The following is a 57,671-nucleotide window of genomic DNA, read 5'->3' as shown; positions in this document are numbered from 1 at the left end:
CGACGCGAAAAGCGATCAAATATTGGAATAGCAAAGGGATTAACATTCGTGCCTGGATATACCGGGTTTACGAGATTAACGGGCAGCCTTTCTTGGATATCAATGCATTTGGGCAAGAAGACGATCCCCACGAGGATCGCCCAATGCGTTATCACCTGGTCAATACCAATTACAGCAATGATCCCATTTCGCATCATTACATGCTGAATGAGGGGCGCGCAGCTGCCTTTTACACACCCTGGAAAAACAAGGTAGATAATATCGAGAAAGGGGATTGGGTATTTCTCTACTATAGTGGGCACTGGGTGGTGGCTTACGGTAAATGCCAGTCAGAAACGCCTTCTTTAAAGGCACCACCACACGCACCTGAAGATCATCATCAAGAGCATTTCGTGACGTTATCGCCATTCTATCGGCTTGAGCACAGTGTTAGTCCTTCAGAGTTGCGGGATGCGGCGGGTTATCATGTGCCATTAGTCAGCACTTACACCCAGTTACGCACGACGGGCGGCGATTCATTGAAAAGCCATTGTGACCGTTACAGGCAAGCAGACTCTCTAAGCATGTAAGGATTTTATATGGCCGATAGCAGGGAAGCGCAGTTCCAACAAGACATCATCGACGCCATGGCTACCGGTGGTTGGAAAGTGGGCACTACCAGCGGTTATGACAGCACATCAGCGCTATACACCGAAGACTTGCTGAGTTACGTGAAAGAGGCCTGGCCCGAGCGGTGGGAAAAGTTCTGTAAGGCCAATCCGCAATCCTCTGAGCAGGTGTTTGTGCAGAAGGTGGTGCGTGAGCTGGAGCGGGCGGGCACTCTGGAAGTGCTGCGCCATGGCTTTAAAGTGCCGGGGGTAGCGTTCGACCTGTGCAGTTTCCAGCCTGACCACACTATGAACCCCGAGGCGCTCGCCCGTTACCGCGCCAACCGTCTGCGCGTGGTACCGGAAGTCTCCTATTCACCACATGCGCGTGAAAAAGGGAGCGGTGAACAGAGCTACAACCCCCGCTTAGATCTGGTGCTATTCGTCAATGGTATTCCTACGGCTACATTAGAACTAAAGAGCGAGTTCAAGCAGTCAATAGAAAATGCCAAGCGTCAGTACCGCCATGATCGCCCACTAAAAGACCCCATTACTCGCAAGGTAGAACCGCTGCTGGCTTTTAAGCGCGGCGCGCTGGTGCATTTTGCCGTTAGCCAAGCGGAAGTGGCGATGACCACCAAGCTGGCGGGTAAAGAGACGTTCTTTCTGCCGTTTAACTTGGGCACCGAAGGCGGCGGCGCTGGTAACCCGCCACCAGAAGATGACAACAGCTACGCCACAAGCTACTTGTGGGAGCGTGTGCTGTTGCCGGATGCTTGGCTGAAGATTCTCGGACGCTTTTTGCACTTGGAGCAAAAAACGACCGAAGACTTTCACGGGCGGCGCAAAACGAAAGAAACGCTGATTTTTCCGCGCTACCACCAATGGGAAGTGGTTAATCAACTGATTGAGACCACGAAGGCCGAAGACGCCGGTCAACGCTATTTAGTTCAGCACAGCGCTGGCTCGGGTAAGTCTAATTCCATTGCCTGGTTGGCTCACCAACTCGCCAATCTCTACGATGAGAGCGGCCAGCAGAAGCGCTTTAACTCTGTGATTGTGGTGACTGACCGCACCGTGCTAGATAGCCAGCTGCAAAATACTATTTACCAGTTTGAACACGCGCATGGCGTGGTGTGTCCCATAACCCGCGATGTAGGCAACCAGAGCAAATCTGAACAGCTGGCTGAGGGGCTGGCGAGCAATACCCGCATCATCATCGTCACCATCCAGACCTTTCCTGCGCTGTTCGATGCGCTGGATAAGCGACCAACACTTGCCGAAGGCCGCTATGCAGTAATTGCCGACGAAGCACACTCTTCACAGGCGGGCGATTCTGCGCGCAAGCTCAAGGCGCTGTTAGCCGCCACTGGCGAGAGCGTGGAAGATGAAGAGGAAATCAGTGCAGAAGCAATGCTGGATGCGGCCGTGTCCACTCGTCGCCCTAATGAGCGCATCAGCTACTATGCGTTTACCGCCACACCCAAAGCTAAAACACTAGAACTGTTTGGCCGTGTGCCAGACCCAAGCTTGCCGCCAAGTGCAGACAATAAGCCCGAGCCATTTCATCTCTACTCGATGCGTCAGGCTATCGAAGAAGGTTTCATTCTTGATGTGCTGCGCAACTACGTGACCTACAGCACCGCCTGGAAACTGGCCCACTTGGAGGATGAAGAGCAGGAGGTGGATGCCAAGAAGGCCTCCCGTGCATTAGCCAAGTGGGTGCGCTTGCATCCTTACAACATTGCGCAGCGCGTAGAGGTCATTGTTGAGCACTTCCGCGCCAATGTGCGCCACCTGCTGGACGGCCAAGCCAAGGCCATGGTGGTCACCGCTAGCCGCCAAGAGGCGGTGCGCTACCAACTGGCTATGCGGGAGTACGTGGAAACCCAAGGCTATAGAGACGTTCATCCCTTGGTGGCCTTTTCGGGCAGCGTACCGGCAGATGAGGTGATTCCTGAAGAGGTAAGCGAAACCAGCAAGCTGCTCAACCCCGGCGTGCGTGGGCGTGATTTAGCGGCGGCGTTAGATACTGACGATTTCAACGTGATGATCGCTGCCAACAAGTACCAGACCGGCTTTGACCAGCCCAAGCTATGCGCCATGTACGTGGATAAGAAGCTGCAAGGCGTGGACTGCGTACAAACGCTCTCGCGGCTGAACCGCCTGTTTCCCGGCAAGCAGACGTTTATTCTCGATTTCTTCAATGAACCCCAAGAAATCTTAGAGGCGTTTGCGCCGTATTACCGCAAGGCAACCTTGGCTGACGTTTCCGACCCGCAGGTAGTGTATGACCTAAAACGCACGCTGGATGCTAACGGCATTTATCACTGGCCCGAGGTGGAAGCGTTCGCTACTGCTTTCTTTGACCCCAAAGCACCGGCCTCGCGCCTGAGTTACCACTGCCACCCCGCTCAAGAGCGCTTTAAGAAGCGCTATGAAGTCACCGTCGAGCAACAGCAGACCTGGAAAGAAGCCCGCTACCAAGCGGAGCAGCAGGGCGACGATAAAGGCATAAAGCGTGCCGAGCAGGAGCTGAAAGACGCTGGTAAAACCCGCGATGAGCTTGATCTGTTTCGTAAAAACCTACAGAGCTTTGTGCGCACCTATGAATTTCTAAGCCAGATTATTCACTTCGATGATACTGAATTAGAGCAACTGTGCGTTTACGCCAAGCACCTGTACCCCCTGTTGCGTATTGACCGGCTATTGATTGGCGACCCTATCGATGTCAGCGAGCTGGAGCTGGACAGCTACCGGCTGACCAAACGCGCCGAACAGCGACTTTCGCTTGAAGAGGAGAGTGGCGATTATGGTTTGAAACCGATTTCAGAGGTGGGTTCTGGCAAACCCCATGACCCAGAGACTCAGCTCCTCAATGAGATCATCGAGCGTTTAAATGACCTCTATGGTGCAGATATTAGCGATGGCGATAAGCTGCATTTTGCCAACGGCATTGCCGACCGCATTGAACGTGATGATGCTGTCATGGCCCAGATCAACCACCATGACGAAATCCAGGTGATGCACGGGCTATTTCCCAAACGCGTGACCGATGCCGTATTAGACGCGATGAACGACCATGAAAAACTGAGTATGCCGCTGCTGGAAAACGAAGAAACTGGCAGGCAGTTTGCGCTGCTTATCCTGAAGCTACTAGCGGGTCGGCAGCCAGATAGCCGGTTCTAGCGTATGCTAATGGCTCGCCGCTCATTACCGACGGCGCGGGCAGCGGGGAATGCGAAATTTGCTGCTAGCTGCTGCAACATGACTGAGAAAAGAATCGATTATGCCTGTGGATGTAACCGTCTGGATGGTATTTGCTGCTGCGATGATTACTGCAATCGCTACTGGCCTCGGTGCAGTACCATTTCTGTTCGTAAAGCAGTTTAGCCCGCGCTGGCTGAGTATATTCAATGCGTTGGCCGCAGGTTTGATGCTAGCCGCCAGCCACAGCCTGGTGAGCGAAGGAAGCCGAGAAGCACCATGGCTTACATTACTTGGAATGGCACTTGGATTAATATTGGTTGTAGCGTCAAATAAAGTTATTGCCCGTCGAGGCGCGCCACATGTAGGTGAACTAAGCAACGCAAATGCACGAAAAGCTCTGCTAATCTTGGGAATTATGACCATTCATTCTTTCGCTGAAGGGGTCGGGGTTGGCGTCTCCTATGGCGGTGGTGAGTCACTTGGTCTTTACATTAGTGCAGCTATTGCCATTCACAATATTCCTGAGGGGCTCGCGATCAGCCTGATACTCATTCCACGTGGCATGTCAGTTTTAAAAGCAGGTGGGTGGAGTATTTTCACTAGCTTGCCACAGCCTCTGATGGCAGTACCGGCATTTCTATTTGTAACCTGGTTCACACCATTTCTGCCCATCGGCCTTGGGATTGCTGCCGGCGCCATGATTTGGATGGTATTTGCCGAACTTATACCTGATGCACTCAAAGATGCTTCACCCGATAACGTAGCAACAGCGGTCGTATTGGCTTTTTTTGCTATGTACGCTTTCCAATACAGTATCCATTAATACGGGCCAGATTATTCAGCGCAAACAGCAGCGAATACAGTTCGTTGTGCTTTGAAAGTGCAAAGGTATTCATGCGCTCTCTCCTGAAGATTGAAACGTATCGGCCTGATGAGCATTAGATGCCATTGCATCGGTGACGAACTGCTCGTGTTAAAGGACTTTCTTGCAGAAGTACCAGTCGGTGTATTCGTAACACTGGGTGTAAAGATTCGTTAGACATCTCGCATTCCTTGGACTGAAAATGTTTTCAGGAATAACGATTGATTAAATTGTTATAACAAGCGAGTAGCGTAATTGGGCCAATAGGCTGGGTATTGATAGGCTGGATCCAACCTCAAAAGCCGCTTCGCTATGCCATTGTGAAAAACTCGCATGGCCCGTCTCAAGCAAATGGTTACCCCCTTTGCTGGCCTGGACAGAAAAGCAGTGAAAGAGGAAATTGATGCGGGGCGAGGCTGCGACTAAACGACATTGGCTCCCGCGTGTAGACTTCTCTAAGATCAAGACATCCCTAACAATTGCGAGCCGCTCTTATGAAACCTGAAACCATCGCTCTCCACCATGGCTACGCACCGGACTCTCAGAACGCTGTAGCGGTGCCGATTCATCAGACCACCTCGTTTTCATTCGATAACGCGCAACACGCGGCGGATCTGTTTGACCTGAAAGTGGAAGGCAATATCTATTCACGCATCATGAACCCGACCTGCGCCGTGCTGGAGCAGCGGGTGGCCGCGCTGGAAGGCGGCATAGCGGGTTTGGCAGTGGCGTCGGGGATGGCAGCAATCACCTATGCCATTCAAACCATCGCCGAAGCAGGCGACAACATTGTCTCCATTAGTGAGCTGTATGGCGGCACTTACAACCTGTTTGCGCATACGCTGCCCCGTCAGGGAATTCAGGTGCGCTTTGCCGATAAAGACGATATTGCAGGCATCGACGCGCTGATTGATGAGCACACTAAAGCGGTGTTCTGCGAAAGCATCGGCAACCCCTCCGGCGGGGTTGTCGACCTGCGTGCACTCGCCGATGTTGCCCACCGACACGGCGTCCCCTTGATGGTGGATAACACCACCGCCACGCCGTTCTTATGTCGGCCCATTGAACACGGGGCGGATATCGTCATCCATTCGGCGACCAAGTATATCGGCGGCCATGGCACCACGGTGGGCGGTGTGATTGTGGATTCCGGCACGTTCCCCTGGGTTGAGCATGCCAACCGGTTCCCGCTGCTGAACGAACCGGATGTCTCGTATCACGGCGTTAGCTATACCCGTGATGTAGGCGATGCGGCGTTTGTTGCCCGTGCCCGGGTGGTACCGTTGCGTAATATGGGAGCAGCGCTTTCTGCCCAGGCGGCTTGGAATCTTCTCCAGGGGCTCGAAACGCTCTCACTGCGGATTGAACGTATCTGCGCTAATGCGCTGGCGGTGGCTAAGCATCTGGAAAGCCACCCCCAAGTAGCGTGGGTACACTATGCAGGTCTGAATGACCACCCTGACCATGCATTAGCCCAGCGCTATATGAACGGTCATGCCTCGGGCATTCTCAGCTTTGGTATTCAGGGCGGCCAAGCGGCGGGCGAGCGCTTTTATGATGCGCTGTCGCTCATTCTGCGGTTGGTGAATATCGGCGATGCCAAAAGCTGCTCCTCCATTCCAGCATCCACCACTCACCGACAGTTGAATGAACAAGAGTTAAAAACGGCAGGTGTTACGCCTGATATGGTGCGCCTGTCGATCGGCATAGAGCATATCGACGATCTTTTGGCGGACATCGATCAGGCGCTAGCGGTTGCTCAGGGATAGCGGCGCGAACGGCAGCTTCATCACGAAGCTGCCGTTGCACTGCCGATGGCTTCGCCAACGGCAGGCTAAACGTAATTCTTAATCTTGCATTACTAACGACAGCGTTTAACGGCAAACCAGCAACTTTCTCATGAAGAGGAGAGCGCCATTGCCACTCATTTGGCTATCAGCCGCATGGCAAAAAGACACTTTTCACTAGACTCGCCAAGTACGGTTCTCACCGAAAACATGTCCAGCCACTGACCTTAATGATCCTTACCACGGTTTCTGGGATGACGCTTGGCGCTCATTTGAGCTTGGACTATTGGCAGCAAATAATGAAAATGCTCTCAATTAATTTCTACTATTGCCGATAATGACTTGCAAGGTGCAGAGAGTGGCGTGAGGGATAGCGGTGTTGCTCAGGATAGGTGAGACCCTGTTGCTCGTGGAAGGTTGAGTCTTTGTGATACGACAACTCATGTGGCGGAAGAATGGATATTGAATAAGCGAAGAAGCGCACTGATGGTTGTATTGTTCCTCTATGTGACGCATACGCAGGCGCAGGTAGTTGATACCCCTAGTGTTTCATTTAACGGCTTTGGGACGCTCGGCATCGTCCATTCCGATGAAGATCAGGCAACATTCGTTTCCAGTGTTTTTGTGCCCGAGGGAGCGGGGTACAAGAGCGAATGGAGTGCCGAGGTTGATAGTCGTCTTGGATTGCAACTCACCGCTAATTTAACACCCCAGTGGTCAAGCGTTCTGCAGGTGATAGTAGAGCAGAATTATAACGGCAACTATACGCCAGAAATTGAGTGGGCTAATGTCAAGTTTGAGGTGAACTCTGAGCTGAGCCTGCGAGCCGGCCGCATAGTATTGCCGACCTTCATGAACTCAGAGCACCGTAAGGTGGGATATGTGATCCCCTGGATTCGTCCACCCCAAGAAGTTTATCGCACCGTGCCCATTTCCAATATTGATGGTATCGATGCTGCCTATCGATTCCGTTTCGATGATTTCACTAATACGCTTCGGGCCACCTACGGCCAAGCTGATAAGACATTCCCTTATGCTGACGAAACCGGTGGCTGGTCAACCGGTGATGCCCAGGCCAGGAAGGGGCTAACAATCAGCAATACGCTGGAACGGGGAGGCGCCAGTTTTTTCGCAGCTTATAACCAATTCCACATGACCATTGACGAGTTTAACCCACTCTTCGATATTTACCGGATGTTCGGGCCAGAGGGCAACACCCTCGCCAACCGCTATGATCTCGACGACAAACGTTTCGAGGTGATCACGCTTGGGGCGAGTTATGACGCGGGCGACTGGTTCCTAATGGGAGAATGGACCCAAATGGAAAGCCAGAGCTTGTTTGCAGATAACCGCAGCTGGTACGTCACCAGCGGCTACCGCTTTGGAACCATCACGCCGTACCTGACATACGCTCAACAACGCACTCATAATGTTTCCTCCAATCCCGGTCTGTCGCAGCCTTACACCGAGGAACTTGATGCGTTCCTACAGTCCATCTTGATTTTTCAGCCACGGCAGGAAAGCCTATCGTTAGGCGTTCGCTGGGATTTCACTCGAAGCATGGCGCTAAAAGCACAATACGACCATATGAATCTAGACGCAGGGTCTCCCGGTTTTCTGGTCATTACTCAACCGGGGTTCAAGCCCGGTGGCACAGTCAACCTCTTCAGCTTCGCGCTGGACTTTGTATTTTGAGGAGGCTGGCAGTGTCGACGCGATTGATGGTGAATATGTGGGGCCTACTCTTTAGCTTGTTGGCTGGCTCTGCTGGGGCTGAGGTGGTTGTCGTCGTCTCGGCACAAAACCCGACCAAGACTCTGTCGCACGCTGAGCTAGGCGATATCTACTTAGGTAGGTTAAGCCGCTTTCCCGATGGTACTGCCGTAGTGCCTGTGGATCAGCGGGAGACTTCCCCTGCCTACACCGAGTTCTACCGCTATCACCTGGAAAAAACGCCGACTCAGATCAAGGCGCATTGGTCGAAGCTGATATTCACCGGTCGTGGGCAACCACCGGCACGGGTTGCCAACGACACCGCTATGGCGAATGCCATAGCGGTGTCATCGCGTGCGATTGGTTACCTCGACTCGACCATCATTGATGAGCGGCTACGCGTGGTGGCGATTGAATAATCTCAATGAAATGAAGCGTTATAGTCTCTCTACTGAAACTAATATTGCTCAGTATTGGCTCCACCGCTTGCTTGAACCCGCCGTCTTATTTAGCGGTATTGCCGTCATGGCACTGGGGGTAATCTGGGCCACAACCCTTAACCTTGCCAACAGGGAGCAAGTGTCAGCCGAACGTACGGCTGCTGCGCTTGCTATGGACATCGCAGATACCTATGAGGCACAAATAGTACGGGCGCTGCGTGAGATTGATACGACTCTTAAGCTGGTTCTCTACAGTCTTGATGGTAAATCTGCACCGTCGGTGCTCGACGATTTACGCGCTCGGGGCATGCTACCTCCTGAAGTGTTATTCACGGTTAACGTTACCGATTCTTTGGGCAACGTGCTCGCGAGTACAGAGGATCTCGATACTGCCCAGCAGGGTGTGGCGACCCACGATTACTATCGTTTCGCCCAACAAACCGAGGGAATGGTGGTGGGGATGCCTCGGTTCGATCAAGAGTCTAATGATTGGGAGCTATTCTTCAGTCGGCGTGCACAAGGGCGCAATGAAGGCGCAGCCATTATCGTGACGGTGTCGGTACATGCCGGCTATTTCGTCAGTAGCTACGAGCCAGATGTGCTGGGTGAACAGGGGGTATTGGCACTGGTGGGAAACGATGGCATTTTCCGGGTCAGACGTACTGGCACTGCCATCAGTGCGAATAGAAAAGTCGACTACGAAACCATGGTAGCCGTGAGCAGAGATGTTGAAACGCCTGCCAAGTTAACTGTTAATGCATGGGATGAGATTCTACGTTACACCGTGGCTAGGGAACTGTTCGAGTTTCCTCTCGCTATCGTCGTTGGGCTCTCTGAAGCTGAACGTTTAGCCGCCGTCAAGGAGCTCGAACAGACCTATCTATGGCGTGCCATGCTGGCAAGTCTGCTGCTACTCATTATTGTGATCTTGCTTGGCAGATTGAGCTGGAAGCTTCAGCGCGCACAATTTCACAATATGGAACAGCGCGTTGCCCATGCTCAACGCGTGGAATACCTGGCCTTCCATGACAGCCTCACCGGGCTGCCTAACCGTGCCTTTTTCAGCCAGCTTCTGACCCAAGGCATGAATCATTCGCGGCGCTATACTCAACAATTTGCGTTACTCTTTCTTGACCTTGACCGTTTCAAAATGATCAATGACTCACTGGGCCATGACGCTGGCGATGAGTTGCTTCAGGAAATGGGCCGACGCCTTAATGGTGCGGTGCGAGAGAGCGATGTGGTTGCCCGCCTGGGAGGAGACGAATTTGTGGTCTTGCTTCCTAAAATTGAGGCAATAAGACAAGCGGAAATTGTCGCTGAAAAAGTCCTTTCGACCGTCAGCGCGCCATTCACATTAGCAGGGCAAGAACTTCACATCACAGTGAGTATTGGCGTTGCCTTGTTTCCTAAAGATGGGGAGGACGAGCAATCCCTACTGAAAAGTGCTGATATTGCGATGTATTACGCCAAGGAAAAAGGGAAAAATAATGTCCAGTTCTCTTCCAAAGCATTGAATGCCGATTCTCTAGAGCGCTTTGCCTTGGAGTCGAACCTGCGCAGTGCACTGCAGAATCAAGAATTTAAAGTTTACTACCAATCAAAACAGGACATGAATGGTCGCGTCACCGGCATGGAAGCACTGCTACGCTGGCAACACCCCGATTTAGGCTTGGTGGCGCCCATGGAATTCATACCCATGGCAGAAGAAAATGGGCTTATCATTCCTATTGGTCGCTGGGTGCTCAAGACAGCATGTTGGCAAAATGTTGCTTGGCAGAATGAAGGGTTTCCCGAGCTGAGCATGGGGGTGAATCTTTCTGCACGCCAATTTCTCGACAAGGGACTTTTAGACGATATCAAGACCGCACTGCATGAAACCGGTATGGCGCCCGAGCTGCTTGAGTTAGAAATCACGGAAAGCATGGTGATGTATGACGTAGAGCAAACAGTGCAGATTCTGAAAAAAATTAAAAAAATGGGCGTCAGGGTCGCCATTGATGATTTCGGTACCGGTTATTCATCATTATCCAGATTGAAAGACTTTCCGCTGGATTCCATTAAAATCGACGGTTCGTTTATCTACGACACGATTGATTGCACAGGTAACCAAAAATTAACTGAGGCAATTATCGAAATAGGCAGGACATTGAGTCTGACAGTCATTGCTGAAGGAGTTGAAACGCTGGAGCAACTTGAGTATCTCCGCACAATTTCATGCGATCAGTTTCAAGGGTTTTATGCCAACAAACCGCTGCCACCGGAAGAATTTGCGGTAGCGATGCGCGAGATTTATCTGGCTCCACAAGCTAGACTTTGAGCAATGAGAAAGGGTATGCAGCTATCCAGAGAGGGGTATGCTTAAATCGTCAAATATCTGCGGCACTCTAGACTGGTATAACCGGGATTTTCCTGGTTACCGTTGTCGCATTTGAGAGATTTTATGTTATTAACGCTCTTTCTCTGGGTTATCCGGTTGTTGGTGGTTTTGATGGTAGTGGTGGCTTTGCTGCCATTAATTCCCAGCGGCCAGTGGTGGATTAGGTTGTGGGATTTTCCACGACTGCAACTGACGGGCGCACTGGTCTTACCAGTACTGCTTTTGGGTGTGCACGCGTGTTTAGAGCGGCCAAGAAAAGAGCACGCCGTGTTGGGGGTTATAATCCTTACGATCGCAGGGTGGCACTTAACGCATATCCTACCATTTACCTCCGTTTGGTCGACTGAGGTACCCACCGCTGAGGCTCAAACCGGCGAAAGCCAGATATCATTAAAAGTGCTGACGGCGAATGTTAAGTACAAAAATGATCACTACGCTGAGGTAGTGGCAATGGTTCAGCGCGAGGATCCCGATCTATTACTGCTAATTGAAGTTGATAGCGACTGGGCCGATGGACTGGCTCCACTTGATAAAGAGTACGCCCATCGAGTAGGTGAGGTTCGCGATGAAGGGCTTGGGATAGTGCTATGGTCACGGATTGCGCTGTTGGAGCAGAAGGTTGAATATTTAGTCTCAGACCGTCGGCCTTCCATCTTCGCAACGATTGACGTGCCAGGTATCGGGCCAGTGCGCTTCGTTGGCGCTCATCCGGTACCGCCAGGGCTGCAGGAACGAACCGTGAGCAACGAGGACGAACGGCGGGATAGCCGTGAACGTGATGCAGAGCTTATGCTCATTGCACGCCATGTTGAAGAAGACCCGGACAACCGCTGGATTGTTGCCAGGGATTTTAATGACGTCGCTTGGTCCGACACTACCCTGCTTTTTGCCGACTTAAGCGATCTCAAAGATCCTCGCCGTGGCCGACGGTTACTCAGCACCTACCATGCTGAATACCCATTGTGGCGCTATCCGATTGACCACCTGTTTGTTTCTGACGGCTTCCACCTTATTGATATCGATAGAGTGAAGGTAGAAGGCTCTGATCACTTTGGCCTCTCCACAACGCTCACCGTCGGCCGTAAAGATCACGGAAAACCTGAGGCTTCAGCGGAGGAAGAGCAGGAAGCACAGGAGATGATCGATGAGGGGAACGACGCCGCCGCTGAGCATGATGGTGGTTAATCGAATGCAGGGGCGGTAAGTAAAGGCTGTATCTCCTGCTAGCCTTCGGCCGTAATCTGTTCTTTCTGTTTACGCCTGATAAAGGGGTGATAAGGCATTGGCTTTGCGTGTCTGATACCAATGAAAATTGACCTTTTGGCTTCTCTTATTCGTCTCGGTCGCCCGAATGTCCACCAAGATGACGGTGCATTAGGAAGTGTATGCCGAGGCATAGCGCTAGAGGCAGCACCAGCCAGGTGCCGCTGGCTAGCGATTGACCCCGCCACATGACAAGCAATACAGCACCTCCCATTACCACCATGCAGGCGGTCATCATCCACTTATGGAGAACTCCGGTATGTGGTGACGGCTTATTTTGTGATTCGACCTCTCTTGAGGTGCTTTTGGTTGAATGTGGCCGTGTCATGAGCGGTCGCCTTTAACTTAGGGATGAGATGATTGTGCAGGAGCTGATTGCTCTCATTCGGGTTGCTCGCGGGTATAGCGCCGCTTAAGCAGCAACGAGTTGCCGATCACCGACAGCGAACTGGTGGTCATGGCGATGACACCGATCATCGGGTGCAACAGGCCAATGGCGGCGATGGGGATGGCTGAAGTGGCTTAATGGATGTGACCAACCCAGTTAAGGAATAATACCCTCAACTGGAGACTGTGCTACATGACTGCAAAAAAGAAGTATTCAAAGGAATTCAAGCTAGACGCCATTAGCCTCGTGTTAGAGCAAGGCTACAGCCGAGCGGAAGCCGCACGTAGCTTGGGCATCAATGCCAACATGATAGGCCGGTGGATCAAAGAGCAAGAGCAGTCGACCGACGACGGGCAAGCATTTCGCGGTAACGGAAAGTTGACGCCGGAGCAGGCTGAGATTCGCAAGCTGCGTGAAGAGGTGCGGCGCCTGAAGATGGAGAAAGACATTCTAAAAAAAGCGACGGTCTTCTTTGCCAAGGAAACGCGGTGAAATACGCGTTCATCACCCCGCATAAGAAGACCTGGCCGATCGCTTTAATGTGTCGATTACTGGGTGTAAGCCGCAATGCCTACTATAGGTACAGACGGCGCCATCAGAGCCAACCGCCAGCCCCTGAACACCAAGCGATGTTGGCGGCGGTCAAAGACATTGCTGAAGCGAGTGGGTACAGCTACGGGGCGAGGCGAATGAAACGGGCGCTCAATGCCTTGGGTTACCCAGTGGGCCGCAGGAAAGCCCGATCACTGATGCGCGAGGCGGGCGTCAGAGCGCGCTACCGTAAGAAATACAAGGTAACGACGAACAGTCAGCATAAACAGCCGGTATTTGAAAACGTGCTGAAGCGAGCGTTTACGGTGGCGGAGCCGGACCAAGCGTATGTCTCAGATATTACGTATATTTGGACGCAAGAGGGCTGGCTATATCTGGCTGTTTATATTGACCTGTTTAGTCGGCGGGTCGTGGGCTGGAGTATGGGGGCGAGGATGAATGCCCGTCTGGTCACTGATGCGCTGCAAATGGCCTTATGGCAACGACGGCCAGCAGCAGGCTTGATAGTGCATTCAGACAGGGGATCTCAATACGCAAGCAACGCGTATCGCGGCTTGCTAACCGCCCATGGCTTTGTCGGCAGCATGAGTCGCAAAGGCGATTGCTGGGACAATGCAGTGGCAGAAAGCTTTTTTGCCAGCCTTAAGAAGGAGCGAGTCCAGTGGGTTCATTATCAAACCCGCGCTGAGGCGCAGCAAGATATTCTGGACTACATCGCGATGTTTTATAACAGTCGGCGGCTACACTCATATCTGGATTACGTTAGCCCGAATGATTACGAATCAGCAATGGCAGAACTAAAGAAAGTCGCTTAACTGGGGTGTCACAAATTGGTTGACCACTCCAGGCCGCTACGTTATAGGCGCTAGCCCAGATCAGGTTCTGGACGATCTTGCTGTAGGTGGCGCGAGAAAGGTGCATGGCGTCTACCACGGCGGTGAGTTCGCCACGAACCAGTGTCACGTCCGCCGCCTCGATGGCCACGTCGGCCCCGGCACCTATGGCGATACCCACGTTGGCCTGGGTGAGGGCGGCGGCGTCGTTGATGCCATCGCCTACCATGGCTACGTGGTTGCCATGTTTTTTCTGCAGAGCGCGGATGGCTTCGACCTTGCCTTCTGGCAGTACGCCAGCTTGAACCTCATCAATGCCCACTTCGTCGGCCACGGCGCGGGCTGCGCGTTCGTTGTCGCCGGTTATCATTACCACATGGAGGCCGAGGTCATGCATGCCGCGAATGGCCTCGATCGACTCCTGTTTGAGCGTGTCGGCCACGGCCACTAAGCCAAGGGCTCGGCCCTCTGAGGCGACAATTACTACGGTGCGCCCCTTGCCTTCAAGTTCCCCCATGGCGCTGTCTAGGGTTTCAAGGCCGGTTACGCCTTCCTCTTCCAGTAATTGGCGATTACCGATTAGCACGGTTTCTTCGCCCACCTTACCCGAGACGCCGCGCGCCCCGGTCGAACGGAACTCGCTTACCTCGCTCGGTTTTACATCGCGCTCGCGGGCACCGTCGACGATGGCTCGAGCGATGGGGTGCTCAGAAGCGTTCTCCACGCTCGCCGCCAGGGTAAGAAGGCGTGACTCTTCGACGCCTTCGGCGGCGAGGGCCTCGGTGAGTTTCGGCTCGCCGCGGGTGATGGTCCCGGTCTTGTCGAGCACCATTACCTTAACGTCCTTAAAGGTCTGGATCGCCTCGCCAGAACGGATCAGAATGCCACGCTCGGCACCGATGCCCGAGCCGACCATTAGCGCCGTGGGGGTGGCCAGACCTAGGGCGCAGGGGCATGCGATGACTAGTACGGCGATGGCGGCGAGAATCGCCAGCACCGGCGTAGCGGCTTCGGGGTTCACCCAGGGTAGGAATGCCGCGCCCCAGTCGAGAATCGGCCGCAAAGTATCCGGGAATAACGCCCACGCCACTAGGCTGGCCAACGAGATTAGCAGCACAACTGGCACGAAGCGGCCGGTCATGCGGTCGGCGAATTCCTGGATTGGCACCCGCGAGCCTTGAGCCTGATCGATCAGCTTGACCACCTGAGACAAGAAAGTATCGCCGCCGACGCGGGTTGCTTTGACGCGCAAGCGTCCTTCCTTGTTGATGGTGGCACCGATCACGCTGTCGCCCGTGCTCTTGTAGACCGGTATCGACTCGCCGGTCGCGATAGACTCGTCGAGATGACTCTCGCCCTCGACCACCTCGCCGTCAGTGGGGATCTTGTCGCCGGGACGCACGATCATGATGTCGCCGGAAGCCAGTTCTTTCACCGGCACCTCGACTTCTTCACCATGGCGTTCTACGTGAGCCGTCTTGGCGCCTAGTGCCATTAGGCGGCGAATGGCCTGGGAGGCACGACCCTTGGCCAGCGCCTCGAGATAACGTCCCAGCAGATGGAAGGTCATGATGGTGGCGGCCATCTCTATGAACGACGTCATCGGGTAGACGAAGCCGACCAAGCCGATTAGGTAAGGTGGCAGGCTGCCCATGGAGATCAGCACATCCATGTTGAAAGTGCCGTTCTTTAGTGAGCGCCACGTTGACTTGTGGGTGGCGATGCCGCCATACAGGAACACCACCGGGAAGGCCAGCACGGCGATGATGGCGAGATATCCAGGGATCGGCTGCCAGAACATGTGCGGCATCATGAGAATCATGATGAGCGTGGTGGGTGCCGCCGCGATGATTAGCCGTTTACGTGCCTGGGTAAGATAGGCCTCTTCAATCTCGGCGTCGCTGTCGCCGTCCTCCGCCTCACCAGCTCGCACCGAGGCCACATCATAGCCAGCGCCCTCGACGGCTTGCTTCAGGGTGTTGTTATCGGGCCCGCCTGCGCCGACTTTCACACTGACACGATGGCTGGCGATATTGGTTTGAATCTCCTCCACGCCATCAAGGCGTTCAAGCGTTTTGCGCACGATACCAGCACAGTGGTCACTGCCCATGCCCGGGACTGTCAGGGTAATCGTGTTCGGAGCCGAATCGTTCATCGTGAGCCTCTTGCTGGCCTCGCCGAGTGGACGACCATGGCTGGTCGCCCGTTCCGTTGTCTACTCAGTGAGATTCCAGTCAGTGGTGTACATCGTGATCCTTAGGAATCGTCGTTATTCTCAGGTGTAGCCTGCTGAAGCTGTTGGCGTTGTTCATCCGTCATGAGGTCATGCATGGTATTCCGCATGCGTACCATTTCGGTCATCATCTCGCCTTGAAGCTCGGCTAGCTCGCCATGCAAAGTCTTGACCTGCTCTGGGTCTGGGCGCTCGCCATGCATCTCCGCCATCAGATCATCGCGCAGGTTCATAAGACGTCCCATACGCTCGAATTGTGCAGGGCGGTGCTCCTGCATCAGCTCGCGCATCTTGTCACGCTGCTCCGGCTCTAGCATGCTCTGCATCATGCCCATACCGGTGCCACCCATCATTGGGCAGGGCATCTCGCTGCTGCCCATCATGCCGGGCCCCATGCCACCACTCATCATGCCGGGCCCCATATCACTACCCATCATGCCGGGTCCCATGCCATCTTGCCCGCTGTTACCACGCATCATATCGCTCCCTTGACCGGGCTGGCTTTCCGGCATGCCTTGGGCGAGGGCTACGCCAGCACCACTGGCTCCAAGTGCCAAAACGAGCCCGAGGGCGATAGTATGTTTGCGAATTTCCATGATCATTCTCCTTTAGCGATAGACCGCATTTTGGATCTAAATATCGAAGACCTATGTATCATTGTTTTTCGGCTAAAATATTGAAGCTATGCGTGGCACTTAGATCAACTCACGGAATGGTCTTCAGACATCGTTCATTCTCCCTGTTTGGCGAACAAGGCGCATGGCTTCGTGTTCTTCTAAATCCAAAAGAGCATCTACCAATTCTTTAGTCTCAGGGATTTCCGCTTTGCCAGCCAAGCAGCGATAAAGACTTATTGTTTGCTCATGGAAATCGAAAATCTCGTGACAAATATCGTCAAAACTCAACTCGGCGTAAGGAGCATCGCAGGTCCGATGCGTGCGGATAGGTTTATGCTCTAGATAGTCATATACATATGTTTTTAATGCTTTTGCGTCGGCTTGTTGCTCGAAGCGTGCAACAACACGCTGCATTTCTGCTTCGTGAGCAGCTAAATAATTGAGCAGCATTTGAGCACGCTCTTCTTCATGCTCGTTAGCGCAGTGGGCTAGGCAACTAGCGAGATGTTCATGTAGCTGACGCGTCCAATCAATCAAATCACCAAACGTTCTGACTTCCATGGGGTAGCTCCTGTAGCGCTATTAATGTTAGTGAGTGTGGTGAGGATGCTCGCTATCTTTTGATGTGCCGCGTTTGGCGAGGAACATCCACTCACCTAGCAAAATGATCGCCATTACTACGCCTGCAACCAGAAGAACCAAAGGGTCTGAGGTGGCTTTTACCCAAATAAAGCCCAGCAACACAATGGCATCCAGCAGTATGGCAATGACCAAGATAATAGGGTTGGCGCTCACGCTTTCTTTTAGATGGCGCAGAACACCCCAGTGAATAGCGATATCCATGATCAAATAAAGAATAATACCGAGTGCTGCGATACGGCTCAGGTCAAAGAAGGCCGTGAGCACCAAACCGAATACAATGGTGTACACCAACGTGTGCTTTTGCAGGCTGCCGGGCATGTGAAAATGACGGTGCGGTACCAGTTTCATTTCCGTCAGCATCGCAAGCATGCGCGATACGGCAAAGACGCTGGCGATAATCCCACCGGCGGTAGCCAGCATGGCGAGAATGACAGTAAAGGCAACAGCCGCTTCACCAAGCGCGGGCCGAGCCGCAGCGGCCAGCGAATAATCTTGTGTTTCAATAATTTCTGGTAAGGAAAGGTTGCTGGAAACGGCAAAGCCGACAAGCGCATAGATCACCACGCACAAGGCAATTGAGATCATGATCGCTCTACCGACATTCCGTTTGGGGTTCGTGAGCTCCGAACCGCTGTTAGTGATAGTCGTGAAGCCTTTAAAGGCTAAAATGCCCAGGGCCGTTGCGCCTAAAAAACCCGCGATTGTAGGCGAAGGAGCTTCGCTGTTTGCCCCCATTTCGAGAGAATCGGCAACAAATACACCGACAACACCAAACACAACAATACCGCCTATTTTGACAAACCCGAGTACCGAGGCAACCGTCTCAATCAGCTTGTTTGCGGATAAATTGACCAAGAAGGCCGCTAGTAGTAAACCAACACCCAAAAGGGGGACATAAAGTGAGCGATCTCCTAAATCAAATAATTCCAAGGTGTACGAGCCAAAGGTTCTCGCCAGAAAGCTCTGCGCGATCACCATAGAAAAATACATCAGGAGTGCATGAAAAGCGGTGGGGAGTGTTGGGCCGTATGCTTTCTGAAGGTACATGCCGATGCCGCCCGCTGATGGGTAGGCATTGGACATCTTTACGTAAGAATAAGCGCTGAAAGAAACGATCACCGCAGCGGCCAAAAAGGCGAGAGGAAAAAGATAACCGGTCATTTCGGCCATCTGGCCGGTTAACGCAAAGATACCAGCCCCAATCATCACGCCTGTGCCTAATGCAACGGCACCGACCAGCGAAAGACTGCCTTCTTTATACTGTGGCGTTCTGTCCTGTTTCGCCATAAAAAAGCTACCTCTTCAATATCGACAGCGACTACCTTCGCTGTTTCGGATAGAAATGAATGAAGTTACCTTACCTACAGCATGGGTGACGATTCTGAACGCAACCTGAACAACGCAGAATGAAGTAATGATCCTGATCAAGCGTTTGGCGAAAATAGGCTTACTCATCCGAGCAGCATACGCAGCGGCATCCACAGTCCCATGCCGATCATCACGAGGTTTTCGGTAAGTGACACAAACCCTAACGGCACATTGCTGTTGCCGCCCACGCAGGCGCATTTGAGCTCACGTTTATCGATGTATACCGCTTTAAAGACAGAAACCGCCCCCACGGTACCGACGAACAGCGCCAGTGGCGCGGCCAGCCAGATAAGCGTGCCCGCTAACATCAGTAGCCCTGCCAGCGTTTCAGCGTAAGGGTAAACGTAGCTATAGGGGACATGGCGCTGGGCAAGCAGGTCGTAGTTGAGAAACATGGTGCTGAAGCTTTCTATGTCTTGCAGCTTCTGTAAGCCCAGTAGCACCATCGCTGTGGCGACGAAATACTCCGGCATACGCGCGGTGAACAGGGTGCCTTGAGCAGCCCAGCTAACGGCAAAGCCTATCAATAATGCGGTAGCGAAAATCGCCAGTACGGGGCGATAGGTAGTAGCCTTAGCGTTAGGAACGCTCATCCCTAGGTGCTCGCGGAGTTCTTCATAGCCGCCGATACGTTCATCGCCAAGATATACCTGAGGCGTTGTATCGACGTTTTCCTGTTCTTTAAACGCGTCAATTTCTTCCCGTGAGGTCAGGAGGTTATCGTCTACTTTGAACCCTTTGCGCTTGAGCAGGTCGACGGTTTTTAAGCCGAATGGACACATGTGCTCCGGTGTTTTCATCCGATAAACGCTGGCGCTTGAGTGCGTAGTTGATGGCATAATTAGCCTCCATGTTGTTTATGCTTACCTAACAGCCTAGAACCTCTGTGCCACCTTTAGGTCAAATATGGGGTATGGAAAACTTTTTCATCAGCCTCCCAAGCGGTGTTTGTGCCTCACGATTACACGGTGATTTAACAAAAAAACGCCACCTTCCGGTGGCGCGAGTTATAAAGTACTTAACGATTTAGAACATTAATCTCACACCCGCAACGACGCCGGTGTCTTCGCTGCTATCTCCACTAGCACGAGAAAGGTCGGCAGTATCGCCATACTCTTTTACCCAGTATGTGCCCACATAAGGAGCGAAACGGCGAGTCACCTCGTAGCCCAGCCGCAGGCCGACACGCACGGAGTTCAGTCCTTCGCCCACGCCAAATTCCTCGACTTCGCTGGCAGCTATAGCAATTTCAGTACGCGGCTGCAGATAGAGACGTTGCGTTAGGCGCAGGTCGTATTCGCCCTCGAAGCTGGCCGCCAGGTCGCCGTCGTCGCTCAGCTGCAGGGCGACGTCCGTTTCGATACCGTAAGGCATCACGCCTTGCAGGCCGACCACCGCGTAGGTGCGCTCGGCGTGGTCATCGGAAAACACACCGCCCTGGTAGCCTATACCGCCCTGTAGCTCCCAAAAGTCGGCGACCAGGCGGCTATAGAGCAGCTCAAGCGATTCAAACTCGGCGTCTTCGCCGTCGCCCTGAACGTTTTCGCCCTCCGACTTCAGGTATACGCGGTTGATGTCGCCGCCGTACCAGCCCTGAAAGTCCCAGACCACGGCCTCCTGTCCGTTATCAGGCACGCTGTACTCAAGGCGGTCGAACAGGCCCATGCCCATATTGTGTTCCTGCATGGGCGCGGGCCAGCTGTCTGGGGCATCGTAGCCGTCGTCGGCGTTGGCCGTTGCCGTGGTGGCCACCATGAACGCCGCGCTGGCAGCGGTTAGGAAATGCTTGATCTGCATAAATGCCTCCTTAAGAAACCTGAACAACGCGGAACATGCCGGCATCCATGTGATAAAGCAGGTGACAGTGGAAGGCCCAACTGCCTTCGGCGTCCGCCGTGATCAGCGCTGAGACGCGCTCGCCGGGCTTGACGTTGAGGGTATGCTTGCGCGGAATCAGCTCGCCCTGGCCGTTTTCCAGCTCCATCCACATGCCGTGCAGGTGAATGGGGTGTTCCATCATGGTGTCGTTGACCAGGATCAGGCGCAGGCGCTCGTCCTTTTCAAAGTGGATGGGGCCGTTGACCTCGCTGAATTTCTGGCCGTCGAACGACCACATGTAGCGCTCCATGTTGCCGGTGAGGTGCAGTTCAAGCTCGCGGCCGGGCTCGCGGCGGTCGGGCCACGGCGTAAAGGCTTTGAGGTCGCGGTAAACCAGCACGCGACGTTCATCGGGATCAATGCCAATGCCCGGCTGGCCAAAGCGGGAGCCAGGCTGTGCTTCACCGGCGGCGAGCATACCGTTTTCGCGGGTTTTGGCCTGTTCACTCGCCATGCCCTGCATGTCACTATCAGACATGCCTGCGTGATCCATGCCGTCCATATCACCGTGGTTCATGGCCTCCACTTCACTAGCAGACATGTTGGCGTGATCCATCCCCTGCATATCCGGCATGCCAGCATGATCCATGCCTTCCATGCTCGAATGATCCATACCGTCCATGTGGACGCTCATCGCCTCCATGCCGCGGTCGGCAATCTGACGGCGCTCCGGAATCTGTGCCTGCATGCCTTCGTGAGGGGCCAGGGTGGCGCGGGCGTAGCCGCTGCGATCCATGGATTCGGCGAAAATCGTATACGCCTGATCGTCTTCTGGGGACACCAGGACGTCGTAGGTCTCGGCAACGCCGATGCGAAACTCATCCACTGGAACGGGCTGTACCGGCTGCCCGTCGGCGGCCACCACGGTCATTTTCAGCCCGGGAATACGCACGTCGAAGTAGGACATGGCCGAGCCGTTAATGACCCGCAGCCGAATACGCTCGCCGGCCTTGAACAGCGCGGTCCAGTTTTCCTCGGGGGAATGGCCGTTGAGCAGATAGGTATAAGTGCTGCCGGTAACGTCGGCAATATCCCGGGAGCTCATGCGCATCTTGGCCCACATGCCGCGCATGTCGGCGGTGTGGGAAAAGCCGTTTTGGCGTACGTCGGCGAAGAAATCGGCAATCGTGCGTTCCTGGAAGTTGTAATAGCCTTCCATGGTTTTGAGGTTGCGAAACACCGACATGGGATCTTCAAAGGTCCAGTCCGTCAGCAACAGCACGTGTTCGCGGTCGTAGCGGAAGGGTTCGCGTTCGGCGGCATCGATAATCAGCGGGCCCACATGGCCCAATTGTTCCTGCATGCCTGAGTGACTGTGGTACCAGTAGGTGCCGTTCTGCTGCACCGGAAAGCGATAGGTAAAGGTGTCACCCGGCGCAATGCCGGCAAAGCTGACCCCCGGCACTCCGTCCATGCCTGGCGGCAAAATCAGGCCATGCCAGTGAATCGAGGTGGGTTCATCGAGCAGGTTAGTGACGCGCAGCACCGCGTCCTGGCCTTCTTTCAGGCGCAGCAGCGGCCCGGGGCTGGTGCCGTTGATGCTGAAGGCGCTAGCCGTCTTGCCGTCAATCGGGACGGTTTCACGGCGGATGACCAGCGCTATCTCAGGCCCTTCTTCAACGCCCTTTGAATAGACGCTGGAGCGGCCCCAGGGGGTGGCCCAGGCGGGGCTCAACCCCATGGCGGCAGCCGAACCCAGCCCCAATGCCGCGCTGCCTTTCAGCACCTGACGGCGTGAAAGCGGGTGGCGGATAATGGTCGATCGCGACATGTGCAACTCCCCTCAATGATCAATATCGCCATCATGCGGGAGTAAGCTGAATCAAGGCTGAAAAAGCCATCAGGAGGACTTAACGTCCGGCAACGGCAGGCGGGTAACGACCCGCAGGCCGCCCAGCGGGCTGCGCTCGAACCGGTAGTGCCCGGCGTAACGCGCCACCAATTGGGCCAGGATGGCGAGCCCCAGGCCGTAACCAGGGTGGCGCTCATCCAGCCGCGTGCCGCGCTCGCCGAGGCGCGCCATGTCCTTGTCGGCAACGCCGGGGCCGTCATCGTCGATCGTCAGGGTCAGGGCCTCGGAAGTGGCGCTGACGTGGCAATGCACCTCGCTGGTGGCCCATTTGCCGGCGTTATCCAGCACAATGCCCAGCATCTCGGCGTAATCGTGACCGTCGATGGGCACCTGCTCGCGGTCGTTGAGCGACTGTGTCAGGGAGAACGAGGGGTGCGGGTAGAGGCTGCGAAACATATCCATCAGCCGCTGACTGTCACGCGTCAGGTGCGTCATGTGCCCCGTATGGGGGCCGGCAATGCGCGCGCGGCGCAGTTCGGCATCTAACTGGGCGTTGATGTCCTCGATGCGCAGCAACAGCTTACGGCGGCGTTCGTCGTCTATCGGTCGGCCACCCCTGAGCACCTGGGTGATTGCTGCTAGCGGGGTCTTGAGGGCATGGGAAAGGTTGGCGACCGACTCCCGCGAGCGCTGCAGGCGCAGGTCGATATCGTCCATGAAGCGATTGAGCTGGGCGACGAGGGCGTCAAGTTCGGCGGGCGCGGTGAGCGACAGACGCTGGCGCTCTCCTGCCTGCAGGGCTTCCAACTGGTGGCGTAACTGCCAGAGTGGCCGCAAGCCGCGGTTGACGGCCAGTATGTTGAGCGTGACCAGCACCGCGAGCAGACCCGCTGCAATGCCGCCGACCCACCAGTGCAACGTGGCAAGCCCCGCTTCCACCTGGGAAAAATCCTCACCAATCAGCAGCACACCGGTGGTGTCTTGCCACGCGAAGTGGTGGCGATAGACCAGCAGATGCTGGTCGTCGCGTGTCACCTCGATCAGCGCGTCACCCTGCTCATCGAGCAGCGGGGCAAGCTGGCGCTGCCAGGCCGGGTCCGAGGTGCTAGTGACGCCATCCATGCGCAGTACGTAAAGGTGGTGAAAGACCTGGTAACTCTGGCTCGCGGATGTGAGTAAAGAGGGTATCGCTAACTGGTCATTTTCCAACTGCGATACTGCGTGTTCGGCTTCACGCTTGAGGCGTTCACCGAGAAACTCCTTAGCAAGATTTTGCAGAAACACGCCGTGCAGCAACCATGTCAAACCAACGACTAAGAGCGCAACGCCTCCCAGCCAAGCTAGCAGGCGAAACCTTAAGCTACGTTTATTAACGTGAAACAAAAACGTACCCCTGGCCGCGGCGCGTCTGGATAATCGATTTGCCAAGATAACGGCGCAGGCGAGCCACGTATACCTCTACCAAATTAGATGCGGCAGCGTCTTGCTCCAACGCATAAAGCTGTTCCAATAGTCGTTCCTTTGAGTGAATGCGGTCAGGATGGAGCATCAGGTAGCGTAGTAGTCGAAACTCGGTGGCGGTAAGCGAACGCCATGTTGTCCCTTCGCTGCAAACACGCTGGCCCGCTTCATCTAAGGACACACCATTAAGGGTGAAAATTTTGGATAGCTGGCCAGACTGCCTGCGTAGCAAGGCCTTTAAACGCGCCATCAGTTCGGCTTCGTGAAAGGGCTTAGTGAGGTAGTCGTCAGCCCCTGTTTCCAAGCCAATGACCTTGTCTTCCCAGGTGTCGCGCGCGGTGAGTATCAGAACCGGAGTCGGGCATTTTTGCTTGCGCCAACGCGTGATTAACTCAAGACCCGAACCATCGGGTAATCCAATATCCAGGATGGCAAGCTCGTACTCCTCGGTTGCCATGAACGACGTAGCCGACTTAATGGTGTCGGCTACGTCGACGAGGTAACCGTTGTCTTTCAGACTCTCAGCCAAACTTTCAGCTAATAGGTCATCGTCTTCTAGAAGCAACAGTTTCATAGGTTATATCGCGTTAGAAATTAATGTCACCATACATCCCTGATTCATAATGGCCGGGGATATTGCAGGCGTACTCCAGGCTCTCAACATTCGAGGGGGCAGTCCACACCAGTGTTTTGGTCTCACCTGCCCCGATGGTGATAGACGGCATCTGCCCGCCGTGCTCACCTTCTGCCATGTTGTGGCCACCGTGTCCACCATGCGCGTCACCATGGCCGCCGCTCATTTCCTGCATCATTATCCGATGCTCTTCCTGGGCGGCTTTATCACCTATTACAAATTCGTGTTCAAGGTTGCCATTATTGATAATTTCAAACTGAATGGTTTCACCAGCGGTAACTTGGATATCTTCAGGATCGAACCACATATCGCCCGCTTCAAAGCTAATAGTGCGATCAACATCGGCATTGCTCGCGTCACTGTGAGAACCATCATGTTCGCCAGCTGCCCAAGAGGCGGATGCCAGTACACTGAGTGATATTGTCATTAGACAGGATGTCAGGTAGGTCTTGCACATCGTGTTTACCTCTTAATGGTGTGTACCAAGCTTTATATCGCGCGAACCTGAAATGAGCCTGAACCGAGAACTTTCTAATGACCTGCGTCAAAAAAGCACTGTGAAACAAGATGGCGAACTTGACCTCCGTGTCACACACAGGTTGTAAGCTTTAGCTGTGTAATAAGCATGTTTATATTTTGCTAAAATTCTCTTAGGAGTTTCGCCATGATGAACGCAGACTGTTTTGCCTTTATGAGCTCTTTGGGTTGGGTAGGCTGGTTAATGCCTCTGACATTTTTATTGCTGGCGGGGCTTGGGATCGCGTCGCTTACGAAATACCTTTTTAGTCGTTCTCATCAAGGAGGCCATGCATGAGCCGTTTAACTACATCACTATTTTTATCTGGCGCTCTGGTTCTGGGGGCGACCTCAGCCCATGCGGCGATGCCTGATGAGGCCACACTGTATAAAAATCCTCAGTGCGGCTGCTGTGACGCCTATGCGCGCCATCTTGAAGAACTCGGCGTAGAAGTAACGATTATTGATGACGTAGAGCTGGGTGACATCAAGCAGCAGGCGGGCGTGCCCTATGGTCTGGGGTCGTGCCATACCATTGAGATGGGTGAGTATTGGATCGAAGGCCACGTACCGATGGAGGCCGTGCAGGCGCTGTTTGAACAACAGCCTGACGTTGACGGTATTGGCTTAGCGGGTATGCCCATTGGCACGCCAGGTATGCCAGGGCCACAAGAGGGTTCTTACAATGTGTATACGTTTACAGACCAGGAAGATAAACCATTTATGACCCTTTAATAGGGAGATGACAGCTGGGTTTTGATTTGGAATAGGGTGATCAACGTCGAATATAACTTAAGCGCTTAGCTCAATAATGGATTGTTTCAATTCCATCAATGTTATCGAATTGGGGTTTCATGGCGGTTAGCAAAGTTGAGCCGCTGCTGGTATCTACTGCGTGCCCGTCTAACTATGGGGACCAGTTCATTGAGGTGAGGCTTTTTTGGGTTGATTCAAAAGCTTACTCCCGCGTGCCTGAGGGCTAGCAGGCGTGAGCTTTTCTTAAAATAGGTAGTGTGAATCACAGTATGTTGACGACAACAATTGTGAAAGTAGCCCCAAATATCGCAAGCGCAAAGAGTACTAACAACCCATCATACACCACTAGCGAAAGCCCTAGCGTCAGCAACACCAGTCCAGCAGCCGATGATGAAAACGGCACCAATTCCATGAACGGCATGCACAGACCTATAATCACACATAATGCGGCAATTCCGTAGCTGCCGCCGTTTTGCACCAGAAAGGTTAGACGTGGCTTGAGAAGACGATCTATACCCCGGGCGGGCTTAATGAGCCAATCCAGCGCTTTCTGCAACTTGTTGTGCTCAATCGAACGCTTGAGGATGTAATGTGGTAACCAGATTTTTTTGCGACCGAGCAGCATCTGTACAGCCACCAGCAATACAAACGTTGCCATGAAGAACGACATGCCAGGCACGCCACTCAGCGGCGAAAACAGCGTAATACCGATGAACATCAACAGTGGCCCAAAAGACCTGCTACCAATCGATTCAACGACCATTCCGATGGATACCTGCGGGTGAACGCGTGTTAATTCGCCAATTCTATTGAGCAGTTGTTCAGTGCTTTGTAACGGCTGGTTCATTAAAAATCTCAAAGGGATAAATTAAGCACCGGCAAGGGGCTTTGGTAGTTTCGTCGTGAGACGTCACCACTGTTTGGGAGAACCATTATATTGAGTAATCAGTCGCTCTACCAAGAGTCTCAGACGCGGCCTGAGCCGGTGCATCATGGCCTACAGCCATCGGGAGCGCCAGCAGTGCTTGGATGACCGGGTTCAAGAGGAAGGGAGAGAGCATTCAACTGTTGTAAGTAAGATCAGGTGAGACGCCTGCCGGTTTGTGGTGTTGAATCGCGACCAGGAGCTAGAGATATGAGCTTGATTCAAAAACACGAGCAGAACACGACTGGAAGAGACTTCATCGTCGGCGACATTCACGGGCAGTACGACTTGCTGCTCAAGGCCATGGCGCGCGTGGATTTTGATACGGCAAAAGATCGTTTGTTTTGCGTGGGTGACTTGATTGATCGGGGGGCTGATTCCTTCAAGTGCCTATCATTGCCCTTTGAGTCTTGGTTTTTTGGCGTGCGCGGTAATCACGAGATGTTGGCAATCGATGCGCTCGAAAGAGGTGGAAACGCTGAAGATCTATGGATGATCAACGGCGGCACATGGGCGATCACTGAGAACAAGACCGAAGTACGTCAAATATTACTCGATGCACTGGCATATCTGCCCTACGCACGGCAGGTTGAGGTAATGGGCCAGCAAGTCGGCATTGTTCACGCTGAGCCGCCTGCTGATTGGTCGCTGATTGAAGGGGCAAGCCCTGCCAGCAAAGAGGAAATGGTTTGGGGGCGCAAACGTATTAACAATAGTGATACAACGCCGGTGATCGGCATTGATGCCATTGTAGTGGGCCATACGATCATTGAGCAACCGACTTGGCTGGGTAATGTTTTCTACATTGATACCGGCGCCTTTCATACGGGGCGATTGACGTTGATTAATGCCCAAGAAGTGTTGGGATGAGCTAGAGACAGCAAGCCGCCGAAGAAAAGCGGCGGCGCTCGCGCGCTAAGCTCTTTGATGGGAAGGGTAATGAGCAGGTAATTCTAATCCGCTAGCTTTATATGAGAAAATGTGCGGCAGTTCGTTAGTTAGGGTGTATACAATGCCACATTTTATGTGTCTAGCAGTGGAGATTAGCTTAGATATTCCCAACTCGCTTACGGCCTCATCTCGATTTAAGACAAGGGTAATTGATGGATAAAGTAAACTTAAAATAACGAATGACCAAAGCTGGCTTTGGGGGGATTGCCAGGGCATTAGCCAACACAGAAACTGGCCACTTTGGCCTAGGATTTAAAGTTCTAAAACTGGTAGGGGCGAATGAACAACTTCTATTGAGCAGGGTGCATTATGTCTAGAACGTGCTCGGCAAGCTTTCGCTCTTGGTCTTTAAGCAATTTCCTCATTTATAAAATATTCCTCTGTTCTATTAAGTCACATTAAGTAGCATCGAAAAATTATAATGCACCAGTTTATAGCAAGCTATGTGTCATCTTAATGATGTAAAGTAGATGGTCAACTTTTATAACTACATTGAAAATATTGGGTAATTTGTTTTTTTGGCACAAAGTCTGCTTTGATCTCCACGTCTTGATATGGAGGTCTTATGAAGAAACTACCGCAATTTGCTTCTCATTCAGAGAATGCTAACTCTACTAATTTCAGCCAACATTTGACTCGTCGTCATTTCCTACAAGCACTGGGGGCAGTTGGGGGCGCTGGTATGATGATGTCAGGCCTTTCTGCCTTTGGCATTAGCATTGCTTCGGCCCAGGAAACGCCTCCCTCCCTTTCAGGCAATGGAAACGGAAAGCGAGTGGTTATTTTGGGCGCTGGTTTAGCAGGTATGGTGTCGGCCTACGAGCTAAGTAAGCAAGGCTATGAGTGTGAGATTCTTGAGGTAAGATCTTTTGCGGGGGGACGCTGCCAGACAGCTCGTAAAGGGTTTATCTTGCCACAGTTAGGTCAGGATAATGAGGTCTGCCAATTTGACGAGGGGCAGTATTATAATCATGGGGCTTGGCGTATCCCCTATCACCACCGATCAACACTTCACTATACCCGTGAATTCAGTATTCCTCTGGAAATATTCGTAAACCATAACGAAGCTGCTTATGTTACTGGTGCTAACGCCAACGCACTTAATGATCGCCCTGTTAGGCAGATGGAAGTTATTGCGGACATGCGTGGTCACGTTTCTGAAATTCTTGCTAAACATGTCGATCAGAACGCTTTGGATGTACCGCTGACTCAGGAAGAAAAAGATAAATTTTTAGAATTTTTAGTTAGTGAAGGGAACCTGGACAAAAAGGGACTGGATTATCTCGGTAATAGCGGCCGGGGCTACAGCACTAATCCAGGCGCTGGCATCGAGCCTGGTGAGGCTTCGAAACCCTATGCCCTTAACCAACTGCTGCAATCGGGCCTATACGATATTGTTAAATCCGTGAGTGGTTTCTCTCAGCAGAAAACCATGTTCCAACCGATAGGTGGGATGGATAAAATAGCTAAAGGTTTTGAAAGCCATGTTGGTAATTCCATTCGTTATAACGCGAAAGTTACTCAGATTCAGCAAGGCGAAGATGGCGTACTTATTGACTATACTGATCTCACTGGAGGGGGAGACCGTCAGATAAAAGGTGATTATTGTATCTGTACTATCCCTTTATCCGTACTGCAAAATATTGAATCGGATTTTAGCAGTGACTTCATAACGGCTATGAGGTCAGTAAGTTATGAGCCCACGTGCAAGCTCGGCTTACAAATGAAATCACGTTTTTGGGAATTAGAAGATCATATTTATGGTGGTCACTCACTCACTCATAACTCGGAAACGGGCAATATTAGCTACCCTTCAACTGGATGGCAGGAACAGAAAGGCGTTGTTCAGGGCGTTTATAACTTTGGTTCAAATGCAGCGCAATTCAGCGCGCAGCCACGTGACGCGCGTATCGACAAAGCTCTCGCTGTAGGCGAAAAACTCCATGCTGGGTATCGAAGAGATTTCGATACCGCTTTCAATACCGCTTGGCATCTCGAACCTAATAACCTGGGCGGCTGGGCTGATTGGTCAGATGAGGCACGTCAAAATAGCTACCCGCTTCTCAACGAACCGCAAGGTCGCATACTGCTAGCAGGGGAACATCTCAGTTACCTGACGGGTTGGCAAGCTGGTGCTATCGAATCGGCTTGGATTCAGATCGAAAAGCTTCATGAAATGGCGATGAAATCATGATGAAGAGAACATTGCTCGGGCTCTACGCCATCATGGCAGGGGTGGGGATGACAACTGCCGCTAAAGCTGAGTTAAAGGGTGACGACATTTACTTGAGGAATTGCTCTGCCTGCCATCAGGCTGATGGGAATGGTATTTCCGGCGCTTTCCCTGCCCTCAAAAACAATAGTTTTGTCACTGGCGATACAGACCAAGTCATCCATGTATTACTTAATGGCAGAGGGGGAATGCCGTCTTTCAATGGAGATATTACCGATGATGAAATCGCTAGTGTCATCAATTTTATTCGTTCAGATCTCAATGGCATTTCCAGTGACATGATTGATGGAGAGCAGGTTCGAGATTTGAAGACCACAGAACGTCAAAAAATGGAGCGTGAAGGATGATGAATAACCTAAAGAAACTTGTAGTAGCCTCAGCACTTACCTTTTCAGCGACAACTATCGCCTTGGCAGATGGAATTGAGCGTCATCCCATACCAAATTCAGATTTCCCAATTCTTCAGGCTGTGACAGTAGAGGGGGCAGAGATTACCTACCTGAGTGGCACTGTTCCTCAAAAAGGTGAAGATGAAAATTTTGGCGATACTGAAGCGCAGACAGTGTCGGTATTTAATAGCATTAGTGACAAGCTAGCAGGAATGGGTCTTGAGATGAGTGATGTCATCAAAATGACTGTATTCCTGGTTCCTACTGAAGAGACAGGGCGCATTGACTTCTCCGGCTTCATGGAAGGTTACACCCAATTCTTTGGAACGGATGACCAACCCAATCTTCCAACCCGTTCAGTCATAGGGGTTTCCGATTTGGCCAACGAAGAGTGGCTTGTCGAGATTGAAGTGGTAGCAGCGACTAGCGATTAGTAAAACGATAACATACGCCGGCCCTAGCGGCCGGCTTTGGACAGTGGCAAACGGTTATTCTATGAATCCATGGTTCACTCTCTTTTTTGCGGAGTTGGAAGAAACTGTCTGCAGTTGCGTTGTATGGCAGTTATCACGCCAGTCCATGCTGCTCACCACATCATGACGGGATTTTAGCAAAGCAGTCTCCACTGCTGAACTGAACCCTTGATACGATGCACCATTACGTACGGGTCGATTTCCCCTCCCAAGCAATCAGGCAATTTTAATTACGATCTTTCCGAGGGCTCCTCTTGCCAACTGCTCATAGGCTTGGCGTGATCGGCGAATAACTCCTATGTTGACGGAAAGACCTTAGGAGGAATGGCTATGGACGCACTGGCACGAAAGCTCGGCCTGAAGACCAATCCCACTATTTTTTTTACATCGGCAGGGATCATGGTCATTTTTTTAGTGGCGCTTTTGATTGCGCCCGGACCAATAGGCGAAACTTTCGGCGCGGGGCGCGAGTGGATCGTCACCAATCTTGGTTGGTTATTTATTTTAGGTGTCACAAGTTGGGTGGGATTCCTGCTGTGGGTGGCGATCAGCCGTTTTGGGGCGATTCGCCTGGGCGGTAATGATGCAAAGCCGGCCTATACCAATCTCTCCTGGTTCGCCATGCTGTTTGCGGGTGGTATCGGCACGGTGTTGATGTTCTGGGGCGTCGCCGAGCCGATTTCCCACTTTACAAACCCACCCAGGCCGGATGTTGAGCCTTTCTCTGTGGAAGCCGCCGACGATGCTATGAGCTTCTCGATTTATCACCTGGGCCTGCATACCTGGGCAATTTTTGCCATGCCGGGACTGGCTTTCGCTTACTTTATCTATCGTTACAACTTGCCAATGCGTTTCAGTTCAGTGTTCTATCCGTTGATAGGTGAGCGCATTTACGGTCCTCTCGGCAAAACGCTCGATATCTTCGCCATCCTCGGCACCCTGTTTGGTGTGGCGGTATCTGTGGGTCTGGGCACCCAGCAGATTAATGCCGGACTAACAGCATTGTTTGGTGTTCCGGATGCGGTGCTTACCAAAGTGCTAATCATTGTCGTTCTGACGACTGTCGCGGTGGGGTCGATCGTGGCAGGGTTGGATTCAGGCGTGAAACGGCTTTCCAATATTAATATTAGTATGGCTGTTGGCCTGCTGATATTTGTTCTGTTTACCGGGTCGACGGTTTTCCTTTTTCGTGCGGTTGTTGAGACCTTCGGCCTCTATATAACAAACCTGCTACCAATGGCTTTCTGGAACGACACCCTCGCTAGCTATTCCAGCGAAGGTGGCGCTTGGGGATGGCAGGGTAGTTGGACGGTTTTCTATTGGGCCTGGACGGTGACATGGTCGCCTTTTCTCGGCATTTTCGTGGCGCGAATTTCCCGCGGACGGACCATCCGCGAGTTTGTGCTGGGTGTGCTGTTTGCGCCGTCTATCTTTACACTGATCTGGTTTGCCATCTTTGGATGGTCAGCTATGGAGATTGACGGGATTGGGCCTGATGCTCGGGAGGCAATGGGCGATCAGGCGGGGATCTTGTCCGATGCCGTTGGCGAAAGTATACCATTGGCCATTTTCGCATTTTTTGAGAATTTCCCCGCGGCAACATTGATACAAGGCTTAGCTGTCGTCATCGTCGCTATCTTCTTTGCAACCTCATCAGACTCGGCTTCCCTGGTTGTGGATATGCTTTGCACGGGCAGCCCGGACCCAGGCCCCTGGCACCAACGGGTTTTTTGGGGCGTGTCCGAAGGCATGCTGGCGGCGATGCTCATCGTGCTTGCCGGCGACGCTGGGCTTACCGCTTTGCAGGAGGTGATCACCGTTGTCGGCCTGCCGATGTTTATTCTGGTGTTTGCGATGATGTTTGCGCTGTTCCGAGGCCTTTCTCACGAGGATCTCAGCGAAGTGAAGGTAGGTAGCCCACCTAAGCTGGAAGAGCTGTGAACGGATAATCAAGCGAGTAGTAAATAGTTGCCAAATAGCGCCTAAGTTAAGATTTCTTAAACAACGATAACCCAAGGCCTGACAAGACGATAATGGGAGAAAAAAATGATTAACCTGACTATCAACGGGCAGCAGCACGAGCTGGATATTCCTGGCAATATGCCTTTGCTGTGGGCCATTCGGGATGTGGTGGGAATGAAAGGTACCAAGTTTGGATGCGGTATCGCCCAGTGCGGTGCCTGTACCGTTCATGTGGACGGTGTTGCAATGCGATCCTGCGTCACACCTGTTTCAGCCGCGACAGGGGATATCAAAACCATTGAAGCCATGGCTGATGACCCTATTGGCAAGAAAGTCCAGCAAGCTTGGCTAGACTTGGGCGTTGCACAATGTGGCTATTGTCAGGGTGGCCAGATTATGAACGCCACGGCGTTGCTAAAACAGAACCCAGAACCAAAAACTCAAGAAATCGTCGATGAGATGGCGGGCAATCTGTGCCGTTGCGGCACTTACAATCGTATTTTGGCGGCTATTGAGCGTGTCTCAATGGAGGAGGCCAACTCATGAGTCGATTCAACGATACCTTGTTACTCGCCAACGTCAGCCGCCGCGGTCTATTGAAAGGAGTGGCGGCGGGCTCGGCTTTACTGCTGGCCGCACGCTGGGATTTGAGCTGGGCCAATGAGCAGGCGCAGTTTGGGGCTGGCGCCATGCCGGGTGGTTGGGTCGATGATCCCAATGTGTTTATTCATATTAATACGGATGGCATCGTCACCTTTATTAATAACCGTGCCGAGATGGGCCAAGGGATTCGTACCAGCCTGGCGATGGTAGCTGCCGACGAACTGGGCGCCGACTGGGAGCAGGTTCGAGCGCGGCAGGCAAACGCGGATCAGGACAAGTACGGCAACCAGAACACCGATGGCTCGCGTAGCATGCGTCACTGGTATGATCCCATTCGCCGCGCAGCGGCCGCCGCACGTATGATGCTTGAGCAGGCCGCCGCCAACCAATGGGATGTGCCGGTGCATGAAGTGCAGGCTGAGGTTCATAAGGTGGTCCACCCAGCGTCGGGTCGTGAACTCAGCTTTGGCGAGCTGGCCAACGCAGCAAGCGAGTTGGAGATCCCCAATCGCGAGGCACTGGTGCTTAAGCCCGATAGCGCACTACGTTTTATCGGCAAGGAATCTGGCTTGATCAACGGGGATGTCAAGTCCGCCCACCCCAAAGCCATTGATGGCGAAGATATCGTTACCGGCAAGGCGGTGTTTGGCGCCGATGTTGACCTGGAAGGTACTCTCTACGCCGTCATTGCCCGCCCGCCAGTCTACGGCGCCAAAGTCAAAAGCGTCGACGACAGCGATGCGCTGAATGTCACCGGTGTTAACAGGGTATTGCGCATTGAAGGTACCGATCAGCCTGGGGCCTTTAACCCGCTCGGGGGCGTGGCGGTGGTGGCGTCGAATACCTGGGCGGCCATGGAGGGGCGACGAGCGCTGAAGATAGAATGGGACTTGGAGACGGCAGGCGACAACGCCGATTACACCTCGGATGCTTATCGAAAAGCGCTGGAGGAAGCGGCGCAATCCCCGGGCAAGGTCATCCGCCAGTCGGGCGATGTCGATAAAGCCCTTGAGGAGGCCGCCACAAGGGTATCGGCGACATATTACATGCCTCACATGGCGCAGGCCGCTATGGAGCCACCTGTTGCGGTAGTGAGAATCACTGGAGGCAAGGCCGAGGCCTGGGCGCCGATCCAGAACCCCAGGGCGACCCGCGAGGGCATCGCAGCTGCACTGGGGATCGATCAGGAGAACGTCACCGTTCACCAGACGCTGCTGGGCGGTGGCTTTGGGCGCAAGTCAAAACCTGATTTCGTAACGGAAGCAGCGCGAGTGGCGCAACACTTTGAGGGCCAGCCCATCAAGCTGCAATGGTCCCGCGAAGATGATATTCAGCATGCCTACTTTCACGCCGTATCGGTCGATCATTTGGATGCCGGTCTCGATAGCGATGGCAACGCGACCAGCTGGCGGCACCGCACGCTCTCGCCCAGTATCACCTCTCTGTTTGCCCCTGACCCTGAGCACAAAGCCGAATTTGAGCTGGGCATGGGCTTCAACACCATGCCTTTCAACATTCCATCCATTCGTCTGGAAAATCCACCGGCACCCGCCCACGTTCGTATCGGCTGGTTCCGCTCGGTGTACAACCTTCCCCACGCCTGGGCGATTCAGAGCTTTGCCCACGAAATGGCCGTCGCTGCCGGTAAGGATCACCGTGACTATGTGCTGGACCTGCTGGGGCCGGATCGGCAAGTGCATAACCTAACCGTAGGCGATGGCTGGAATTACGGTGAGGACCCCGACCTACACCCGATTGATATTGCCCGCATGCGGCGTGTGATAGAACGCGCCACCGATGAGGCTGGCTGGGGGCGTGAAACAAGCAGCGGGCGAGGGCTGGGCCTTGCCTTTCACCATAGCTTTGTTTCCTACACCGCCGTGGTCTTTGACGTGGAAGTGAGTGATGAGGGTGAAGTGACTATTCACCGGGCGGATATTGCCTTTGACTGCGGACCCCAGGCAAACCCTGAGCGTATTCGCTCACAGATGGAGGGTTCCGTAGTGATGGGCATTGGTGTGGCGCTGCAAAGCGAGGTGACGTTTGAAAATGGCGTCGCTCAGCAGAGCAACTTCGATAGCTACCTGATACCGCGGATGCCAAACGCGCCCAAAGTACTCCGGGTGCACCTGATTGATAACCCCGACGATGCCATGGGCGGGGTTGGGGAGCCAGGTTTTCCACCGGTTGCCCCCGCTCTTTGCAATGCCATTTATGCCGCCACCGGAACACGTATCCGGCGTCTTCCTGTGGGTAACCAGTTGAGCTGATGCCTATGCTGAGTCTGGATTATCAGGTGGTGGAACAGGCCATTGAGTGGCAAACCACAGGCAAAACGGTGTGGCTATGCACGGTGCTGTCCACTTTCGGCTCGTCGCCCAGAGAGCCAGGCTCGTTGATGGTCGCTACCGCACAAGGGGAGCATGTGGGATCACTCTCAGGGGGGTGCGTTGAGGATGACTTTTTAGCGCGGCTGGCAGCGGGTGAGTACGAGCAGCCTGCTGTTATTGTTCGCTATGGTGCCCAGGGCGATGGCCCGGGAAGCGCTCAGATCGAACTGCCATGCGGTGGTATTCTTGACGTATTGGTGGAACGAATGATCGCCCATCCTAAGAATGTGGCGCACTTTGAGCAGCTCAGGGAAATCTTATCGGGCGAGCGTGAGCTTGCGCGACATATCAGGCTAACTGATGGTAAACACTGGCTGGAAGACATTGAGCCGACAGGGCCGCGCGTTGTTTGGCAGGAGGGTGAAGAGATCGCTAAGGTGCGTATTGGCCCTATCGCCAAGTTGATCTTGGCAGGCTACTCAACGGTGGCTGAGGCCTGTGCCAATTTTGCCATTAGCCTGGGCTATCAGGTGGTGCTCTGCGACCCTCGCCAGGAGGTCACACAAGCTATCAAGCTAACGGCTGGGGTGGAATTCATTGCTCAACTGCCTTCGCGCTATATCGCCTCACCTGGAAATTGCACGCCCTCCACGGCGGTAGTGGCCGTTACCCATGACCCGCGTATCGATGATTTGGCCATGATGGAAGCTGTCAAAACCTCTGCTTTTTACATCGGCGTGATGGGGTCACGGCGCACAACACAACTCCGAGCTGAACGGCTACGACGAACGGGCGGCCTGAGTGACGCTGAGGTTCAGCGCATTCATATGCCCATCGGGCTGGATCTCGGCAGCAAGACCCCGGCGGAAATCGCATTGTCGATCATGGCTGATATTGTGCGTGTAAGACGCGGTCGCACGCACGCTGAGCTATGACCCGAATCGCTGCACTAATAATGGCCGCCGGAGCCAGTACTCGCTTTGATGGCTGTAAATTGCTTGCCGACATTGGGGGTAGCTGTTTACTGCAACAGCGTATCGACTTAGCTGCTGAGCTATTTCCTGAGGATGTTTACGTTGTCACCGGGGCCTGGCATCGTGAGCTTGTAACGGCCAAGGCGGAAAAAAAATTGACCGGCGCCTCATTTATCTTTGCGGATAGCTGGGGCGAGGGGCTAGCGGCTTCGTTGGTCGCTGGCGTCAAACATCTGGAGCGCGAGTATGATGCCATCCTAGTGCTGCTAGCGGATCAAGTTGCGCTTGCGCGAACGGACCTACAACAACTACTAGCAGCCTTTGACGGAAATAATATCGCCTGCGCGGTTTACCACGGGAAACGTGGCGTACCGGCCATTTTCGGCAACAATAGCTTTGCTCGCTTGAAGCAGCTTAAAGGCGATCAAGGCGCAAAGGCAGTGCTCTATGAATCGGACATGACAGTGTCGGAATGCCCGATGCCCAACGCCCGCTGGGATATCGATAGCCGCGAACAGCTTGCCGCCTGGTCAGGGCGGCAAATGCCTTAGAGCGTTTCTTTTTCAGGTTTTTCTGCTTCTGCTTCTTCTGTTTCTTCTTCGTTTGCTGGTTCAACGGGATTGCCGTCCTCGTCGACCAACTGCTGATCGTAAGCTGCCTGAAGGCCGGTATCGTCGGCTTCTGGCTGTGGCTGATCTTCTTGCTCGGTTAAGTAGTCGATGTGGCCCGGGTAAATCGGCGACAAGATCGCCACCAAAATGCCCACGACCGCGAAGATAGAAAACGCGCTGGCATAGCCGAACCCGTCCACCAGCGTGCCGATAACTGGGGAGCCCACTGCCTGCCCAAGCGCACAGGCCATAAACGGTATGACGGGGCCCATTGATAATCGCCCTGGTAATAAGCGAATGCCGGTCATCAAATAAAGCCCTGTTAAGCTCATATAGGCGAGACCAAACACCAACGCGGAAAACATCGCCAACGCTAGCTGACTGGGGCTGGCGGCGAGCAACACCAGGCTTGAGGACAGCATCATCAACATCAATGCTTGAGTAATGGGCGGATTGTTGCGGTCGGCCAAATCACTAACGATGGCGCCCCCTAGGCCGGCAATGCCTACTGCGAACCACAGCCAACCGGTGTAGGCGGGGGGTAAGCCGCCAAGGGTAACCACCAGATCGGGCGCAAACAGCCAGTACGGTGCAGACACAAAGCCCATCGCGAAAGCGAACAGCGAAAGCCGGATAAGCCGTGACCACTGCAAGCGTGTGATGGGCGGCGGCGGTGCTGCATTAGCCGGGACCACCCGGGAAACTGAAGGAATGAAGTACCAGGCCGCTACCACCCCGATGCCCGTCAGAACCGCAAAGATAGTGTAAGTAAGGCGCCATGCATCGGCTAAAAACACCACGGTTGGCACCGCAACGATGATACCAATGCTGGTACCAGCGTTCATGATAGAGCTCACGCGCCCGTGCATCGAGCGGCTCACCAGTGCCTGCATAGCCGCGGTTAGCGCTGGCATCATTAAGCCGGTGCAGATACCACAGATAAACACACCCACACCCAGCGATAATGCGTCTGACGACTGACTGATCAGGCCAAGGCCACCAATACCGAAACACCCCGAGAGCACTGCCAAGTTGCGCGCACCCAGCCGGTCAGCAGCCTGCGGTGCGACCAATGTCGCCAGCACGAAACTGATAAACGGAAGCGCCCCGATGATACCAATCACGTAAGGCGTCAAAGCTAGCTCGGCAATGATGGCGGGTACGAACAAGCCGAACGCGAAGCGCGCCAGCCCGTAACTTATCGCGACCAGCGCGGCACCAAAAAAAGCAAACCCCATGTTTGACAAGGCCTTCATGCTAAGTACCCCGCAGTCGCGTATATCTTGAGTATCGTACAAGCCCACTTGATTCTCTCAGTGAGCCCCCTAATGAGCAAATGCGACACGTTGAATTTTTCAAGGCATCATCTATTAACCTGTAATAGCCATTAATCTGTAAACAGACGCGCTCTGAAGAACAGATTAGCAGTGTGGCGCTGCAGCAACCATAATGATAATTGACTAGGTGAGTTGAGAAAGCCAAGCCATCGTCTTGCTTAATAAACATTATTTATCTGAGATTAGCGCATGTCTCCACCAAACGATCACCATGCATTTGACGCCTTGCCGGTTGTTGGCATCGGCGGCTCTGCGGGGTCACTCCAATCGCTTAGGTCCTTCCTGGCCAACCTGACGGCCGATACAGGAGCGGCTTACGTCATTGTGACTCACCATCCCAGAGGCGAGCGCAGCCTGCTGCCCGAAATTTTAGGACCGCTAACAGCCCTGCCGGTGCAGATGGTTGAAGAGGGCGAGACCCTAGCGCCAGACCGGGTTTATGTGGCGTTACCCGACGACGGCTGGATCCTTTGCCGTGGACAGCTAGTCCGATCCGGGGAATCTGCCCCGTGCCCCGAAAACGGTCCACCTCATCCTATCGACGTCTTCTTCCGCTCGCTGGCGAAGGAGGTTGGTCATCGAGCCCTCGCGATTGTGCTTTCCGGCACCGGCAGCGACGGCACCCTCGGCATCCAGTCCGTCAAGTCCCAGGCTGGCATGGTCATGGCCGAGGACCCGGATGCCGCCGAATTTGGCGACATGCCGGCCAATGCGATTGCCACTAATCAGGTGGATTACGTACTGTCTCCGGCGGACATGCCGGCCACATTGAGCGCTTACCTGCGCTCTCAAAACCATCGTCAGGCGGCTATGGAAACCCAGCAACCGGGGCTTTCGCCAAGTCTTTTGCGAAAAATTCTTAACCAAGTGAGGCTTCGTAACGGCCACGATTTTTCAGCCTACAAGGCCAGTACGCTCAATCGCCGCCTGGAACGGCGCATGGATCTAAGGCAGATACTCGATCCCCAGGCGTACCTAGAGTATTTGCAGACTCACCCCGAGGAGGTCGACCTGCTAGTTGGCGAGTTCCTTATCAGTGTCACCAACTTCTTTCGGGACCCCCAGTCCTGGTCCGCCCTGGGCGAGCTATTACCGACGATGCTGCAGAAGGCAGCCAGCTCTGGGGAAGAGTTCCGCGCCTGGGTGGCGGGCTGCGCCACCGGTGAAGAGGCTTACACCCTGGCCATTCTTATCCAGGAATGCATTGCGGACTGGAAACAGCCACCTGCGGTAAGGATTTTTGCCACTGATGTAGATCAAGCCGCCATTGAGAGAGCCCGGGTGGGACGTTACCCGGCGAGTATCCGACAAGACCTGAGTGAATCACTTCTGCAGCGGTATTTCTCTGCTGAAAGCGATACTGTCAGGATCGGGCGGGTAGTGCGGGACATGGTGGTATTTGCCGAGCACAACGTCCTTCAGGACCCACCGTTCACTAATCTCGACTTGATTACATGCCGCAACCTTCTGATTTATTTGGAGAGAGATCGCCAGGATCGCCTCCTGGCATTGTTTCGATATACGTTACGTCACCAGGGGCTGCTATTTTTAGGACCCTCGGAGAGCCTGGATCACCAAAGCGAAGCCTTCGCCGTGGTGAATAAGGAAAGCCGGATATACCGGGTCGCCGAAGGTTCTTTAAAACCCCGGTTGTTGGAAATGCCAGGGCCCAGCCGTCGTCACCGCTCATACCCCCTTCAGGAATCAGCTGTAACCCCGGCAATGGCGGGCGGAGACAGTCTTTCTCGCAGTGTTGAAAGCCTTCTTGCGCTGCAGTTTGCCCCGCCAGCAGTGGTGGTAAATGACCGCGGGGAAGTTGTCTATGTACATGGTCGCACAGGCCGCTTCTTGGAACCCGCCAGCGGCCCCGTTCGCAATCAGTTACTGGAGATGGCACGGCCAGGCCTGCGAGTAACGCTGAGTCAGGCATTAGAAAGAGTTGCCAGCGGCGATGCCGACCACGTTAGTGAGGAAGTGCTGGTCCAGACCAACGACGACGCTGAGCTAATCCGCTTAGAGGTGCAGCTGATCCGGAGCCCCAAGGCGCTAGCGGGATACCGACTGGTGGCTTTACATCTTGTTCCCGTATCGGCTGAGGTGACCACCTCCAATACGTCTTTCAAGCCGATAACTAGCTCAGAAGGCACAGACAACGACGGGGTTGAGGCTAGCCTCAAAAGGAAGTTAGAAGCCCTAAGCCAAGAAAAGCAAGACGCGGTTCAAGAGGTGCAGGCTGCCAATCAGGCGCTCCAAACCTTGAATGAGGAGCTTCAGTCCATGAACGAAGAGCTTCAAAGTAGTAACGAAGAGCTGGAGGCCGCCAAAGAGGAAGTTGAATCCCTTAATCAGGAACTGCGTAGCGTCAACGCCGAGCTCAATATCCGCGTCGACGACCTGACCGAAGTCAATGATGACCTCAAAAACATCTTGGACAGCACTCATTTGGCCACGCTGTTTCTTGATGAAGAGCTGAATATCAAACGTTTTACGCCCCCCGTGCAGCGCCTGATCGCGATCCGCCCCTCTGACATCGGTCGGCCTCTGAGCGAACTGTCCACGAAGCTTAATTATGATGCTCTCTTGGAAGATGCCGATGCTGTTCTGGATAGCCTGAGCCCCAAAGAAATCAAGGTGCAGACGAACAGTGGTCGCTGGTACCTACTGCGCATTCAGCCTTACCGTAGCACTCGCAATGTTATTCGTGGGGTAGTTTGCACTTTTCAGGACATCCAGGTCGCCCAGGGCGTCGCGCGTAGTGAGGCTTTTCTTCGCGCGGTTGTCGATACTGTCCACGAGCCGTTGCTGGTGCTCGATGCGGACTTTCAGGTGGTCTCCGCCAATGATGGCTTTTATCGTACCTTCCCCCTTACACCCAACGATGTTGAGGGTGAGCGACTGTTCGGTATCGGGGACGGGCAGTGGGATAATCCAGATTTGAAGCTCCTAATGGCCGAGGTTCTGCCTCAGCAGCAGGACTTCCACGACTTCGAGTTGAGCATGGACCTCGGCGACCCAGAGCCCGCTAAATTGCGCATGAATGGGCGCTACCTGGACGTGCAGGGAGGTCCCGCCATGTTGCTACTCACCATGGAAGTTCAGAGGCAAACAACGATGCCGTTAGAACGCACCGCAAGGAGTCCTGACCATGGGTGATAAAAAAACAAATTCGCTCGACCCGAAGACGCTCTCACCCAAGGCGCTTAGGGACGCCGCCTACCACCGCATGAACCAGGGCCTGACGGACGTCTCTGACTGGACCGGGAGGGATATTCAGTCGTTGGTATCCGAGCTGGAGCTACACCAGGAGGAGCTACGCATCCAGAATGAGGAGCTGCAACAAGCGCGGAATCGACTCGAAATCGCTCGCGAAAACGCCCAGAACTGCTACCGCGACCTTTTTGAGCGTGCGCCTATGGGCTACCTTCTTTTGGATGCCCAAGGACGCATCGAAGAAGCCAACCAAGCTGCCAGCCAGCTGCTCGCGCCCGGCACCCATCTTACTGGCCTTCCTTTGTCCGCCTTGGTGGCCTCTGAATCCCAGGATGCGCTCCATCTCCACCGCCGCGCGCTCATGTCCGCAACAACAACGCAGGCCGTTGACTTGACGCTTGCCAGGGATGAGGAAGCCACCTGGACGGTGCGCATGGAAAGTGTGATGGAGCCGTCCACGGACTCAGGCAATGCTCGCTTCCGGTGCGCTCTGGTTGATATCACTGAGCGCCGACAGACAGAAGACAAGCTCAGGGTTGCTGCCCGCGTGTTCGAAGAAATCGGTGAGGCGATCGTCGTTATGGACGCCGCCGGTCGTATCAAATCCATCAATAAGGCTTTTACCGCGATTACCGGGTATACCGAGAGCGATGCCTTGGGCGTGATTATGAGCGGCCTGGTCAAATCCGAGCGCCAAGGACAGGTTTTCCATAAAAAAATGTGGGAAAGCCTTAACAACCGGGGCTTTTGGCAGGGTGAGATATGGGATCGCCGCAAGAGTGGCGAGATTTACCCAGAATGGCTCACCATCAATCGAATTGACGACGACGAGGGCGAACCGCGCAATTTAGTGGCTGTGTTTTCTGATATTAGCCAGATCAAGAACTCACAACGCAAGATTGAGTACCTGGCTAGCCACGACGCTCTCACCGGGCTCCCCAACCGCCGCCTGTTTCAGGAACGAGCCCGAGAGGCTATTGCCCAGGCCCTGCACCGCGGAGGACAGGCGGGCCTGCTGTTTCTGGATCTCGATAATTTTAAGGACATTAATGACACCCTTGGTCATGAAGTGGGCGATGAGTTGCTAATACGAGTAGCCTCCCATCTGCGCGAATGGGTGCGGGATGAGGACACAGTGGCGCGGTTTGGCGGCGACGAGTTCACGGTGATATTCACTGATTGTGATGCTGAGAAGGCCGGGTTTATTGCCCAGCGCTTGGTAGCCAGTCTCGCCGGCACCTTTGAAGTTAGAGGTCGTCATCTGCGCGTTACTACCAGCGCCGGCTTGGCCTTATGCCCACAAGACGGCAAGGATGTGGTGAGTCTTTGCCAAGCGGCCGACATGGCGGTGTACCGGGCCAAGCAGGATGGACGCAACCGGCTGCGGCTATACGATACGGCCTTGCACCAGCGACTACTCGAGGACAGCGCCATTGAGCAGGCGTTACGCCGAGCGCTTGCTAACGGTGGCTTACGCCTTGTGTATCAGCCTCAATTCGCCGCGAATGACCCCACACGTCTAGTCGGGGTAGAGGCCCTATTGCGTTGGCAAGACCCCGAAATGGGGGCGATCAGCCCAGGGCGGTTTATCCCTGTCGCCGAAAGGTCCGATCTCATCACGGAACTGGGTTGGCGAGTGCAGGCACTAGTATGTATAGACCTCCAGCAGTGGCTAGCGGCTGGGCTAGAACCCCCTGTTATTTCCTTTAATGTTAGCCCCAAGGCCTTTCGTGACGGGCAGTTTTCAAGCCACCTGGAAGAGGTTATGCGTCAATATGGTATATCGCCGGGCCATCTTCAGGTGGAGTTTACCGAAAGCACCCTTGCGGGGCATTCCGACCTGGTGCTTGACGAGATTGGCAAGCTTCACACAAGCGGCATTGAACTTTCCATCGATGATTTCGGCACCGGTTATTCTTGCCTGATCAATTTAAAGCGGGTCCCCCTGACCGAGCTGAAAATTGACAAATCTTTCGTTGACGGCCTAGGTGAAAACGAACACGACGAAGCCATCGCCCGCGCAACTCTCTACATGGCCGAAGCATTCGGGCTGAGAACCGTGGCCGAGGGTGTGGAAACTCAGCAGCAGCTGGAATGGTTGCAAGCGCACGGCTGTGACCGCATACAAGGCTTTCTCCTCGCTCGCCCTCTGGAAGCCGAAGATTTCCAGTCCATGCTGCATCGCACTAAGCGTACTTCTTAATTCGTACACATCAAGGCTTAACCGCTGGACTAGCGCCGACTTCCTGTCGTCAACGCGCTATCTGGCTATGGTGTTAGGTGGTTTATTCTAAAAAAATCTAAACATAGAACATAATATAGAATATGATATTCCTTATGGTTAAATCAGTGCGTCCAATGAGTAAGGAGTGACCGGTGGATTGGAGTGCAGGCTTACAAGGGCTAGCTGGGGGAATGTTGATCGGGCTTTCCGCCACCTGGCTAATGGCAACGTTGGGTCGCATTGCCGGCATCAGCGGCATTATTGGGAACTTGATCACCCAACGCCCCAAAGACGATAGCGCTTGGCGAGTGGCTTTTCTGTTAGGGCTGATTAGCGGCCCGCTTCTGCTTATGGCGCTAGGCGGTGGTTTAGGCAACGTTGCCGGAAGCCCTGGCGAGGTGATTGGCGCGCCAGTAGGAGGCGTAGGGTTAATGCTAGTGGCTGGGCTGTTGGTGGGCGTAGGTACGGGGCTGGGCAGTGGCTGTACCAGCGGCCATGGCGTATGCGGGCTGGCGCGCTTGGCGCCGCGCTCCATGGCGGCCACCGGTATGTTTTTGCTGACAGCGCTAGTGACCGTTTATATCTCGCGCCATATGCTAGGCCTAGGCGGTGGAGTATGAGTCAGTCAAACAAGAGTCATTGGATGAAAACAGCGGCAGGCTATGCGGCGGGGCTACTTTTCGGCCTTGGTTTAGCTGTTTCAGGTATGACTGACCCCGCACGAGTAGTGGGGTTTCTAGACGTAGCGGGTGCCTGGGATCCAACGCTGATGTTCGTATTAGGCGGGGCCGTCGTCACCACCTTTATCGGCTATCGACTGGTGCTTAAGCGCTCGGCACCGCTGTTGGGTGGCGTTTTTCAGTTACCGACCAAACGGGAGTTAGACGCAAAGTTATTAGGAGGCGCTGCTCTGTTTGGCATCGGCTGGGGGCTTTCCGGCTACTGCCCAGGGCCGGCGATTGCTTCCATCGGCGGTCTTTCGTTACCGCTATTGGCCATGCTGGTGACAATGGTATTGGGGTGGTTTGCTGCGAGGCGTTTTGACGCTTAGCCTCTCGCCTAGCCATTCGTCCTTATCCGGCGATTGCCATGCCCACGCCCTTGCCATCACAGCAAGGGCGTTTTTATTTGTCTTAACGCTGGGTTAATGCCCGTCCGCCATGCTGATGGGTAATAAATAGGAAACCGCTATGCACGTCTTGTTGATTGAAGATGACCCGCTGGTTGCTTCGGGTATTCGCGCTGGATTAATGACCTTCGACTTTGTGGTCGATCACGTCTCCACGGTGAGCGCTGCCCGTCAGGCGATGCGAACGGTGGCCAGTGATGTGGTCATTCTTGATCGCGGATTGCCCGATGGCGATGGTCTTCAATTGCTGGCCGAGTGGCGCGAGCAGGGCAACGGCGTTCCCGTGCTGGTGTTAACCGCTAGGGATGCGGTGCGTGACCGAGTGGATGGACTGCAGGGCGGCGCCGACGACTATCTGGTGAAACCTTTCGATTTAGATGAGCTGGTAGCGCGCTTGCACGCCTTGTTACGCCGAGTGGCAGGGCGCAGCAGCGGTCTGATCTGCCACGGAGCGCTATGCCTAGACCCAACGACAAGGGAAATATACGTCGAAGAACAGCTGATCATGCTGTCTCGCCGCGAGTTGGTGCTGCTGGAAACCTTTCTGCAATCGCCACGTAGCGTGCTCTCTGTCGATCAGCTCAAAGATAGCCTGTACGGAATGAACGACGATGTTGAGAGCAATGCGCTGAATGTGCATATCCACCACCTGCGCCGCAAACTGGGCAGCGGCGTAATTGAAACAGTGCGCGGGCTTGGCTATCGGTTGGGCAAACCCGAGGCGGTACATGCGGCCGGTACGCACTATAAGGGGTAGCTATGAGTTTACGTGCGCGCTTGCTGCTGACTCTGGGATTAACGCTGGCACTGCTCTGGGGTGTGGCGGCGGCGTGGCTGATGCGCGACCTGGAAGAGAAGTTTGTGGAAACTCTGGATCAGCGCTTGGCGCAGTCGGCAAGAATGGTGGCCGGTTTAGTCCTGCAGCTGCCGTTTGACGTATGGGAGGATGCCGAGCATCCAGTGCTGTCTATTCCTGCCATTGAGGGGCTGGCCTGCCAAGTGCACTCGCCCCAGGGCGAGATAATGGCGCGTACCCATGCCGACATGGATGACATTCTGGCTCCTGGTGAGAGTGGGCACACTTATCGCCAGGCAGGCGACGTGACTTGGCGGGTATTTACCTACGAGCGCGGTGGCATCGTGATTACCACCGCTGATCGTATGGATGAGCGCGATATGCTACTCAGCGGCGTTATACGAATGGCCGTGGTGCCCTTTATCGTAGCGCTGGTAGGCAGCATGTTTGCGCTTTGGCTGGGGGTTTGGCGTGGCTTAGCACCGCTAACACGGCTGCGCGAATCGCTGGCCAATCGCCATCCCGATGCATTGGCACCAGTCGTTACCTACGGCCTGCCTAAAGAGATACGGCCGTTGATTGAGACCCTCAATGCCCTCTTGGCGCGCGTACAGCAGACCATTATCCGTGAGCAGCGCTTTACCAACGACGCCGCCCATGAACTGCGTACGCCGCTTACCGCAATCAAAACCCACCTGCAAGTGGCCCGCCGGGTCGAAGGTCCGGCTGCAATAGCATCGCTCAACTATGCTGAAGAGGGCGTGGTGCGGTTGAGCTCTACCCTTGATCAACTGCTCACGCTTGCTCGCGTAGAGGGGCGTGTTCGCTTTGATGATGGTGAGGCAAGCCACGTCGCCGATGTGGCTGAACACGCCCTGGCGGATAGCCAGCAAGACAAATCAGCGCGTTTTATCGTCCCGCCCCACTGGCCCGATGTCGCCCTTGCGATGCCGCGTGAACTGGCCATCACCGCGCTGCGTAATTTGCTTGATAACGCTATTAGCCATGGGCCCGCCGACACCGCGGTTAACTTTGATGCGCAGTGGGAGCCAGGGGAGCGTCATCTTACCTTTAGCGTTAGCGACCAAGGTCCCGGTGTTGATGGCGCGACGCTTGAGCAATTAACGCAACGATTCTGGCGCGCCAGCAAACAGCAGGGCAGTGGGCTTGGGCTAGCCATTGTGGCCGCTATCGCCGAACGCTTTGGCGGCGAAGTGACGTTTGCCAGCCCTGCTGAAGGTGGTTTTACCGCCCGGCTGGTGGTGCCAGTGGCGGGTAGCTAACAACGATAACGCAAAGGAGAAGCCGAGATGAATAAAAAATACTTAAGCAGGTTTGGCCTGCTGATAGGGATTAGCTTAGTCACTGGAGGCGCGCTGGCGCAGCAGGGCGACGCGGAGCGAGGCCAGGCTGCAGCGGCGACCTGTACAGCCTGTCATCAGGCCGATGGCAGCGGTATGAACGTGCCCAAGGGTGAGTCATGGCCGCGCTTGGCGGGGCTGAATGCCGACTATATCGCTAAGCAGTTGCACGATTTTAAAGCCGGGCGCCGTCAAAATGCGACCATGGTGACATTTGCCAATATGCTCGACGACCAGCAAATAGCCGATGTTGCCGAATACTATAGCCAAATGCCGGTAACGCCGGGACAAGGCGGCGATGAGGCCGACGAAGCGCTACTGGCGCGAGGTCAACAGCTTGCCGAACGTGGCGATTGGAACGCCTATATTGTTTCCTGCCAAAGCTGTCACGGCCCCAGTGGTACGGGTGTTGGCAGCACCTTCCCGGGTGTCGCCAGCCAGCATGCTGGCTATATCAGCGCTCAGTTGACGGCGTGGAAAAACGAGACGCGTAGCAACGACCCACAGAATCTCATGGGGGCTATTGCCAAACGCATGAACGATAACGACATTCAGGCGGTGTCTGCGTGGTATGCCACGCAACCCGGTTCAGAAGAACAGGAGACAGCACAATGACCACCTCTCGTCGTCCTCTCGTCATATCGCTGTCAGGCTGCTCGCTTGCGTTCGGCGTCGTTTATGCAGCTACGGTTTTTGCCCAGCCAGAAGAGCGCTCAGATGCCGCGCTGAATATGCTGGTTCACGAGCCCCCCACCATGGAAGATCTTGAGAATTCCGATCTTCATCCAGAGCTGAAAAAAGTCATCCGCTATGGGCATGATCTATTCACCAATACCCAGCAGTTGCGTGGTGAGAACGTGTTCAATGACATGAACTGCTCGAGCTGTCATTTGGGCGAAGGGCGAGTGCCGTTCAGCGCGCCAGTTTGGCCTGCGGCCATCACGCTGCCGGATTTTCGTGGTAAAAACCAGCACGTGAATAACCTGGAAGAGCGTATCGCTGGCTGCTTTGCTTACTCCATGAACGGCGTACCACCGGCGTATGGCAGCGATGAAATGCTGGCGCTGAGCGCCTACCATCAGTGGCTGGCCACCGGTGCGCCGATGTATCCAAACAAGCCGATCTACGGGCGAGGTTTTCCCGCCCCGGATGAGCCAACTGAAGAGCCCGACTACGCTAGGGGCGAAGTGGCTTATCAGGAAAACTGTTCGATATGCCATCAGGACGATGGCTCTGGCCACTATGAAAACGGCGAATACGTATTTCCAGCCCCTTGGGGGGACGGCTCCAATAATTGGGGCGCTGGCATTGTACGCGTCGATACCATGGCGGGCTTTATTTACCAAAATATGCCGCTTGGTCAGCCGCGGTCACTCAGTGATCAAGACGCCTGGGATATTGCTTACTACATAAACAGCCAAGAGCGCCCTCAAGACCCCCGCTACACGGGCGATGTCGCCGAGACAGCTGAGCGATTTGGCCCGACTTTTCACAAGCGCTCACTCTACGGGCAAACTCGCGAACACGATGGCCACGTACTCGGTGACCACGACAATGTTGGGGAGAAGGGTGACATTAAACCTTGGAACGTCGGCATGCCGCGGTTTGAAAACCTTTCCGAGGAATAAAGCAGGCGGAGGAATTTTTTGCATTGAGGAGGCCGCATTAGCGGCCTCCTGAAACCCTCTACGGCGCTTCGCTACCCATCATCTCGATCAGCCGCTCATCACTGGGCATACCCTGAATGCGGTCAAGGCGCACGTTCCCGTTCTCTGTTTCCCGCTGAAAAACCGAGGTGGGGGTTGCATACAACCCTAACTCCTCGAACAGCTGGTTATTGGCATACACCTGCTCTTCAATAGCCCTCGGTTGGGCGCTGGCTTCGATTTCTTGCTGGCCACTTTCATGGGCATGCAGCGTTGCTGACGGGTCCTCGGCCCCGAGTAGGGCGGCTGCTTTTCCAGGGCTGTCGGGCGCTAAAATACCGACCATGATATGACGTAGCTGCACCTTACCTGCTTCCACCCAGGGGCGAACGTCTTGCCAAAGCTGGCGGCAGTAGGGGCAGTTGGCGTCTGTGAAGGTGTAAATCACCCGGGGAGCATCAACGTTGCCATCTTGAATCCAGTGGCTTTCGCTTAATAGCTGCCAGGTTTGTGCCTCTAGCGGTGCCCGTACATGCTCATCCAACTGCGCTTCGGTAAGGTCATTGCCCTCGCTATCCATTAGCGTACCCACAACGGCGTGCTCGCCATCCGGCGTCAGGTAAATCGCCATGTCCTGGCCTTGCACGCTGGCGCCGTAGCCGCGCAACCCGCCGGGGGCATCGAATTGGCCATGAATCTCCAAGCCTTGATCGGCAAGCGCCTGGATAGGGGCGGGTAACTCATTGGCATCGCTTGTAGAAGCGCTTCCTAGCGCTGTCAGTAGGAGAAAACCGCCAATAGCGGGGTGATGTTTCAAGTGCATAGCATCGCCTTGTTCAAATAAGAGTGAGGAATGAGGGGGCAATAGTTGCCATCTTAACACTGGCAGGCCCAGCATCATGCTGTGCTGGTATTGTCGCAGCACGGCATTATTTAGAAATTATTCGCGGTATCTAGTGCGTTTAATGCCTGGTGAAAAGCCGTTGAGTGAGGCGACCACCTTAAAGTCTCTTTCTACACCATTACGAAAGCTCAAATAGCTTGATATGGATCAAACTGCGACCACTTGTCTCGTGTCCTCACGAGGTAAGACAGCTATGCTGGTTATATGTTTATTCAGTTCTTACGTTAGAGTAAAATATTATTAAAAATAAATCTCCATACCCGTGGCCGCAATAATGTGGGCATTGCAGCATCCGGCACTATAGCGGAGATGATGCGCGCCCTGGCCATTCCCGTTTACAGCTTTTGAGTATCCACTGCGACATTAAGGAGTCCATTATGAAAAGCAACGTTGGCGGTATCGATAAGATGTTACGCATTTTGATCGGCATCATTCTGATTGTGCTGACGCTGGTGGGCACTATCGGCGCTTGGGGCTGGATAGGGGTAGTGCCGCTGGCCACTGGCCTGTTCAATTTTTGCCCGGTCTACAAGCTAATAGGGATCAATACCTGCAAGCTGAAGTAACTTGCTAGCATCCAAACGTAATTGGCAGCGGTCAGTCGACGAGCTGTTATAGCCACATATCTCAAGGAGGCAGAAGCCATGAACACCTTTGCGCTTTCAACGCATACTGGCAAAGGCACACCGGATGTCGCTGGTTTTTTCGACCCGCGTACCTTTAGCATCCAGTACGTAGTGAGCGACCCTGCTACCAAGCAGTGTGCGATTATCGACCCCGTGCTGGATTTTGACGAAAAGTCCGGTGCGACCGCGACCCATTGCGCCGATGAGCTGCTGGCTTATATTAATAAAGAGGGATTGTCGGTGGTGTGGATTCTCGATACCCATCCCCACGCCGACCACTTTTCTGCGGCCCACTATCTAAAGCAACAAACCGGCGCGCCCACGGCTATTGGCCAGCACGTCACCCAAGTGCAGGCGCTATGGAAGGATATCTACCACTGGCCGGAAATGCCTACCGATGGCCGGCAGTGGGACACCCTGTTTAGCGAAGGCGACACTTTTAAGATTGGTGAGCTGAACGCTCGCGTACTTTACTCGCCCGGCCACACGTTGGCCTCGATTACTTATGTGATCGGCGATACGGCCTTCGTACACGACACCCTGTTTCAGCCAGACTTTGGTACAGCCCGTGCCGATTTTCCCGGTGGCGATGCCAAAGTGCTGTGGCACTCCATTCAGCAGATTCTAACGTTGCCCGCAGACACCCGGCTGTTTACGGGCCATGATTATATGCCCGATGGCCGCGAGCCGCAGTGGGAAAGCACGGTCGCTGAGCAGCGTGAACATAACCCACACTTAGCCAATATGAGCGAAACGGATTACATCGCACTTCGTCACCAACGCGATAGCGAATTACCTATGCCTAAGCTGATCTTGCACGCCCTGCAGGTCAATACGCGGGGCGGGCGGCTGCCAGAGCCAGAAGCCAACGGGAAGCGCTACCTAAAAATCCCGCTAGATGCCCTGGAAGGTGCCACCTGGGATTAACCTATCACTACTTAGGAGCATCGCCATGCAACAGCGACACGCCAAGATAGCCATTATTGGTGCTGGTAGCGCGGGCCTTAGCGCCTGGCACGCCGCGAATAAACATACCGAGGATATAGTGCTTATTGAAGCTGGCGCCTACGGTACAACCTGTGCCCGCGTGGGGTGCATGCCCTCTAAGCTACTCATCGCCGCCGCCAATGCGGCACACAACGCGCGTAAAGCGGAGATGTTTGGTGTCACCGTTAATGAGGTGGTGATTGATGGCCAAGCGGTGATGGCAAGAGTCAGGCATGAGCGTGACCGCTTCGTCGATGGTGTTTTAGCGTCAGTGAAAAAGATTCCCGAATCGCAGCATATGCGGGGTCACGCGCGTTTTATTGACCCTCATACGCTAATGATTGATGACCATACCGAGCTCACGGCCGAGGCTATTATTATTGCCACCGGGTCGCGGCCTACGTGGCCGAGTCTGCTGGAAGCTGCCGGAGACCGGCTAATTGTTAATGATGATGTCTTCGACTGGGAAATGCTGCCTGAATCAGTGGCTATTGTGGGGCCTGGCGTGATTGGTATGGAGCTGGGCCAAGCGCTTAGTCGGCTAGGTGTACGTACTCGCACGTTTGGTGTGGGTGGTGCGGTAGGTCCTTTTCAATCTGAGGCGCTGCGCCAACTGGCAGATGAGACGTTCAATGAAGAGCTATACTTAGATCCCGATGCCACTCTCGACAAGCCCAAGCGTCGAGAAAATGGCGTTGATGTCACCTTCAAGCAACGTGACAGCGGACAAAAAATGACTGAAACATTCGACTACGTGCTTGCGGCGACAGGGCGTCAGCCCAATGTGGATCGGCTGGATATCGAGAAGGCAGAGCTAACACTGGACAATCGTGGGGTGCCTGAATTTAACCGCTTCTCTTTGCAGTGCCTGAGTGCTCAAGGCACGCCAAGCCACATTTTTATTGTAGGCGACGCTAATCAGTCGGTACCGCTACTGCATGAGGCAATCACAGAAGGAAAAATCGCAGGGCGCAACGCTGCGAACCCATACAATGTGCAAGTAGGCCAGCGTAACGTTCCTCTGGCAATTGTGTTTACCGAACCCCAGATGGCAACGGTCGGGGAAAGTCGCGCTAGCTTGGAAAAGCAATATGGTGGCTGTGATTGCATCGCTGAAGGCGGAGTTTCCCTTGCCGATCAAGGGCGCGCGAGAGTAATGGGTGAAAACCAAGGGTACTTCGCGCTTTATGCGGCGCATGGCAGCGGACAGTTTTTAGGTGCCGAGCTGTTTGGACCACGTGTTGAACATATAGCCCACCTGCTTGCCTGGTCACTAGAACAAAAGTTAACCGTAAGCCAGATGCTCGCCATGCCCTTTTATCATCCAGTCCTTGAAGAAGGCCTGCGCACGGGACTTCGTGAATTGCAGGCCAACCTGCAGCAAGGGCCTGGCATCTTAGAACGCTGTATGGAATGCGGTCCGGGCGATTGAGGACACCGTTATTTAGGTGTCCAATTGCTGCTTTGCAATTAACTCTCATTTCAAACTTTCATTCCAAACTCTCAACCCTAACTTTCACGGGTGACTCTGACCGGTAATCCCTGGCGCACGCTGGCGCCGCTGATGGGCTCAAGCCAGGTTCCGTCGACTTCCCGCGTGGGGTCTTTAAATCCCAGGTCGTTGATGTTGATGCCTGCGCGCATCCAGGGCATATCCGGCTGGGGCTCACCATCGATAATATGCGGCGTTGCCCCTAAATCCCGGTGGCCATAGCCGTGTTCAATGCCCAAAGCACCAGGCATCACGCTTTCACTGACTAGCGCCAACCCCACAACGCTTCCGCCAGGGCTTTCTATACGAATAGTATCGCCGTGCTGGATACCAAAGCGCTCGGCGTCTTGGTGGTGCATTTGTATCGGGTTATACGGCTTGATCATGCGCAGCCGCTCACTGCCAATGGCGTAAGAGTTCATCAGGTTGGATTTGAACGAGAATGCCAACAGCGGCCACTCTTGCTCCGAAAACACCTCGCGCATGGGTTGCTTGTTCGCCAACTGAGGCAGCTTATGGCAGGGCACGCCACTATTGGGCAGGCCATTAGTGGTATCAATGCTGGTGCCGACCGATTCGTTGTAAACACACAGCGTTTTCTTCCACTGGTTTTTTAAATGCTCGCCGACAAAGTGTTCGCTGGCATCTTCGAAGCGCCCACCCCTTGCATAAAGGTACGCCACCCGATTGCGCTCTTCGAATTTAAGGGTTCGTTCAAGTTTGGGCATCAACGGGGTGATACCTCCATGGGCAATATCGGCGTCGTCGGCTTCTGGTAGTGGTTCTTCTTGAAAAGCGATATTGGCTGCGGCTCGTAGGTAGTAATCCTCAGCGCGATTGAGCGGGTGCAGGTTGCCCTTGGTATCGGGAATTGCGTTGTCGCCAAAGCCGGGTAGACCAAGTCGTTTGGCCACAGCGATAAAGAAGCTGTCCAGAGATACCGGTTCGCCTTCAGCGGTTTTTTGCTGGCGCGGCTCCACCACTGGCCAGCACGCGGTGGTTAGCTTGCCTAGGGTGCCTTTCCAGGCGCCCGTAAAGCCCCATACCTCGTACATCACGGAATCAGGCACGATGTAGTCGGCGTAGCGGTTGGTTTCGTTGATAAAGCCGTCCACGGCCACAAAAAGCCCTAGCCGTTTGGGGTCTTTCAGCTTATCGACAATGACGCCTTTTAGGCCGGCCTGACCATAAATCGGGTTAGCCATACAGCCAATCACCGCTTTGATGGGGTAAGGATAGCCATCTAGTGCCGAGGGTAGGTGCTCGGTGAGTGTCGGCGGTGCCAAGGAGCGCCACGGCGCTCTAGCCGGGTAAGGATTTTCGCCTGCGGCGACTTTGCGCTGGTACTCGGAAGACTTCTCGTAGGGAAAGCGTGAGCGGGATAGAAACACTCCCTTGGGGCCACGTTTGCCAGGAAAGTTGGCTAAATCGTAGCGTGGGCCTTCGCCTGTGCCGCTGTAGGTGCCGCCGCCCACGGCGCTGCCACCCTTCATGTTGTAGTTGCCCGCCAGCAGATTCAGCATTTGTACACCGAACGCGGCGTAGAAACCGTTACCCGACATCATGCCGCCGTGACAGTTAACCGCGGCTTTTCTACCATGGCTGGCATAGCGGCTGGCTAGTTCAACAATTGTTGCCTTGGGAATGCCGCAATGCTCGGCGTAGGTGTCTAGGTCGTACTCGTGGGCAGATTCGCTTAGCAGCGTCAGGCTGCTTTTGACGGTCACGGTAGTGCCATCGGCAAGCTGAACCGGACGTTCGGCAAAGAGCTCGGCGGTCATCACCTCTTCGCTTAGCGCGAGTTTTCCATTGGCTACTACCACCGCCGTGTCAGCATCGCTACCCGCTTCCGCCAGGCCCAGGTCGCTGGCGCGAAGAAAATACCCCCTGCGGGGGTGCTCATAGGTGTCAATCACCAAATGAGTGGCATTGGAATGGGTGGTTTCGCCCGCTGCATCGGCGGCGGCTTGGCCGGGTAGAGCCAGGAAGTCGCTAGCATAGCCTTGGTTATCGATTAGCCACTGGATGATTGCCATGGCAAAAGCGCTGTCGCTGCCGGGGCGAATAGGCACCCAGCGGTTGTTGTCGGCAGCGTGGGAGGTGGCGGCGTTGAGCGCTGGATCGACCACCACGTACTCTAACGTACCGGCTGCACGGGCTTGAGCAATCAAGCGCCCTTGGCGTTTAAACGGGTTGCCCGCTTGGCTGGGCGCACAGCCGATATACATGATGAACCGTGCGTTTTGGATATCCGGCTTAACGTGGGCGTTGGTGACAATATTGTTCATCACCGCACCAGATCCCATGCGGAAAGCCAACCCGCAGTAAGCGCCATGGTGGCCGTAGTTGCGGGTAGCAAAGGCGTTGAGGGTAAAGCGCTTGAGTAGGTCTGAACGTCCGTAGTCGGTAGCTTCCATCACCATTAACTGATTGGCTTTGGGGCCATATTCAGGATTGTCGGGATCGATAAGGGTGTCGTGGTCACGAATATCGCGCAGTCCATCAACATGGCCTTCGCTAAACAAGTCGCCGCCTTCGCAGATTTCTTCAATTAACTGCTCAAAGGAGATTTTCTGCCATTCACGGCTGCCACGTTCGCCTACTCGTTTTAGGCAGTGATCGACTCGGAAGGGATTGGTGATTTGGCTCATCATGGCGTTGCCACGGGCGCAGGCGGTGGAGCGGTTTATCTGACCCTGTTCGCCATAGGCGCTAACACTGCGTAGCGCATCCGCCACCGGTGTACGCATGGGTAAATGGTCGTCGGCGGACAGCGGGTGGTAGGGGTTGCCTGATACTCGCAGCACTTCTCCGCGGGTGTCATCGACCCTGACTCGCACGCCGCACCGTGTGGTGCAGCCGTAGCAAATAGTGAAGGCGACCCGCTGGTTGGGGGTTAGCGTAAGTTCGCCAGTATCTAAATCGACTCGGTATTCTGGGGTCAGCGAGTTGCCATGAATATTGTGCCTGGGTTTTTCACCCGCGCTACCGGTAATGCCCTTGGCCATTTTTGCCAGTGGGTCGGCATAGCCCACGGCAAAGGTGGCTGCACCACCAGCGGCGGCAGCGCCCTTTAGAAAACGGCGGCGTGACGGGTCTTGAGTAGACTTAGACATGGCTAGACGCTCCTTTTTTAGCGGTGAGAGGACGAGTAGAAGCATCTTGGGTAGCGTGAGTTGGCGTTGCTATAAGGCCGCCCTGTTGGGCCTGCCGCCAGGGAATACACAGTTCAATCAGTAGAATAGCGGCGAGCCAGAGACCGAAGGTGCCCACAATGCCTAAAATACCGGAAGAGCCCGCAGGAATACCGTAATGATGAAAGCCTGCACTATTGCGCGCCACATGCTGAACATCCATCAGCACCACCCAGCGGAACATCCAGCCCATGTGTATGGCGACGAGTCCTAGCAGCCATGCCCAGGCAAACAGCGTTGGCTGGTGAGAGGTTGGAGCGCCGCACGCCCCCGGCAGGCGCAGGGTAGGGCGAGTCAATAAAAACAACACGGCGGCAAACAGCGCGATGCCGGTAATGCTTCCCCAAAGAGCAGTGTTGCGCCACGAGGCGCTATGGCGCACGGATTCCAGCGCGGCGGCAACTGAGCCTACGTGTGCATTCACGCCATCTAAAAACCAGCTAAGCGCAATCAATCCTGCTAGCGCACAGGCCACTAGCAGCACATACAGCATCTGGCGGGTTGTGTTTTGAGAACAAAGCCCACTAACCCTGTTCAGCACTAACACCAGACCGGAGGCGGCGATAAATCCGGTGGTCGCCAGCATGGGCGGTAGCCAAACAGTGTTCCAAAGCGGGCGGGCCTTTACGATTGCTAGCTCCGCGCCGGTGTAAAGCATAATGCCGCTGGAAAGTCCCAGCGCAGCCAAACCTACCACGGTGATCAGCGCTCTGGGCGTTGCGCCAGTGCCCAGTGAAAGCCAGGTAGCTAGCATGCCGCTGAGTCCTGGTGTGCCGCGCTGTGCCTGCAGCGCGGGTCGCCATGCCAGCCAAGCAAGGCCAAGCACGCTAACCAAATAAAGCGGCAGAACAACGCTGCCAATCGACATCCACGAGTGGCTATTGGCGTAAGCGTAGAAGTGCCAGAACCGCAGCGGCTGGTGCAAATCAGCGAGTAGCGCAACGGGCGCTACCAGCGTAGTGCTAACGCAGGCGATTAGCGCCAGACGCGCGGTAGGCAGCCATTTTTTTTTGCCGAATACCAGTGCTGGGGCGGCTAGCCACAGGCTGGCGTAGGAGAGCGCAATCATAAAGAAGTACTGCACCGCCCAAGGGTACCAGGCGATGTCATAGCGCGGTGCCAGTAGCTCAATGGTGGAATTCATAGCCCATCTCCTGACCGTGGGGATCGAGTACTTCCAGCGCGACGGGTTCCGCCGTGGGACGCGTGGTGAAGCGATCATCCATACCTAGGTAGAACACCTGCGGAAGGGTATTTTTTTCTGGTTGTAGCACCATCAATGCATCGCGATGTTCATGAATCATGCGGCTGATTTGGCTTTGAGGATCGCGCATATCTCCAATCACGCGGGCACCGCCTACGCAGCTCTCAACGCAAGCGGGCAATAGTCCGGCTTCTAGAC

The 57,671-nt window shown here is 54.3% G+C and carries 46 protein-coding genes (2 of these 46 only partly in view); 30 read left to right on the top strand and 16 right to left on the bottom strand.

The genetic code is table 11. From position 1 onward, the window contains the following. The 9 genes from RZA33_RS03780 to RZA33_RS03740 form a co-directional block, all read left to right on the top strand. Nucleotides 1-569, top strand: partial view of a hypothetical protein gene (locus RZA33_RS03780; protein WP_317506513.1) — the 3' portion only. 466 nt of this gene lie to the left of the window's left edge; 569 of the gene's 1,035 nt are visible here — the last part of the coding sequence; its start codon lies beyond the left edge, outside the window; it ends in the stop codon at nucleotides 567-569. A 9-nt stretch (nucleotides 570-578) separates the two neighbouring features. Continuing rightward, the gene (locus RZA33_RS03775) at nucleotides 579-3,776 is read left to right on the top strand and encodes a type I restriction endonuclease subunit R (RefSeq protein WP_317506512.1); all 3,198 of its coding nucleotides are present in this window, start codon (nucleotides 579-581) and stop codon (nucleotides 3,774-3,776) included. Between the two features lie 100 nt (nucleotides 3,777-3,876). After that, entirely contained in the window at nucleotides 3,877-4,620 is a 744-nt protein-coding gene (locus RZA33_RS03770; RefSeq protein WP_317506511.1) for a ZIP family metal transporter, read from the top strand. Between the two features lie 533 nt (nucleotides 4,621-5,153). Then, nucleotides 5,154-6,428: an O-acetylhomoserine aminocarboxypropyltransferase/cysteine synthase family protein gene (locus RZA33_RS03765; protein WP_317506510.1), complete on the top strand. Its 1,275-nt coding sequence runs from the start codon at nucleotides 5,154-5,156 to the stop codon at nucleotides 6,426-6,428. A 462-nt stretch (nucleotides 6,429-6,890) separates the two neighbouring features. Then, nucleotides 6,891-8,141 (top strand): porin, encoded by a 1,251-nt coding sequence (locus RZA33_RS03760; RefSeq protein ID WP_317506509.1) that lies wholly within the window; start codon nucleotides 6,891-6,893, stop codon nucleotides 8,139-8,141. An 11-nt stretch (nucleotides 8,142-8,152) separates the two neighbouring features. Then, a complete protein-coding gene (locus RZA33_RS03755; RefSeq protein WP_317506508.1) occupies nucleotides 8,153-8,578 on the top strand; it encodes a phosphate ABC transporter substrate-binding protein in 426 nt (141 codons plus the stop codon). Further along, nucleotides 8,571-10,919: a putative bifunctional diguanylate cyclase/phosphodiesterase gene (locus RZA33_RS03750; protein WP_317506507.1), complete on the top strand. Its 2,349-nt coding sequence runs from the start codon at nucleotides 8,571-8,573 to the stop codon at nucleotides 10,917-10,919. The genes RZA33_RS03755 and RZA33_RS03750 overlap by 8 nt, the downstream gene beginning before the upstream one ends. 123 nt (nucleotides 10,920-11,042) lie before the next feature. Further along, nucleotides 11,043-12,164, top strand: coding sequence for an endonuclease/exonuclease/phosphatase family protein (locus RZA33_RS03745; protein ID WP_317506506.1), 1,122 nt, complete (start codon nucleotides 11,043-11,045; stop codon nucleotides 12,162-12,164). Nucleotides 12,165-12,822: 658 nt separating this feature from the next. Continuing rightward, nucleotides 12,823-13,997, top strand: a protein-coding gene (locus RZA33_RS03740) for an IS3 family transposase (RefSeq protein WP_416337838.1) whose coding sequence is annotated in 2 segments (ribosomal slippage) — nucleotides 12,823-13,075 and nucleotides 13,075-13,997 — 1,176 coding nt in all. Because the reading frame shifts where the segments join, the coding sequence is not laid out codon by codon here. On the opposite strand, the gene RZA33_RS03735 is transcribed toward RZA33_RS03740, so the two are convergent. The 10 genes from RZA33_RS03735 to RZA33_RS03690 all read right to left on the bottom strand — a co-directional run bounded on the left by RZA33_RS03735 (nucleotide 13,945) and on the right by RZA33_RS03690 (nucleotide 25,067). Continuing rightward, on the bottom strand, nucleotides 13,945-16,170 hold the full coding sequence (locus tag RZA33_RS03735; RefSeq protein ID WP_317506504.1) for a heavy metal translocating P-type ATPase: 2,226 nt from the start codon (nucleotides 16,168-16,170) through the stop codon (nucleotides 13,945-13,947). The genes RZA33_RS03740 and RZA33_RS03735 overlap by 53 nt on opposite strands. Before the next feature lie 101 nt (nucleotides 16,171-16,271). Next, the gene (locus tag RZA33_RS03730) at nucleotides 16,272-16,844 is read right to left on the bottom strand and encodes a Spy/CpxP family protein refolding chaperone (protein ID WP_317506503.1); all 573 of its coding nucleotides are present in this window, start codon (nucleotides 16,842-16,844) and stop codon (nucleotides 16,272-16,274) included. A gap of 123 nt (nucleotides 16,845-16,967) precedes the next feature. After that, nucleotides 16,968-17,426 carry an ATPase gene (locus tag RZA33_RS03725; protein WP_317506502.1) on the bottom strand — a complete coding sequence of 153 codons (459 nt, stop codon included), beginning with the start codon at nucleotides 17,424-17,426 and terminating at the stop codon, nucleotides 16,968-16,970. Nucleotides 17,427-17,453: 27 nt separating this feature from the next. Beyond that, a complete protein-coding gene (locus tag RZA33_RS03720) occupies nucleotides 17,454-18,794 on the bottom strand; it encodes an APC family permease (protein ID WP_317506501.1) in 1,341 nt (446 codons plus the stop codon). 164 nt (nucleotides 18,795-18,958) lie between these two features. Beyond that, nucleotides 18,959-19,714 (bottom strand): glutaredoxin, encoded by a 756-nt coding sequence (locus RZA33_RS03715; RefSeq protein WP_317506500.1) that lies wholly within the window; start codon nucleotides 19,712-19,714, stop codon nucleotides 18,959-18,961. Nucleotides 19,715-19,901: 187 nt separating this feature from the next. Then, nucleotides 19,902-20,672, bottom strand: coding sequence for a copper resistance protein B (locus RZA33_RS03710; protein WP_317506499.1), 771 nt, complete (start codon nucleotides 20,670-20,672; stop codon nucleotides 19,902-19,904). Between the two features lie 10 nt (nucleotides 20,673-20,682). Further along, nucleotides 20,683-22,524, bottom strand: coding sequence for a copper resistance system multicopper oxidase (locus RZA33_RS03705; RefSeq protein WP_317506498.1), 1,842 nt, complete (start codon nucleotides 22,522-22,524; stop codon nucleotides 20,683-20,685). A gap of 69 nt (nucleotides 22,525-22,593) precedes the next feature. Further along, a complete protein-coding gene (locus RZA33_RS03700) occupies nucleotides 22,594-23,928 on the bottom strand; it encodes an ATP-binding protein (RefSeq protein ID WP_317506497.1) in 1,335 nt (444 codons plus the stop codon). After that, on the bottom strand, nucleotides 23,915-24,580 hold the full coding sequence (locus RZA33_RS03695; protein ID WP_317506496.1) for a response regulator transcription factor: 666 nt from the start codon (nucleotides 24,578-24,580) through the stop codon (nucleotides 23,915-23,917). The genes RZA33_RS03700 and RZA33_RS03695 overlap by 14 nt, the downstream gene beginning before the upstream one ends. A gap of 13 nt (nucleotides 24,581-24,593) precedes the next feature. Further along, nucleotides 24,594-25,067, bottom strand: a complete 474-nt coding sequence (locus tag RZA33_RS03690; protein ID WP_322976187.1) for a cupredoxin domain-containing protein — start codon at nucleotides 25,065-25,067, stop codon at nucleotides 24,594-24,596. A 383-nt stretch (nucleotides 25,068-25,450) separates the two neighbouring features. Here RZA33_RS03690 and RZA33_RS03685 point away from each other — a divergent pair, with 383 nt between their 5' ends. Next, nucleotides 25,451-25,891, top strand: coding sequence for a DUF411 domain-containing protein (locus RZA33_RS03685; RefSeq protein ID WP_317506494.1), 441 nt, complete (start codon nucleotides 25,451-25,453; stop codon nucleotides 25,889-25,891). 283 nt (nucleotides 25,892-26,174) lie between these two features. Here RZA33_RS03685 and RZA33_RS03680 read toward each other — a convergent pair whose 3' ends face one another. Further along, complete coding sequence (locus RZA33_RS03680; protein WP_317506493.1) at nucleotides 26,175-26,759, bottom strand: exopolysaccharide biosynthesis protein; 585 nt, start codon at nucleotides 26,757-26,759, stop codon at nucleotides 26,175-26,177. A gap of 288 nt (nucleotides 26,760-27,047) precedes the next feature. On the opposite strand from RZA33_RS03680, the gene RZA33_RS03675 reads away from it, so the two are divergent. The 9 genes from RZA33_RS03675 to RZA33_RS03635 all read left to right on the top strand — a co-directional run bounded on the left by RZA33_RS03675 (nucleotide 27,048) and on the right by RZA33_RS03635 (nucleotide 37,303). Beyond that, on the top strand, nucleotides 27,048-27,707 hold the full coding sequence (locus RZA33_RS03675; RefSeq protein WP_317506492.1) for a metallophosphoesterase: 660 nt from the start codon (nucleotides 27,048-27,050) through the stop codon (nucleotides 27,705-27,707). A gap of 646 nt (nucleotides 27,708-28,353) precedes the next feature. Beyond that, on the top strand, nucleotides 28,354-29,982 hold the full coding sequence (locus RZA33_RS03670; RefSeq protein ID WP_317506491.1) for a flavin monoamine oxidase family protein: 1,629 nt from the start codon (nucleotides 28,354-28,356) through the stop codon (nucleotides 29,980-29,982). Then, nucleotides 29,979-30,368 (top strand): cytochrome c, encoded by a 390-nt coding sequence (locus RZA33_RS03665; protein ID WP_317506490.1) that lies wholly within the window; start codon nucleotides 29,979-29,981, stop codon nucleotides 30,366-30,368. The genes RZA33_RS03670 and RZA33_RS03665 overlap by 4 nt, the downstream gene beginning before the upstream one ends. Further along, a complete protein-coding gene (locus RZA33_RS03660) occupies nucleotides 30,365-30,844 on the top strand; it encodes a RidA family protein (RefSeq protein WP_317506489.1) in 480 nt (159 codons plus the stop codon). Before RZA33_RS03665 ends, RZA33_RS03660 begins: the two co-directional genes overlap by 4 nt. Nucleotides 30,845-31,213: 369 nt before the next feature. Further along, complete coding sequence (locus RZA33_RS03655) at nucleotides 31,214-32,824, top strand: BCCT family transporter (RefSeq protein ID WP_317506488.1); 1,611 nt, start codon at nucleotides 31,214-31,216, stop codon at nucleotides 32,822-32,824. A gap of 105 nt (nucleotides 32,825-32,929) precedes the next feature. After that, on the top strand, nucleotides 32,930-33,391 hold the full coding sequence (locus tag RZA33_RS03650) for a (2Fe-2S)-binding protein (protein ID WP_317506487.1): 462 nt from the start codon (nucleotides 32,930-32,932) through the stop codon (nucleotides 33,389-33,391). Beyond that, the gene (locus RZA33_RS03645; protein WP_317506486.1) at nucleotides 33,388-35,718 is read left to right on the top strand and encodes a xanthine dehydrogenase family protein molybdopterin-binding subunit; all 2,331 of its coding nucleotides are present in this window, start codon (nucleotides 33,388-33,390) and stop codon (nucleotides 35,716-35,718) included. The genes RZA33_RS03650 and RZA33_RS03645 overlap by 4 nt, the downstream gene beginning before the upstream one ends. Then, entirely contained in the window at nucleotides 35,718-36,713 is a 996-nt protein-coding gene (locus RZA33_RS03640) for an XdhC family protein (RefSeq protein ID WP_317506485.1), read from the top strand. The genes RZA33_RS03645 and RZA33_RS03640 overlap by 1 nt, the downstream gene beginning before the upstream one ends. Then, on the top strand, nucleotides 36,710-37,303 hold the full coding sequence (locus RZA33_RS03635; RefSeq protein ID WP_317506484.1) for a nucleotidyltransferase family protein: 594 nt from the start codon (nucleotides 36,710-36,712) through the stop codon (nucleotides 37,301-37,303). Before RZA33_RS03640 ends, RZA33_RS03635 begins: the two co-directional genes overlap by 4 nt. On the opposite strand, the gene RZA33_RS03630 is transcribed toward RZA33_RS03635, so the two are convergent. Continuing rightward, nucleotides 37,300-38,619 carry an MFS transporter gene (locus tag RZA33_RS03630; protein ID WP_317506483.1) on the bottom strand — a complete coding sequence of 440 codons (1,320 nt, stop codon included), beginning with the start codon at nucleotides 38,617-38,619 and terminating at the stop codon, nucleotides 37,300-37,302. The two genes, RZA33_RS03635 and RZA33_RS03630, sit on opposite strands and share 4 nt — an antisense overlap. Before the next feature lie 270 nt (nucleotides 38,620-38,889). Here RZA33_RS03630 and RZA33_RS03625 point away from each other — a divergent pair, with 270 nt between their 5' ends. The 8 genes from RZA33_RS03625 to RZA33_RS03590 all read left to right on the top strand — a co-directional run bounded on the left by RZA33_RS03625 (nucleotide 38,890) and on the right by RZA33_RS03590 (nucleotide 49,048). Next, nucleotides 38,890-41,853, top strand: coding sequence for a CheR family methyltransferase (locus tag RZA33_RS03625; RefSeq protein ID WP_317506482.1), 2,964 nt, complete (start codon nucleotides 38,890-38,892; stop codon nucleotides 41,851-41,853). Further along, on the top strand, nucleotides 41,846-44,113 hold the full coding sequence (locus tag RZA33_RS03620) for a putative bifunctional diguanylate cyclase/phosphodiesterase (RefSeq protein ID WP_317506481.1): 2,268 nt from the start codon (nucleotides 41,846-41,848) through the stop codon (nucleotides 44,111-44,113). Before RZA33_RS03625 ends, RZA33_RS03620 begins: the two co-directional genes overlap by 8 nt. Nucleotides 44,114-44,286: 173 nt before the next feature. Next, nucleotides 44,287-44,754: a YeeE/YedE family protein gene (locus tag RZA33_RS03615; RefSeq protein WP_317506480.1), complete on the top strand. Its 468-nt coding sequence runs from the start codon at nucleotides 44,287-44,289 to the stop codon at nucleotides 44,752-44,754. A 23-nt stretch (nucleotides 44,755-44,777) separates the two neighbouring features. Further along, on the top strand, nucleotides 44,778-45,185 hold the full coding sequence (locus RZA33_RS03610; RefSeq protein WP_416337842.1) for a DUF6691 family protein: 408 nt from the start codon (nucleotides 44,778-44,780) through the stop codon (nucleotides 45,183-45,185). Nucleotides 45,186-45,324: 139 nt separating this feature from the next. Beyond that, on the top strand, nucleotides 45,325-46,020 hold the full coding sequence (locus RZA33_RS03605) for a response regulator (RefSeq protein WP_317506478.1): 696 nt from the start codon (nucleotides 45,325-45,327) through the stop codon (nucleotides 46,018-46,020). A 2-nt stretch (nucleotides 46,021-46,022) separates the two neighbouring features. Beyond that, nucleotides 46,023-47,342: an ATP-binding protein gene (locus RZA33_RS03600; protein ID WP_317506477.1), complete on the top strand. Its 1,320-nt coding sequence runs from the start codon at nucleotides 46,023-46,025 to the stop codon at nucleotides 47,340-47,342. Nucleotides 47,343-47,369: 27 nt separating this feature from the next. Next, nucleotides 47,370-48,035, top strand: a complete 666-nt coding sequence (locus RZA33_RS03595; RefSeq protein WP_317506476.1) for a c-type cytochrome — start codon at nucleotides 47,370-47,372, stop codon at nucleotides 48,033-48,035. Then, nucleotides 48,032-49,048, top strand: a complete 1,017-nt coding sequence (locus RZA33_RS03590) for a c-type cytochrome (RefSeq protein WP_317506475.1) — start codon at nucleotides 48,032-48,034, stop codon at nucleotides 49,046-49,048. The genes RZA33_RS03595 and RZA33_RS03590 overlap by 4 nt, the downstream gene beginning before the upstream one ends. Nucleotides 49,049-49,106: 58 nt before the next feature. Here the strand turns inward: RZA33_RS03590 and dsbG are convergent, their stop codons facing one another. Then, entirely contained in the window at nucleotides 49,107-49,889 is a 783-nt protein-coding gene (gene dsbG / locus RZA33_RS03585) for a thiol:disulfide interchange protein DsbG (RefSeq protein ID WP_317506474.1), read from the bottom strand. 458 nt (nucleotides 49,890-50,347) lie between these two features. On the opposite strand from dsbG, the gene RZA33_RS03580 reads away from it, so the two are divergent. From RZA33_RS03580 to RZA33_RS03570, 3 genes are all read left to right on the top strand, one after another. Further along, nucleotides 50,348-50,536: a DUF2892 domain-containing protein gene (locus RZA33_RS03580; RefSeq protein WP_317506473.1), complete on the top strand. Its 189-nt coding sequence runs from the start codon at nucleotides 50,348-50,350 to the stop codon at nucleotides 50,534-50,536. A gap of 78 nt (nucleotides 50,537-50,614) precedes the next feature. Further along, nucleotides 50,615-51,523 carry an MBL fold metallo-hydrolase gene (locus RZA33_RS03575; RefSeq protein WP_317506472.1) on the top strand — a complete coding sequence of 303 codons (909 nt, stop codon included), beginning with the start codon at nucleotides 50,615-50,617 and terminating at the stop codon, nucleotides 51,521-51,523. 25 nt (nucleotides 51,524-51,548) lie between these two features. Beyond that, nucleotides 51,549-53,015 (top strand): dihydrolipoyl dehydrogenase, encoded by a 1,467-nt coding sequence (locus RZA33_RS03570; protein ID WP_317506471.1) that lies wholly within the window; start codon nucleotides 51,549-51,551, stop codon nucleotides 53,013-53,015. 77 nt (nucleotides 53,016-53,092) lie between these two features. Here the strand turns inward: RZA33_RS03570 and RZA33_RS03565 are convergent, their stop codons facing one another. The 3 genes in view from RZA33_RS03565 to dsrO are tightly spaced (each overlapping or abutting the next) and all read right to left on the bottom strand, a layout consistent with a single transcriptional unit that may run on beyond the window. Further along, entirely contained in the window at nucleotides 53,093-56,191 is a 3,099-nt protein-coding gene (locus RZA33_RS03565; RefSeq protein WP_317506470.1) for a molybdopterin dinucleotide binding domain-containing protein, read from the bottom strand. Next, nucleotides 56,184-57,413: an NrfD/PsrC family molybdoenzyme membrane anchor subunit gene (gene nrfD, locus RZA33_RS03560; RefSeq protein ID WP_317506469.1), complete on the bottom strand. Its 1,230-nt coding sequence runs from the start codon at nucleotides 57,411-57,413 to the stop codon at nucleotides 56,184-56,186. The genes RZA33_RS03565 and nrfD overlap by 8 nt, the downstream gene beginning before the upstream one ends. Then, on the bottom strand, nucleotides 57,397-57,671 hold the end of the coding sequence (gene dsrO, locus RZA33_RS03555) for a sulfate reduction electron transfer complex DsrMKJOP subunit DsrO (protein ID WP_317506468.1). The gene runs 502 nt beyond the window's last position; the window shows 275 of its 777 coding nt (coding positions 503-777); the start codon falls outside the window, past its right edge — the gene reads right to left on this strand; it ends in the stop codon at nucleotides 57,397-57,399. Before dsrO ends, nrfD begins: the two co-directional genes overlap by 17 nt.

The organism is Halovibrio sp. HP20-59, from assembly GCF_033052795.2.
Taxonomy (GTDB): Bacteria; Pseudomonadota; Gammaproteobacteria; order Pseudomonadales; family Halomonadaceae; genus Vreelandella.
Note: the sequence above shows the minus strand (reverse complement) of the source record. Positions and strands in the feature narration are given on the sequence as shown.

What these genes read in the sequence shown, in the direction of transcription:
- RZA33_RS03745 (WP_317506506.1), top strand. Translation starts at nt 11,043, where the DNA reads ATGTTATTAACGCTCTTTCTCTGGGTTATCCGGTTGTTGGTGGTTTTG.
- RZA33_RS03580 (WP_317506473.1), top strand. Translation starts at nt 50,348, where the DNA reads ATGAAAAGCAACGTTGGCGGTATCGATAAGATGTTACGCATTTTGATC.
- RZA33_RS03775 (WP_317506512.1), top strand. Translation starts at nt 579, where the DNA reads ATGGCCGATAGCAGGGAAGCGCAGTTCCAACAAGACATCATCGACGCC.
- dsbG (WP_317506474.1), bottom strand. Translation starts at nt 49,889, where the DNA reads ATGCACTTGAAACATCACCCCGCTATTGGCGGTTTTCTCCTACTGACA.
- RZA33_RS03685 (WP_317506494.1), top strand. Translation starts at nt 25,451, where the DNA reads ATGAGCCGTTTAACTACATCACTATTTTTATCTGGCGCTCTGGTTCTG.
- RZA33_RS03625 (WP_317506482.1), top strand. Translation starts at nt 38,890, where the DNA reads ATGTCTCCACCAAACGATCACCATGCATTTGACGCCTTGCCGGTTGTT.
- RZA33_RS03705 (WP_317506498.1), bottom strand. Translation starts at nt 22,524, where the DNA reads ATGTCGCGATCGACCATTATCCGCCACCCGCTTTCACGCCGTCAGGTG.
- RZA33_RS03770 (WP_317506511.1), top strand. Translation starts at nt 3,877, where the DNA reads ATGCCTGTGGATGTAACCGTCTGGATGGTATTTGCTGCTGCGATGATT.
- RZA33_RS03695 (WP_317506496.1), bottom strand. Translation starts at nt 24,580, where the DNA reads ATGAAACTGTTGCTTCTAGAAGACGATGACCTATTAGCTGAAAGTTTG.
- RZA33_RS03715 (WP_317506500.1), bottom strand. Translation starts at nt 19,714, where the DNA reads ATGCCATCAACTACGCACTCAAGCGCCAGCGTTTATCGGATGAAAACA.
- nrfD (WP_317506469.1), bottom strand. Translation starts at nt 57,413, where the DNA reads ATGAATTCCACCATTGAGCTACTGGCACCGCGCTATGACATCGCCTGG.
- RZA33_RS03660 (WP_317506489.1), top strand. Translation starts at nt 30,365, where the DNA reads ATGATGAATAACCTAAAGAAACTTGTAGTAGCCTCAGCACTTACCTTT.
- RZA33_RS03725 (WP_317506502.1), bottom strand. Translation starts at nt 17,426, where the DNA reads ATGGAAGTCAGAACGTTTGGTGATTTGATTGATTGGACGCGTCAGCTA.
- RZA33_RS03650 (WP_317506487.1), top strand. Translation starts at nt 32,930, where the DNA reads ATGATTAACCTGACTATCAACGGGCAGCAGCACGAGCTGGATATTCCT.
- RZA33_RS03595 (WP_317506476.1), top strand. Translation starts at nt 47,370, where the DNA reads ATGAATAAAAAATACTTAAGCAGGTTTGGCCTGCTGATAGGGATTAGC.
- RZA33_RS03590 (WP_317506475.1), top strand. Translation starts at nt 48,032, where the DNA reads ATGACCACCTCTCGTCGTCCTCTCGTCATATCGCTGTCAGGCTGCTCG.
- RZA33_RS03570 (WP_317506471.1), top strand. Translation starts at nt 51,549, where the DNA reads ATGCAACAGCGACACGCCAAGATAGCCATTATTGGTGCTGGTAGCGCG.
- RZA33_RS03645 (WP_317506486.1), top strand. Translation starts at nt 33,388, where the DNA reads ATGAGTCGATTCAACGATACCTTGTTACTCGCCAACGTCAGCCGCCGC.
- RZA33_RS03600 (WP_317506477.1), top strand. Translation starts at nt 46,023, where the DNA reads ATGAGTTTACGTGCGCGCTTGCTGCTGACTCTGGGATTAACGCTGGCA.
- RZA33_RS03665 (WP_317506490.1), top strand. Translation starts at nt 29,979, where the DNA reads ATGATGAAGAGAACATTGCTCGGGCTCTACGCCATCATGGCAGGGGTG.
- RZA33_RS03640 (WP_317506485.1), top strand. Translation starts at nt 35,718, where the DNA reads ATGCCTATGCTGAGTCTGGATTATCAGGTGGTGGAACAGGCCATTGAG.
- RZA33_RS03670 (WP_317506491.1), top strand. Translation starts at nt 28,354, where the DNA reads ATGAAGAAACTACCGCAATTTGCTTCTCATTCAGAGAATGCTAACTCT.
- RZA33_RS03730 (WP_317506503.1), bottom strand. Translation starts at nt 16,844, where the DNA reads ATGGAAATTCGCAAACATACTATCGCCCTCGGGCTCGTTTTGGCACTT.
- RZA33_RS03565 (WP_317506470.1), bottom strand. Translation starts at nt 56,191, where the DNA reads ATGTCTAAGTCTACTCAAGACCCGTCACGCCGCCGTTTTCTAAAGGGC.
- RZA33_RS03635 (WP_317506484.1), top strand. Translation starts at nt 36,710, where the DNA reads ATGACCCGAATCGCTGCACTAATAATGGCCGCCGGAGCCAGTACTCGC.
- RZA33_RS03735 (WP_317506504.1), bottom strand. Translation starts at nt 16,170, where the DNA reads ATGAACGATTCGGCTCCGAACACGATTACCCTGACAGTCCCGGGCATG.
- RZA33_RS03620 (WP_317506481.1), top strand. Translation starts at nt 41,846, where the DNA reads ATGGGTGATAAAAAAACAAATTCGCTCGACCCGAAGACGCTCTCACCC.
- RZA33_RS03690 (WP_322976187.1), bottom strand. Translation starts at nt 25,067, where the DNA reads ATGACAATATCACTCAGTGTACTGGCATCCGCCTCTTGGGCAGCTGGC.
- RZA33_RS03610 (WP_416337842.1), top strand. Translation starts at nt 44,778, where the DNA reads ATGAAAACAGCGGCAGGCTATGCGGCGGGGCTACTTTTCGGCCTTGGT.
- RZA33_RS03655 (WP_317506488.1), top strand. Translation starts at nt 31,214, where the DNA reads ATGGACGCACTGGCACGAAAGCTCGGCCTGAAGACCAATCCCACTATT.
- RZA33_RS03630 (WP_317506483.1), bottom strand. Translation starts at nt 38,619, where the DNA reads ATGAAGGCCTTGTCAAACATGGGGTTTGCTTTTTTTGGTGCCGCGCTG.
- RZA33_RS03710 (WP_317506499.1), bottom strand. Translation starts at nt 20,672, where the DNA reads ATGCAGATCAAGCATTTCCTAACCGCTGCCAGCGCGGCGTTCATGGTG.
- RZA33_RS03720 (WP_317506501.1), bottom strand. Translation starts at nt 18,794, where the DNA reads ATGGCGAAACAGGACAGAACGCCACAGTATAAAGAAGGCAGTCTTTCG.
- RZA33_RS03605 (WP_317506478.1), top strand. Translation starts at nt 45,325, where the DNA reads ATGCACGTCTTGTTGATTGAAGATGACCCGCTGGTTGCTTCGGGTATT.
- RZA33_RS03575 (WP_317506472.1), top strand. Translation starts at nt 50,615, where the DNA reads ATGAACACCTTTGCGCTTTCAACGCATACTGGCAAAGGCACACCGGAT.
- RZA33_RS03675 (WP_317506492.1), top strand. Translation starts at nt 27,048, where the DNA reads ATGAGCTTGATTCAAAAACACGAGCAGAACACGACTGGAAGAGACTTC.
- RZA33_RS03765 (WP_317506510.1), top strand. Translation starts at nt 5,154, where the DNA reads ATGAAACCTGAAACCATCGCTCTCCACCATGGCTACGCACCGGACTCT.
- RZA33_RS03680 (WP_317506493.1), bottom strand. Translation starts at nt 26,759, where the DNA reads ATGAACCAGCCGTTACAAAGCACTGAACAACTGCTCAATAGAATTGGC.